The sequence below is a fragment of the Candidatus Methylopumilus rimovensis genome, from assembly GCF_006364615.1.
Classification (GTDB): domain Bacteria; phylum Pseudomonadota; class Gammaproteobacteria; order Burkholderiales; family Methylophilaceae; genus Methylopumilus; species Methylopumilus rimovensis.
In genome coordinates this window covers 1,150,191-1,207,861 of sequence record NZ_CP040986.1, presented here as the reverse complement: position 1 = coordinate 1,207,861, position 57,671 = coordinate 1,150,191, and the positions used below count along the sequence as shown (strand labels likewise).

Here is a 57,671-nt window from a genome sequence, read left to right as displayed (position 1 = left end):
TCACTAGAGACCATTCGCGAATCAGTGATTGAGGAAATTATTAAACCCATTCTGCCTAAAGAGCTCATTAAAGGCGACATCAAGTATCTTGTAAATCCTACGGGTCGATTCGTGATTGGCGGACCTCAAGGTGATTGCGGACTCACCGGACGTAAAATTATTGTAGATACTTATGGCGGTTCCGCACCCCATGGTGGCGGTGCTTTTTCAGGCAAAGATCCTAGTAAGGTGGATCGATCAGCAGCGTATGCTGCGCGCTATGTTGCTAAAAATATTGTGGCTGCAGGATTGGCCTCTCGTTGTTTAGTGCAAATTTCATATGCGATTGGCGTGGCAAGGCCGACTTCAGTGATGCTTGAAACTTATGGTACAGGCAAGATTTCAGACGATCAATTGACCGCATTGGTGCTCGAGCATTTTGATTTAAGACCTAAAGGTATTGTAAAGATGCTTGATCTGTTGCGCCCTATTTACAAGAAAACCGCGGCTTATGGACATTTTGGTCGCGATGAACCAGAGTTTTCATGGGAAACAGCAGATAAAGCTCAAGCCCTTAAATCCGCAAATTAAATATTTGAACTTTAGTAAGTATTTGAGTCCTAAATACTTTTAATCTATAATGCAATTCTTCTGAGGAACGCTGCGAGATTTTTTCATAAAATCCCAGGCTCAGATTACAAGTTTACTTGTAAACGGCGTTCACCAATTTATAACCGTGCCAGTCACGGGGTGTTGGTGGATACCGAAACATCCCAGCTGGTCACTTAGCATTCAAAAGGAATTTAAAATGAATACAGTGACTAACCAAAATTTAAATACACAAGACTATCTCGTTGCCGATATTAATCAGGCTGATTTCGGTCGAAAAGAAATCGCTATTGCAGAAACTGAGATGCCGGGACTTATGGCTATCCGTGAAGAATATGCAAAAGAAAAACCATTAAAGGGTGCTCGCATAAGCGGATCATTGCATATGACGATTCAAACAGCTGTGCTCATCGAAACACTTAAAGATTTGGGCGCTGAAGTGAGATGGGCATCTTGCAATATCTATTCAACCCAAGACCATGCTGCTGCTGCAATTGCTAAGAGCGGTACACCTGTTTTCGCCTTTAAAGGTGAAACGCTTGATCAATATTGGGAATATACACACCGTATTTTTGAATGGAGTGATGGCGGCTATACCAATATGATTCTAGATGATGGCGGCGATGCAACTTTACTTCTCCACTTAGGTACGCGTGCAGAAAAAGATGCTTCAGTTATTTCCAAACCTTCAAGCGAAGAAGAGATTTGTCTCTTTAACTCAATTAAACAAAAATTAGCAATAGATCCTCATTGGTATTCTGTGAGACTTAAGCACATTAAAGGTGTGACCGAAGAAACCACTACAGGTGTTCATCGTTTATATCAAATGCATAAAGAAGGCAAATTAGCTTTCCCTGCTATTAATGTGAATGATTCAGTGACCAAATCTAAATTTGATAATCTTTATGGTTGCCGTGAATCATTAGTAGATGCTATTAAGCGCGCAACGGATGTCATGATTGCAGGTAAAGTGGCGGTTGTAGCTGGATACGGCGATGTAGGCAAGGGTTCAGCACAAGCACTTCGTGCTTTATCAGCTCAAGTGTGGGTAACTGAAATTGATCCTATTTGTGCGCTTCAAGCTGCGATGGAAGGATATCGCGTGGTGACTATGGATTATGCAGCAGAGCATGCAGATATTTTTGTGACAGCGACAGGTAATTATCATGTGATTACCCGTGACCATATGTCGCGCATGAAAGATCAAGCAATTGTTTGTAATATTGGCCATTTCGATAATGAGATTGATGTTGCATCATTAAGCGATTGCAAATGGGAAGAGATTAAACCGCAAGTAGATCATGTCATTTTCAAAGATGGCAAACGCATCATCTTGCTTGCAAAAGGTAGACTTGTGAATTTAGGTTGTGGAACAGGTCATCCAAGTTATGTTATGAGCTCATCTTTCGCGAATCAAACAATCGCTCAAATTGAATTATTTGCGCATACTGAAAAATATCCTGTGGGTGTTTATACTTTACCGAAACACTTGGACGAGAAAGTAGCTCGCTTACAATTGAAAAAATTAAATGCACAACTTACAAACTTGTCAGAAGTGCAAGCTAAGTATATTGGAGTTAAAGAAGAAGGCCCTTACAAACCTGAGCACTACCGCTATTAATAATGGCTAAAAAAGTTTCTTATAGTTTTGAGTTTTTCCCTCCCAATACACCGGAAGGGATAAAAAACTTAGCAGATACGCGTCAGCAGTTATCCACATTCAAGCCTGAATTTTATTCAGTGACATTTGGTGCGGGTGGCTCAACACGCGATCGAACTCTTGAAACAGTATTGGAAATAAAAAATGAAGGTTTTAATGCAGTGCCTCATATTTCAGGCATTTCATCGACAAAGATAGAAATTAAAACTTTGCTTAATCAATATCAGCAACATGGCATTAAGCATCTCGTGGCTTTGCGAGGTGACGTCCCTCAAGGTGAGGTACCAAGTGGAGAATTTAAACATGCGAATGAATTAGTAAGCTTCATTCGGCAAGAAACTAATGATTACTTTCATATTGAGGTGGCAGCCTATCCGGAATATCATCCTGAGGCTACCTCGGCACAAATAGATATTCAAAACTTTAAAAATAAAGTGGCCGCTGGCGCTAATTCAGCTATTACACAATTCTTTTTTAATGCCGATGCCTATTTTAGATTTATGGATGAATGTTTGATTGCAGACATTGATGTGCCGATTATTCCAGGCGTGATGCCCATCTACAACATTAAGCAATTAGCTCGTTTTGCCTCAAATTGCGGTGCAGAGATACCTCGTTGGCTTCGAATTAAATTAGAAAGCTACGGAGACGATTTGCCCTCCTTGAGATCATTTGGTGTAGACGTTATATCTGAACTTTGTGAAACATTGGTTAGTTGGGATGTACCGAGCTTGCATTTCTACACCTTAAATCAAGCGGGGATTATTTCCCGCATCATTCAAAATATAGAAGGCAACTAGTGTAAAACTAAGTTGTGATCTTGATAGATTGCATCTTCTATAAATAAGAAGTCTTTTTCACGGCCTTCATTCCAAAGAGCCATCATGACAATCCAGCGCATTTCTTCGATATTAATATGTTCTTGTTTGAGCGCCATAGCACGATCAAGAATAATTTCTCGTTCATTTGCATCCAGCACTTTAGCTTGTTCAAGGAACAATACAAATCCAAGACTTTCAGCGCTTATCTTTTTTTGTTCGGTATCTGAGAACATACGATAGCCCAGGGAAGAGCAAGCACTATTTTTTACAGGAATAGCATTTGTCATCGCCTTTAGCTGGTTAAACCAAGTAAAAGCATTTTCAATGTCTTGATTATCAAATCCTGCAGCTTCAAGCTCTGCTGTAATACTTTTAAAGTCAGGTAAATTTTGTGTGCTGAGATAATTTTCAAACATATAGATAAGCAGTTCTAGCATAAAGATTCCTTTACGATAGTGAATGAAAAATGACTTAGAAGTAAGTGAAAGCTAAATGAATTTGAGTCAGGTAATTGAGCTATTAGCAAAGTATAATATTCTTAATATGTCTAATAAGTTTAAGGTGTTTAAACCTTGTAGATAAGTTATCAGCAATAAATAAAATAATCAACATTTATGGCAATTTTAAATATATTAAATTATCCTGATCCGAGACTGCATACCATTGCAAAACCCATCGAAGTTGTGGATAACTCAATTAGGAAGCTTATCGATGATATGGCGGAAACGATGTATGCTGCACCTGGCATAGGATTAGCTGCAACCCAAGTCAATCGCCATATTCAATTAATTCTGGTAGATATTTCGGAAACAAAAGATAACTTAAAGGTTTTTATTAATCCCAAAATTATTGAATCATCAGGACAGCAATCATATGAAGAAGGTTGCTTGTCTGTGCCCGATGTGTTTGATTCAGTCACACGCGCTGAGCGCATTAAGGTAGAAGCGCTTGATCGAGAAGGAAAATCTTTTGAGCTCGAAGCAGAAGGTTTATTAGCCGTTTGTATTCAGCACGAAATGGATCATCTTTTAGGTAAAGTATTTGTAGAATACCTATCCCCGTTAAAGCGTAACCGCATCAAAACAAAAATGAAAAAGCGTGCTAAAGAGCATGAGGTTAATGCTTAAATTTAGTGAGTCTATATCTTGAATTCCTTAAAAATCATTTTTGCTGGCACCCCAGATTTTGCTGTACCAGCTTTGCAGGCTCTTCATGATAAAGGTTATGAGGTTGCAGGCGTATTAACTCAGCCAGATAGACCATCAGGTCGAGGCTTAAAGCTTCATCCAAGCGCTATTAAATTGAAAGCTAATACATTAGGTATTCCTGTTTATCAGCCTTCAGAATTAAAAAGTAAAGAATCCTACGAAATGTTAACTGCCATTGATTTTAATGTGATGATTGTGGCGGCATATGGACTCATCATTCCCCAAGCTATTCTAGATTTGCCCTCGCTAGGTTGTTTTAATATACATGCGTCACTCCTCCCTAGATGGCGAGGTGCTGCACCTATTCATCGTGCTATTTTGATGGGCGACGAATCAACAGGCGTCACTATAATGCGCGTCGTTCAAAAACTAGACGCAGGTGACATGATTAAAAAAACTAAAATTCAAATCAGTGAAAAAGATACAACTGAACAATTAACAAAAACGCTTTCAGTATTAGGTGCGCATTTAATGATCGAAGTGATGGAGGAGTTGAGGACAAAAGGTGAAGTTCAGTCGACACCTCAGGATGAGGCAAGTGTGACTTACGCTGAAAAAGTGACCAAAGAGGAATCGAAAATTGATTGGCAAGATACTTCTTTAGCGATTCTTCGAAAGATAAGAGCGTTTAATTCATTTCCAGTCGCGCAAACAGAATATCGTGAGGCTATTTGTAAAATATGGGATGCTGAGATTAGTAAAGATAGTGACAAGAATGCTAAGACAGGACAAATTATTAAGCTAGATGAATTTATTCATGTGAAGTGTGGTGAAGGGACTTTGCTAATTAAAGAGCTTCAAATGCCAGGAGGCAAAAGACTAAAATCTAAGGAATTTATTTTAGGACACCGACCTATTTTGGGAGACGTCTTCAAGTCGTAACTATTTTGCATCACTCTCAACTTATCGCAGCCGACTGTGTGTCTGAAGTTATAAAAGGACATAATTTAAATCATGTGTTTGACAGACATTTCGATCATCATTCTCACATTACACCGCAGCAAAAATCGATTGCGATTTTTTTGGCATATGGCGCTATTCGTTTTTTAGGTGAGAATCAATTTTTTATTCGAAAGCTCATTAATAAAAAAATAACAAATAAAAAAATTGAAGCCTTACTTTGTGTAGCTTTGTTTCAATTAAATCATGATCAATCTAATGACTTTACCATCGTGAATGAGGCTGTTGAGGCTGCTAAATTTATTAATAAATCCTGGGCAGGTTCTTTTGTAAATGGAGTATTGAGAAATTTTATTCGTCAAAAAGACAACCTAAAATCCGAATTAAAAAATGATGAAGAGGCTTTTTATTCATACCCTTTATGGTGGATTCAGCTCATTAAAGAAGCATATAACAAAGATTGGGAAAGCATATTATTGAATGGAAATAAGCATCCACCATTAACTTTAAGAATTAATGTAAGAAAAATTAATCTTAAGCAATACGAAGAAAAACTTAAATCTGAATCAATTGAGTATCGAGTTCTAGGAGATATTGCCTTAGAGCTAACCCAGCCTATCCCCGTAGAAAAAATACCTGGGTTTATAGAGGGTGAAGTATCAGTTCAAGATTTTGGTGCGCAACTTGCTGCAAACCTTTTGGATCTTAAAGATGGTCAAGTTTGTCTGGATGCTTGCAGCGCTCCCGGAGGTAAAACGGGGCATATGTTAGAAATTGCTGACATCGAGTTGGTGTCGATTGATCAACAAAAAGAACGCTTATATAAAGTAAAAGAAAATTTAGAGAGATTGCAGCTTCATGCTCATCTGAAATGTGCAGATTTAACAGCGATTAAGTCTTGGTGGAATGAAAAATTATTTGATCGCATCCTGCTTGATACGCCATGCTCTGCGTCAGGTGTAGTCAGGCGACATGTAGATATTAAGTGGTTAAGAAGACCTCGTGATATTGAGATGTTTGCTAAGCAACAAAAGATCATGCTGCAAGCTATGTGGCAGTTATTAAAAAAGGGTGGTAAATTACTTTACGCGACATGTTCTATCTTTCCTGATGAAAATCAGAGGGTTATTGATGACTTTATTAAAGAACATAGTGACGCAAAAGAAGTAAAATGGTCAGTCGATTCGAAATATAGTAAATATGAAAATCAATTAATACCAAGCGAAAACCATGATGGATTTTTTTATGCATTATTTGAAAAAAATTAAACTAAGTATCTTTTTTGCTATTTGGATGAGCTTGTTTTTTTCTTCATCCATTATTGCAGCCGATAATAGTTTGATTATTAAAACTGCCGAAATTAATAATCAATTTGAAGCATATTTTTTAAATGCTGAATTTGAACTATTTTTTAATGATGATTTAGATGAGGCAATCAGAAAAGGTATTCCCATTAATTTTATTATTGAATTTGAATTAAAAAAGCCTAGAAAATATTGGTTCGATGAAGAGGTTACTAAAAAAACTAAAGAAATAGTGTTGAGCTACCATGCGCTATCTAAGCAATTTATTCTATCCGAATCCGAAAATCGCCTTGTTGCTTTTGATAACTTAACCCAGGCAAAAAATGAACTTAAAAAAATAAAAAATTGGCGTATTTTTGATAAATCGCAAATTGATGATACTGATAAGTACTCAGCTTATCTGCAAGTTAAATTAGATCAGACTAAACTACCAAAACAACTACAAGTTGACATAACAAGTAATCAAGAATGGCAATTAGCCTCTAAACAATTTCAATGGATTTTTATAAATAATAAATGAGATATCTAATAGCTATTGCTGGTTTAGTTGGTGCATTACTCTTATTCCTTTTGTCAAAAGCAAGCTCAAGTTCAGATTTTATTTCAGGCAACTCTTACACCATTGTTCTTGTATTAAGTGTTGTTTTTATTTTTAGTCTGATTGCAATTATTGCAAATCAGATTAGGAAATTATTCGCAAATATAAAAAAAGATGTCATAGGTAGTCGTTTATCCATGCGTCTTGTTATTTCCTTTTCGCTTATGGCAGTTATACCAGGTTTAATTGTATATTTAGTTTCTGTGAATTTTTTGACGCGTTCAATTGAGTCGTGGTTTAACGTGAAGGTTGAATCAGCTTTAGATGGGGGCTTAAAGTTAGGTCAAAAAGCTTTAGACATTATGTTGACAGACCTAGAATTAAAAGCTGAGCGTATGGCGCTAACGCTATCATCTATGCCTGTAACATCCCAATATGGGGCGCTCAGTGATCTTCGAGAAAAGTCCGGCGTACAAGATGCTACAATCATTTCCGATCAAGGAAGAATTATTGCTGTATCGAGTAATGATGCAGAATCATTTTTACCTGCGCTCCCAACGTTAATTCAATTAAAACAGGCAGACAATAAAGTCTACGGGAAAATTGAACCGATTAAAAATAAAGGACTTTATCTGCGAGTATTGGCGCCGATCAATGGAGCAGCAGTTTCCAATGAAAGATTAGTTCTGCAAATTTTACAGCCTGTCCCAGACTCACTAACAACAATTGCAGAATCAGTAGAGGCAGTATTTCAAGATTACCAGAAACTTTCTTATAGTCGAGATTCATTGAAAGTGATTTTTTCAATTACATTAACGCTTGTACTCATGCTTGCCATATTAACTGCTGTAGCAATTGGATTTTTACTTAGTAGAAAATTATCAGAGCCTCTTGCCTTGCTTGCTGAGGGTACAAAAAAGATTGCAAAAGGTAATTTTAAGACGATGCTCCCTGAAAAAGGTAAAGATGAGCTAGGTGTTTTAGTGAGATCTTTTAATAGCATGACAAAGCAATTAGATCAGGCCACACAAACATCAGAAAATAATCAGATAAGACTTGAGTCTGCTCGGTCATATCTTGAAACTGTATTAGCTCATTTATCTTCAGGCGTGATCGTTATTAATGATGCCATGGAGATTAAATCATTCAATATTGCCGCTTCTAAAATATTGCAGGTTGATTTATCAAAAAATAAAGACAAATTAATAACTTCAATTTCAATTAAGAATAAATTCTTAAAAGATTTTGTTGCTGGCATTCAAGAAGAAATTAAAATTTCTAGCAAGAAAAAACAAGCGGAGATCATTAAGCAATTTGAAATTAAATATGAAAAAAATAACCAAGTACTTTTGCTACAAATTACTCCGTTACCACAGAATAAACTTAATAATTTCGTTTTAATGATAGATGATATCACTATGATGATTCAGGCTCAAAGAGATGCAGCATGGTCTGAGGTAGCAAGGAGACTTGCTCATGAAATTAAAAATCCACTTACACCTATTCAGCTTTCAGCTGAAAGAATTAAGCATAAATTAGAGGCTAAATTAAATAAAGACGACACAGATGTTTTAAATAAAGCTGTCGCAACTATTGTCAATCAGGTTGATGCAATGAAAACAATGGTAAATGAATTTAGTGAATATGCGCGCGCACCAAAATTGAATCTAGAGTTAACAAACATTAATAAATTTATTAAAGAAATATCTTATTTATTCGAAAACTCAGGAATTAAAATATCAACTAAATTATCAAAAGATTTACCTGAAATAAAAGTAGACGTGAATATGATGAGACAGGTGCTTATTAATCTTATTCAAAATGCTCAAGATGCTATGACAAATAATACAAAAAAACCAATTATCCAAATTAATACGAATAAGCTGAAAAATTATATAGCACTATCGATCGAAGATAATGGCCCTGGATTTACGATGGACATATTAAAAAAAGCATTTGAGCCATATGTTACAACGAAGTCGCATGGTACAGGACTAGGCTTGGCTATTGTAAAAAAAATCATTGAAGAGCATGACGGTCTCATCACTATTGAAAATGTAAAAAGTGGCGGCGCTATAATTAATATTCAGCTACCAATATCTAAAAGTAAATAATCATGAGTGCAAAAAAAATTCTGGTAGTTGATGACGAATTAGGCATAAGGGAGTTACTCAGAGATATTCTTGTCGACGAGGGGTTCGAAATTTTTGTAGCTGAGAATGCTACAGAAGCTCGAGAACTTAAGAAAAATAAATTACCTGATTTGATTTTATTAGATATATGGATGCCTGATTGCGATGGCATTACTCTTCTTAAAGAGTGGGTAAATGAAAAATTCCTTACCAGTCCGGTAGTGATGATGTCAGGACATGGAACCATTGATACTGCTCTAGAAGCAACTAAAATTGGCGCGTTTGATTTTCTTGAAAAGCCCATTACGCTCCAGAAGCTATTAAAAACTGTGAATGAAGCACTCAAGCATGCAAATAACCTTCCTAGAATAGACATTAATTTATTAAACATTGGTAAAAGCCAAGTTATACAAGATCTTAAAAAAAGGCTTGATAAAATAATTTCCTTAAAAACACCCCTACTTCTTGTGGGCCCACAAGGTGGATGTGCCAAAATTTGTGCACAATATCTTCACCCAAAAAATCAACCTTGGGTTGATGTTAAGGACTTTGAGGTCATTTCGAATGCACCTACTGATCTTCTTGATCAACATAGAGGCGGATCTATCTTTCTAAATGAAATTTCTCACTTAACTAAACCTCAACAAAAGGGTTTAAATTTACTGATTAGTAAAGCCGCTAATTATGATGTAAGAATTATCTGTGCTACTTCAAGATCCCTTGTGCAAGGAAACGAAGTTGATTTTGATGAGCGGATCTTAAATGAATTACTACCTGGATCATTACTGCTACCATCAATTAATGATCATAAAGAAGACATTCCAGAGCTGGCATCATCTATTTTGACAATGTACCTTGCAAAATCTGATAAGTCGGATTATAAAGTTTTTGATGTTGCTGCATTAAATGCGATGCGCGCTATGAATTGGATAGGTGATATAGAGGAATTAGAAAGTTTTATATTTAATTTAATGCAAACTAGTTTGCTTGAAAAAATTACTGCAGATGATGTTAAGCGCGTTTCAAACCAATTTAATTTATTGCATGATAAAAATAAGTCTTCTAAGAAGACTAAAGATAATAAAGATCAAGGCTTAGATGATATTTTTAATAAGCCATTAAGAGATGCACGAGATGATTTTGAAAAAATGTATTTTAAATATCATTTAAATCAAGACGATCAAAGTATGGCAAAACTTTCTGAAGTTTCCGGCGTTGAAAGAACTCATCTTTACAGGAAACTAAAACAGCTTGGAATCAAGGTAAAGTAGATTAAATTTCTATGATGACGGGTGTATGATCCGATGGACGCTCTGATTTTCTAGGTTCTTTATCAATAGCAGACATTGTTACTTTATTTATTAAATTCTTATTTGTGAGTATGTGATCAATTCGCATGCCAAGATTTCTTCTAAAGCCAGCCATGCGATAGTCCCACCAGCTATATTGAATTTCAGAAGGATTCATTGCTCTAAAACTATCTGAAAATCCTAAATCAATGATTTTTTGAAATGCTTCCCGTTCTCTCTTGCTTACAAGAACATTATTTTTCCAGGCTTCTGGATCATGGCAATCTATGTCTTGAGGTGCAATATTAAAGTCACCAGCAATAATGATATCTGGGTGAGATAGCATTTCATTTTTGAGCCATAAAGTGAAATGCTTTAACCAGTCAAGTTTATAAAAGTATTTATCAGAATCTACAGATTGACCATTAGGGACGTAAACACAAACTATTCTGATCTTTCCATGATTTGTATTTACTGTTGCGGCAATCATTCTTTTTTGGCCATCTTCGAAACCAGGAATATTATTTTGAATATCAAGAAGCTCATACTTACTTATGATTGCGACACCATTGTAGGTTTTTTGTCCATTGTGGATAGATTTGTAACCTAAGGCATTGATTGCTTCATGAGGAAATTTAATATTTTCTTGTTTTGTTTCCTGAAGTAAAAGAAGATCAGGTTTTGCTTTCTTAATCCACTCTTCAACCTGACTTAGTCTTACAGTGAGAGAATTTACGTTCCATGTTGCGAGTTTCATAAAGCTTAAGCCATGCCATTATGTCTGAGCAAAGCGTCAACTGAGGGTTCCCGTCCACGGAAAGCTACAAAAGACTCCATGGCAGGCCTAGATCCACCTTTTGATAAAATCTCATTTTGAAATTTTTGGCCGGCATGACTTGATAAGATGCCTTGTTCTTCAAATAAGCTGAAAGCATCGGAAGCCAAAACTTCAGCCCATTTATAACTGTAATAGCCGGCCGCATATCCACCGGCAAAAATATGAGAAAAACTATTAGGAAAGCGATTCCAAGAAGGGGGTCTTACAACGGCAATTTCATCACGAATAGTTTCGAGAAGCGTTATAGGGTTAATTTTGTTTTGATCGCTATATTCCGTGTGCAATCTTATATCGAATAAGGAAAATTCAATTTGTCTTAAGGTTTGCATGCCTGATTGAAAATTTTTAGCCTGGATCATTTTGTCAAATAAAGCTTTAGGTAAAGGATCCTTGTTATCAACATGTTCGGTCATATGTTTTACTACATCCCATTCCCAGCAGAAATTTTCCATAAATTGACTAGGCAATTCAACGGCATCCCATTCAACACCTTTAATGCCAGAAATACTGTAATCATCAACTTTAGTTAACATATGATGCAGTCCATGACCAAATTCATGAAAAAGAGTAATTACATCATCATGAGAAAATAAAGCCGCTTTATTATCAGATGGGGAAGAAAAATTACATGTCAAAAAAGCAACTGGGTGTGATGATTCTAGAGAATTTTTATATCGAGATATAGCTTCATCCATCCACGCACCCCCACGTTTGTGGTTGCGTGCATATAAATCCAAATAAAATTGACCTACCAATTCATCATTTTCATTTTTTATTGAGTAAAAACTTACATCATTATGCCAAGTAGGAGCATCTGATTTCGTAATTTTTAATTTAAAGATTGTTTCAACTACTTTAAACAAGCCCTTCAAAACACGATGCTCAGGAAAATATTGTTTAACCTCATTTTCCGAAAAGCTATATTTGGCTTGGCGAAGTTTTTCAGATACATAAGCAACATCCCAAGCTTCTAATTTTTCAATATTTAAGGTTTTGGAAAAAGACTTAAGTTCGTCCATATCTTTTAGAGCAAAAGGTTTTGCTTTGTTTGCTAAATCCATGAGAAAACCTATAACTTCCTCACTCGATTTTGCCATTTTTGTAACAAGCGACATCTCAGTGAAATTTTCAAAGCCAAGTAGTTTTGAAGATTCATAACGAAGCTCGAGTATCTCTTCTATAAGTCTTGTATTATCAAACTTAGGCGATGCGAGTTCAGACGCGCGGGTAGCATAAGCATGATATAGCTTTTCACGTAAACCTCTGCTGTCAGCATATTGCATAACTGGAAGATAAGATGGGAAGTGAAGGGTAAACTTATAGCCTTCTTTTTTATCTTCCTTGGCTTCAGCAAAAGCTTTTTTAATATTTTCTTCAGGAATGCCTCTTAGTTCATCAAGATGATCCACAAAAATGGAAAATTCATTGGTGGCATCTAGAATATTTTCCTCGAATTGAGTTGAAAGCTTAGCAAGCTTTTCTTGAATAACTTTAAATTTTTTCTTATCTTTTTCATTAAGTTCCGCACCGCCTAATTTAAATTCGCGTAAGACATTTTCAATGATCCGCTTTTGAGATGGTGTGAGTGAATTAAATAACTCGCTATTTTTAAGGGATTGATATTTCTTATAAAGGGATTCATCTTGAGAAAGATTTGTATAAAACTCAGTTAATTTTATAAGATTATCGTTGTAAGATTTTCTTAAATTTTCCGAGTTTACAACTGCATTGAGGTGCTCAATTTGACCCCAAGCCCTAGAAATTTTCTCACTTATAATTTCGATCGGTTCTACAAAGTTTATCCATGAAGCAGTTACGCTCATTTCCTTAAGAGAATCAATTAAGGTATTAGCTTCTTTGAGAATACTTTCAATGGCTGGAGAAATATGATCGGGTTTAATTTGATCAAATAGTGGAAGGCCTTCGCGATTTAAGACAGGGTTATTCATGATGGTTTAAAAGTTATGATTTAACTAGATTGATTAATCTTTTTAAGTAAAGTTTCAATTTTATCAACTTCATTTAGGTTAAGTAACTTAAGAACCGAAGCCTTCATATTTTTGATTGAGCTAGTTAAAACCTGTTGTTTGACACTTAGGATATGTGAAGGATGCATAGAGAGTTGTTCAACGCCCATAGCAATCAATAATTTGGTAAGTTTGGGCTCGCCTGCCATTTCACCACAAATAGCGATAGATTTCTTGTATTTATGTGCTGACTTTATTGTAAGAGCTATTAATTTCAAGACAGCAGGATGAAGTGGATTGTATAGATGAGATACTGCGTCATCTGTGCGATCGATTGCTAGCGCATATTGAATTAAATCATTAGTGCCGATTGATAAAAAGTCTAACTCTTGAGCGAAAATATCTGCACTGATTGCGGCAGCTGGTATTTCAATCATGCCGCCAATAAGAATATTTTCATTAAATTTTATTTTCTCTTTCCTTAAGCTCGCCTTTGCTCTTTCTAGAATAAGTTTAGTTTGCCGAAGTTCACTTATACTGCTTAACATAGGAAAAAGAATTTTAATATTTCCAAATTGAGACGCTCTTAAAATAGCTCGAAGTTGGGTCATAAAAACTTTAGGCTCAGATAAGCATAATCGGATCGCTCTTAAACCTAATGCTGGGTTAGGACTTATTTTTTTATTGTCCAAAGCTGTTTGTTTGTCAGCGCCAGAATCCAAGGTGCGAATAGTGACAGGTCTTTTACCCATGGCTTCAGCAACTTTCTTGTAAGCTTGAAATTGCTCTTCCTCATCTGGCATATCTTGCCGATTCATAAATAAGAATTCTGTTCTAAATAAACCAATACCACTCGCTCCTGAAGCATTAACCGAGATAATATCGTTTGGAACTTCAATATTTGCAAAAAGGTGAATTGTGGCTCCATCTTGAGTGATTGATTTTTTTGTTTTGATACGCTGTAGTTTTTCTTGTTCGTTATCCCATGAATCCTGAATTTTCTTATAATGTTTTTGAATTTCATGGGTTGGATTAACAATTACAACACCTTCTGTACCATCAACAATAATTAAATCATTGTCGCGTATTAAAGATCGGGCATTTTGCAATGCTACGATTGAAGGAATATTTAAACTCCTTGATAAGATCGCGGTATGAGAAGTAACACCACCCCCATCCGTAATAAAGGCAGCATATTTATGGTTTTTGAAATGAAGAGCGTCTGCTGGTGAAATATCATGTGCTACTAAAATTGTTAATTTTTCTTTATTCTTTACTGCAATTTGGTTTGAATGGCCCAAAAGTATTTTAATAACTCTCTCGACAACTTGAATAACGTCTTGCTTTCTTTCTCTTAGATATTGATCTTCGATTTGATCGAATTGATTTACGACACTATCCATTTGTTTTTTTATCGCCCACTCCGCATTACATTTTTCATTTTCAATAATCGATTTTGGCAACACAGATAATGATTTATCATTAAGTATCATTATGTGAGTATCAATAAATGATCCTAATTCACCTGGTGCATCTGAAGGAAGTTGCGATTTTATTTTATTGAGTTCAATTCTTACGGTATTAACAGCGTCCTCAAATCTTTTAATTTCATGAGGAATATTTTTTAAATCAATATCGTATTGAACAACTTCAAGTAGTGCATTGGATATCAAATGTGCCTTGCCTATTGCAATGCCATTCGAAACACCAATGCCGTGAAGGCTAAAAGGAGTCATATAGGACTACTCCCCTTCTCCAAAATAATCATTGATAAGAGCAATAATAGAATTCAATGCATCTTGTTCGTCAGAGCCTTCGGTTGTGATTGTAATATCTGAACCTTGACTAGCCGCTAGCATCATTACACCCATAATGCTTTTTGCATTTACTTTTTTATTATTTTTTTCAATCCATATATCAGATTTAAATTGATTAGCAACCTGAGTTAACTTTGCGGAAGCTCTGGCATGTAAACCTAGTTTGTTAATAATTTTAGTAGAAGTTATTAGCATGTTTGATTAGATTGAATATGAATAATGCCATCCTGAGCGCCTTGAATTGCTTTAGCAATTAGAACATCAAAGGACTCATGTCGGTAGCTAATGCTTCGAATGAGCATAGACAAATTAACACCCGCAATCGCATTGACTTTGCCAGATTTAATTATTTTAGTAATAATATTACAAGGCGTTGCTCCAAAAATATCTGTAAGAATCAAAACGCCATCACCCTGATCTAATACATTAATTTTTTCTGAAATTTCCTTATACATATTTTCGTGTGCACAATCATTTTCAATCGTAAGAGAATCTAGAAGCTTTGGCCTGTCGCCTAGAACATGTATAGCACATTCAATTAGAGATTTTCCAAGTTCGCCGTGTGTAATAAGAAGGATGCCAATCATAAGTGTCTTAATGGTTAATATCTCTGTGGCGAATAATTACCTGAGATTTTGGGTTATAGAAATTAGTGAATAATTTATTTGCAATATAAACTGAGCGATGCTTGCCCCCAGTGCATCCAATAGCTATATGAAGTGAATGTCTTTGATCTTTTTTAAAAGAGCCTAGCCACTCATTTACAAAGTGATTGATATCTTGATACATTTTATTGACTTCATTATAGCCTTGAAAAAATTCTGCAACAGACTTATCTAAGCCAGTTAAATTTTTTAAATTAGACTCATAGTGTGGGTTCGGAAGACAGCGCACATCAAAAATAAAATCTGCATCAAGTGGGATGCCAAATTTGTATCCGAACGAACTAAATTGCAAGGCAAGATGATCTTCCTTTAACTCAATCAATTCGTTCAATGCTTTCTTTAATGCATTTACTGACATGCTGCTAGTATCAATTTTATAACCAATCTCAGCTAAAGGTGCAAGCATAGACCTTTCTTTTTCTATAGTTTCAGAAAGAGATAGCTTTTCGTTTGCAAGGGGATGTCTGCGTCTCGTTTCACCAAATCGTCTTACGATAGACTCGGTGGATGATTCTAGGTAAATCAACTTCGTTTTAATTGATAACGATTCAATTTCTTTTATAACGAAGGGTAATTTTTCAATATCAATACTTCTAATATCAACACTAATTGCAACCTTGTCTTGATGCTCATGATTTAGATGTTGTGAAATATTTGACAAAAGTGTGACAGGTAAGTTATCGATACAGTAAAAGTCATTGTCTTCGAGAGCATTTAAGGCAATACTTTTACCTGAGCCCGATAGTCCTGAAATAATAATGACTTCCATAATTAATGATCCAAACTTAATTGAAGGTTAAGTTTCTGAGACAAATGACTTATTGTGCTAGGCCCATTCTTGAGTAATATGTAATTTTTAACTGCCGTTTCAATCAAGAGGCTTATATGTCTTGTTTGAGTCATAGGGATTTCAATTTTAGGGATATTAATATCAATAAGTCTAAAAGTATTTACAGTCATTTCTAGTCTTGAACAATCAAGTTTTTTTCGGAATTTTTTTAATTCAATAACTAAAAAAAGTTTTTGTTCTAAAGCCACACTTTTACGACCAAACAATTTTTTAATATCGAGAATTCCTAGGCCACGAACTTCCATTAGATTTTTTAAAAGTGACGGAGCTTTTCCTATAATTTTATTTTTATCGTTTTTATAAAAAGACACACTATCATCAGCAATAAGTTTGTGACCTCTACTGATCAAATCAAGTACCACCTCACTTTTGCCAATACCTGACTTCCCAATAATTAAAATACCTTTACCTTTTATTTCAACAAATACACCGTGTGTATGGTTTGTAACTTCAGGGTCTTTGGATTTTAATGCAATTAAATTAAAGAACTTTGATAGATACATTATTCGATTGGTTGATGTTTTAAACCGCCCTGAACTCTGTGATGGTCTTTATGAACTTCTTTGTATTTAATGACTTGACGATCTAGCTTGTCTGAGAGTAAATCAATGGCACTATACATACTTTCACCTCTGCACTCAGCGTGGATATCACTCTTAGGGAGGTGAATTGTAGCTTCCGCAATATGCTCCAATTTATTAACGGTGAGAGTTACTTTTGCATCAATGACATGATCAAAATGGTGAAAAATTTTAGCTAATTTAGTTTGAATATATTCCTTTAATGACGGAGTAATTTCTAAGTGATGGCCAGTCAAATGAATATTCATGACGTTTCCTTAAGGTTGGGTTTATAAAATTTTTCTAAGATTGGTTGGAGCAATATTTAGTATTTCTCTATATTTTGCTACGGTTCGACGAGCGATATTAATATTTTGCCTCTTCAATAATAAGACAATTTCATTATCTGAAAGTGGTTTTTTCGGATCTCCTTGTTTAATGACTTCTTTAATTTTAGCCCTTATTGCGGTAGATGCAAGCTCATTCCCTGACGCACTATCAATCGAGCTGCCGAAGAAAAATTTGAGTTCATAAATACCACGTGGCGTATTAATATATTTATTTGATGTGACGCGAGATATTGTGGATTCATGAAGGCCCACTTCTTCAGCAATCTCCCTTAAAACAAGAGGTTTCATCATAGATTCGCCATGATCTAAAAAGTCTTTTTGATGTCTCATAATTGCCTCGGAGACTTTAAGGATTGTGATAAAGCGTTGTTGTATATTTTTCACAATCCATTTAGCTTCTTGTATCTGACTAGATAAATGATGTGCAACGTCATTTTGTGAGTTCTTTATTAAGTCTCGATAAATATGATTTAAGCGAAGTTTGGGAATCGCTTGCTCATTTAATGAAACTTGCCATTTAGCCTTCACTTTTTTGACATTAACTTCATGTTGAATGAAATGATGACTTTCAATAGTGGAAAATATATTTCCAGGTTTTGGATTAAGGCTTTTAATTACTTTTTGAACATCTCTTAATGCTTCATCTTCACACCCTAGTATTTTTTTAAGTCTCACAAAGTCACGCGCAGCTAAAAGATTTAGATGGTTCTTAATTACTTTAATAGAGAGTAAATGAATCGGAGTTTCTTCTTTACTCTCAAGTTGAAGAGTCAGGCATTCTATGAGGTCTCTTGCGCCAATACCAGGAGGAGCTTGTTTTTGAAGAAGCTTTAGTAAAGATTCTATTTCTTCAATACTTACCTCATATTCTTTTGGAATGCTTGCTAAAAAATAATCAAGAGACTCCTCTAGATAACCATCTTCATTAATTGAATCTATCAAAAGAGAAATAATAGCCTGATCTTTTTCACTAATCGGAATTAAATGAAAAATATCTTCAAGGTATTGTTTTAATGTTTGTGATGCAGGTTCTTGATAGTCAGGTGATTCAGCGTAATTATCTTTTGTATACTCGTCACCCCAATTAATTTCATGATCATAAATAGCTTCTTGATGTTCTTGATGATTCAAAATTTCAAATGAAGTTTCTTCTTGAGAAATTGTCGGGGTATTTTTGTTTTCTTCCTCATCCTCTTCTTCAAATATTTCAATCAAAGGATTTTGTTGAATTAAAATTTCAAGTTCTTGGTTAAGTTCAACCGAAGACATTTGTAAAAGTTTTATAGATTGCTGAAGTTGCGGGGTAAGCGATAAATGCTGGGATGCTTTAAATTGAAGATTTTGTTTCATCGCTTAAATAGCACTTATTTAAGTACTTATAAATAAAAGTCTTTACCTAAATAAACATCTCTAACATTTTGATCATTAGCAAGCGCTTTAGGCAGGCCTGATGCAAGTATTTTGCCTTGATTCACAATATACGCACGATCACAAATACCTAATGTTTCGCGAACGTTATGATCTGTAATAAGGATGCCAATTTTTTGTTCAGCAAGATATTTGATAATTTTCTGAATATCAATTACCGCAATAGGGTCAATTCCTGCAAAAGGTTCATCTAGTAAAATAAAGGCTGGATTAGAAGCTAGGCATCTAGCAATTTCAACGCGACGTCTTTCGCCACCAGAAAGACTGATTGCAGTATTATTTCTAATGTGAGTAATGCCTAATTCTTGAAGAAGCTCTTCAAGTCTCTTATTCATTTTTTCACGAGTTAATTCTTGTAGTTCTAAAATAGCCAAAATATTTTCAGACACAGTCATTTTTCTAAAGATTGAAGACTCTTGGGGTAGATAAGATAAACCCAATTTCGCCCGGCTATGAATTGGCATTTTAGATATATTGACATCATCTAATGAAATGCGTCCTCGATCAGCTGGAATAAGCCCTACAATCATATAAAAACTTGTAGTCTTTCCAGCGCCATTAGGGCCTAGTAATCCGACAATTTCACCACTCTTAATAGTTAAAGATACGTCTTGAACAACAGTTCTTTTTTTAAAGGATTTTTTAAGATTTTCAATGACTAATTCGCTCATATTAGATCGTTATTCCTGTGGCTTTTTCTTTGGTTGAATAATTGCACGCGTTCTAGCGCCAGGGACAGTTTCTCCCGCTTTATTTTTAGTATTGCCGGACATTGCTTTTGCAAATTCAGCATTTGCGTCATACATGATGTAATCACCGTAAATGACATCCTGACCTTGTTTTACCCATGCCTTGCTATATAAATGAACTTTATCCATACGGCCGTCATATTCAATTCTCTGCGCACTTCCTTCAATATAGTCATTCTTACCTTCTCGTTTTTGTTTGAAGGTCGTTGGGTTGCCGACACTTGTACTATGTTGAAAGCCTTGATTATCCTCTCGAACAGTCAGTTCGTCAGCTTTAATGAGAAGTGTGCCTTGTGTCAAAATCACATTACCAGTATATACACTTGTATTTTTTGAATCGTTTGATGTCATTGTGTCAGACTCAAGTTCGATAGGCTTATCTCGATCCGCTTTTTCTGCAAAGACATTAGGCGAAGTCATACTTAAAAAGCATAAACAAGTAAATATAAATTTTAATAGCGATGGTTTAAAAAATATTGGGGACATTATTTTTTTAGCTTCTTATTTTGAATAATAGGATGAGCAGTTAAATTAGTTTTCTTTGCTGGCTTTTCATAATGCACGCGAACTTTCTCTAACAAGGTTATTATTCCATTCTTTTTGTCATATTTCATGCCGATCGCATTGACGACAGTTTTAGGGTCTTGAATAATACGAACAGGGCTTTTTGTAAATGCTTGGTCTTTATGAGGCAATACAGTTAGTTGGTCTGTAAAAAGTTCCATTTTTGGTTTTGTTTCTGTTTCGAGACGAGCTACTTTTACATTATCAATCATCCGCACTTCTTCACCATCAGTCGAGACAAGACCAAGACCGCCTTCAATTTGTGAGCTAGGTAGATTATTTTTGTATCTAATAAAAAGTGGTTTTTTTAAACGTGTAGTATCATCTTTAGCAAAATGTACCATTTCATTTGCTGACAAAATAAAATGAACAGAGCCATCTGGCTCAGTTTGTGTTGTTTTAAAGTTAGTTAAAAAATAATCAGGACTATTACTTAATTTATTTCCTCTTTTTTCGCTTTCATTTTCAACAGAAACTTGAACCCAGTATGAAATAAAAGCCAAGATTGCAGCGAATAAAGTAGGGAATAAAACAGAGAAGCGATTGATCATTTAAAGTAAGGTGCAATGATTGAGTTATAAGTGCCTTGTGCTTTCATAATAAAATCACAAGCTTCTCGAACGGCACCATAGCCAGCAATTTTTTCTGTAATAAAATGCGCAATTTTTTTAACTTCATCATGACCTGCTGGGACTGTAATAGCCAGACCCGATTGCAACATAGGGGGTAAATCTACAATATCATCCCCCATAAATGCACACTCTTCTACTTTTAATCCTGTTTTTTTGATGAGATCAGTAAATGCTTCTTTTTTATCTGAAATACCTTGATAAAAGTAATCGACTTCTAGATTTTCGGCACGAATAAGAACGCTATTGGAATTACGACCAGTAATAATTGCGAGTTTAATTCCACTTTTTTTAAGTAATCGCATACCCAAGCCATCTTGCGTGTTGAACATTTTATATTCTTGGCCATCGTCTCCAATAAAGAGTGAGCCATCTGTCATTACGCCATCAACATCAAAAATAACAAGTTTAATTTTTTGCGCGCGAGCCTTGAGATTAGAGTCCATTAAATCACTTTCGCTTTAAAAAGATCATGCATATTAAAAGCACCTACCAATTTGAATTCTCTATTTACTACTAGGATCCCATTAATTTTGCTAGTCTCCATAAGATTAATCGCATCAATAATAATTTGATCATCAAATATTGTTTTTGGATTTTTATTCATAATTTCTTTGATGGACTGTTTTTCATAATCTATTTTTTTAGAAAGCTGTCGTCTTAAATCTCCATCAGTAAACATACCAATAGGTTTAGACTCTTTATCTACGATTGCTGTAAAGCCTAATCCTTTGAGGGATATTTCAAGGACTGCATCAGAAAGTAAAGCGTGCTCATGGATAGACGGTACTTGATCAGTTTTTCTCATAATGTCTCGCACTCGAACGACTTGTCTTTTGCCTAGACTGCCACCCGGATGTGATCGAGCAAAATCTTCAGCTGTAAATGCTCTTTGATCAAGAACGCAAATAGCTAGCGCGTCTCCTAGAGCAAGTGATGCTGTAGAGCTAGCTGTGGGAGAAAGCCCCAAAGGGCATGCCTCTTGAGATACCTGAGCACTTAAGTGAATTTCAGATTCTCTTGCCAGTTCGGAATTGCTATTGCCTGTAATTGAAATAATTTTTGCGCCAATTCTTTTAATGACGGGAAGAATAGATATGAGTTCATCACTTTTACCAGAATTTGATAGAAAAATGACTACATCATTAGATGTAATCATACCTAGATCACCATGACTGGCTTCAGCAGGATGCATAAAAAAGCTAGGAGTGCCTGTGCTTGCGAAAGTAGATGCTAATTTTCTTCCAATATGCCCTGATTTCCCCATCCCACTTACCACAACTCTACCATCGCAATGTAAAATGAGCTGAACAGCATGGACGAAATGATCATCAAGCCTATTTGCTAAGGATGATATTTCTTGTGCTTCAATTTCAAGGACTTGACGGGCGCGTTCGAGCGTATTTTTTGATGATGTCTTGGTCATATTGATATTGTAGAGGGTAATAGATACTCGTGTAAAAGGGTTTATATGTACTTTAAACCTAAAAATTGTTGATTAATCTTGGATAAATGAATGTTTGACTCTCTGCCCTTAGTTCTTATTTTGCTAGTAAGCTCAGTTTTACTAGTTGGACTATTTCGATATTTAAAATTACCCGCAATGATTGCTTACTTTGTTGTAGGTTTAATTTTAGGACCTCATTTAATTGGCGTATTACCTGACTCCGAATCTGGTAGGCATTTTGCAGAATTTGGTATTGTGTTTTTGATGTTCAGTATTGGACTTGAGTTTAGCTTGCCTAAACTTTATTCCATGAGGCATATCCTTTTCGGTTTAGGCGGTGCACAGGTTCTTATTACTTTATTTGCTTCTATAAGTGTTGCTTGGTGGTTAGGGCTTCATTTAACCTCAGCATTCGTAATTGGAAGCGCATTTACTATGTCGTCAACAGCCATTGTTTCAAAAATACTAATGGAGCGTGTTGATTTAAATTCAAGACATGGTCGATTGGCTATTGGTATTTTGCTCTTTCAAGATATAGCAGTTATTCCAATATTAATATTGATCCCAGTGCTTGGAGCCTCAACCAATGATATTGGCACTATATTTTTAATGTCACTTTTAAAAGCAATCTTTTTATTTTCCATTCTTTTTAAATTTGGTAGACCTTTAATGAATTCTTGGTTTGCTGTGGTAGCTAATCAGCGGTCACGTGAATTATTCATTATGAATGTTTTGATGGTTACACTCTTATTTTCCTTTGCAACCGAGATGGCTGGATTATCTTACGGCATTGGAGCGTTTATGGCTGGTATGTTAATTTCTGAGACACGTTATCGCTATCAGGTTGAATCAGATATTGCAGCTTTTAGAGATATTTTATTGGGCCTCTTTTTCATAAGCATTGGTATGTTGCTTAATCTTCACCAACTTGCATCGAATATTGGTTTTGTCATTTTAATTACCTTGGGATTTATTTTATTCAAAGCTTTTGTGATTATGTTGCTGGCAAGATTATTCAATTATGAAATTGGTGTAGGTATTAGAACCGGACTTATCTTGGCACAAGCAGGGGAGTTTAGTTTTGTGATATTGGCACTTGCCAGAGAAGGGCATGTAATCGGAACTCATGCATTCCAAATTATCCTGGCCGCTTCATTACTTTCAATGATATTAGCTCCATTTATCATTCAATATAACGGCCGTATAGCGCGTTATTTATCAAAAAGTTATAACCGCAACAGTGCCGACACAGTGCAAGCAATTCAATCAATAGGCCGCACTTTAAAGGACCATGTAATTTTGTGTGGTTATGGCAGAAGTGGACAGTACTTAGGACGCTTTTTAAAAGAAGAGAATATTCCTTTTATTGCGATTGATATTGACCCAAGTCGAGTGAATGAGGCATCAGCTGGTGGAGAACATGTAATGTATGGTGATGCAAGTCGAAGAGTTGTCTTAGAAGCGGCAGGCATTAAAACAGCTAAAGCGCTTGTGATTAGCTATGCTGATTTTAGAGCTTCTATGAAAGTACTTCATGTTATTCAAGATACATATAAAAATATACCAGTAATTGTAAGGACGCTAGATGATACTCATATGGACGATATTCGAAATGCTGGCGCAAGTGAAGTTGTTCCAGAAATTTTAGAAGGTAGTTTAATGTTAGCTTCTCACGCACTTGTTGTTTTAGGCGTTCCTCTAAATCGAGTTGTGAAGCGAATCCGTTCTTTTAGAGAAGAACGTTACAAAATGTTTAGGGGTTATTTTGGTGGTATGTCAGATGCAGAGCCTGAAGTGACTCAACCACAATTGAGGTTGCATGCGATTGAAATTAATGAAAAATCACATGTCTATTCTTGGAAACTTATGCAAATTCCATTCGCCATGTTTAATGTTGAGCTTAAATACTTGAGGCGCCCTAATATGTTGGAAGATATAGAACCGAGAGATGACATCGTTTTGTCTCCAGGAGATATTCTCGTGGTATTGGGTATAGCAGATAAACTTAATGCTTTAGAAAAATACATACTGACTGGCAAATAGAGCATGACAAAAAAAGTTGCTGTCATTGGTGGCGGTATTGTGGGATGTATAACCTCTTTTTTTCTTATTGAAAAAGGATATGAAGTTACTTTACTCGATCAGAATGCTGTTGGTCAGGAAGCTTCTTGGGCTGGAGCCGGCATTCTCTCTCCTTTATTGCCTTGGAACTATCAAGATACTGTAAATAATCTTTGTTTTGGTAGTGCCGATTTTTATCATCAACTTTCTGAGATTCTAAAAAAAGATACAGGTATTGATCCTGAATGGATTGAATCAGGTATGTTGATTTACGATGTAAATGATAATGATTATGCAATAAGTTGGTGCCAGAAAAATCATATTGAAATTCAGCAAGTTCAAGTAGATAGAACATCATGTTTATTTTTGCCACTTGTGGCTCAAATAAGAAATCCTCGTTTACTCAAAGCATTAAAAACATATTTAATAAAAAATAATATTGTCATGATGGAGCATCAAAAAGTTAGCCCTATTGTAGATTCAAATGATTTTATCCATTGTCTTCGAACTGAAAGCGGCCTTAATTTAGAAGCAGATTATTATGTTGTAGCCTCAGGCGCATGGAGCTCTTATGTTTTGAATGAAATTGATATGCCAAAAATTAAACCTATCAGAGGGCAGCTTATTCAATATCCTTCCATCAAAGAAAAATTGCCATATATTATTTATAAAGATGATTTTTATTTAGTACAAAGACAGGACGGTCTAATTCTTGCTGGGAGCACAAAAGAGGATGTTGGGTTTGATAAAGGTATTACAGAAGAGGCTAGGCATTCTCTTCAACAAAAAGCTGAGTCTTTAATGCCAGTTTTAAAAAACTACAATATTGAAAATCAATGGAGTGGCTTAAGGCCGGGCTCGGAAGGCAATGTGCCTATGATAGAAAAGCATCATAAATATAATAATGTATACTTGAATGTAGGACATTATCGTTATGGATTGACGATGGCTCCTAAAGCAGCAAGAATAATTTGTGATTTAATAACTTTAAATGGGTAGGTATTATGCGCTTAAGTATTTTTACAGCTTTCATTTTGTTTTTTACGAGCTTTACTGTTATGGCGATTGAAGAACCAGAATTCATTAGTATCGAAAAAAAAGATGCATTTGAAATAAGAGAATACCAGCCGAAATTAATTGCTCAAGTTCTTGTTACCGGCACATTTGATAGTGCATCAAGTAAAGGGTTTCGATTGTTAGCCGATTTTATTTTTGGAAATAATAAAACAAATGAAGGCTCAAAAAAAATTGATATGACTGCTCCGGTAGTTAGTCGCGATGCTTCTGAAAAAATTGATATGACGGCGCCGGTTGTTTCCGAAGAAACTGAAAGGGGTTGGTATATTAGTTTTAATATGCCAAAGCAATATTCAAAAGATACTCTTCCCGTTCCTAACAATCCTGAAGTGAAAATTATAGAAGTCCCTACAGAAAAATTTGCAGTTATTACATTCTCCGGTCTAGTTCGAGAAAGAAAATATGCAGAAATGTTAAATCTACTTAATGAAGAAATGAGAAAGCGAAATTTAGAACCACAAGGTCCTGCGATATTAGCTCGTTATAATCCGCCTTGGACATTGCCATTTCTTAGAAGAAATGAATTGATGATTAGATTTTAAAAGTTAATAATAATTAGAAATTAGGATAAAAATTATGCAACCTAACAAATTTAGCAAGCTTGCTCAGCATAGCCTTACATTAGTAGGGCAAGCCGTTTTAATTGTGATTGCTGTAGCAACTATTTTTGCAGTTTTTCAAGAGATCGAACATGTTTGGCAAGCTCGCACAATAGCGGTTGGTGATTTATTAATGCTTTTCTTGTACCTAGAAGTGATGTCGATGTTAAATCATTATTTGGGTTCAGGAAATCTACCTGTGCGCTACCCTTTGTACATCGGAATAATTGCACTAGCTCGTTTTCTTGTATTAGATATTGCAGAAATTGACGCATTTAAGATGTTTGCTATCTCAGGCTCAATATTACTTATTGCTATAGCTATCTTAATAGTTCGTTATGGTCACGTTCGCTTCCCCTACTCCGAAGACAATTAAAATATCTTTTGTAGAGACAGATTTGGGACAAGCACTTTATTATTTTACTTTTTTGGACTTTGTTTTATTTAGTCCCACACCTCGTTTGTAAAGCCCAGAGCGTCCTCCAGACTTTTCCACTAAGTGGATATTTGAGATGACCATCGTACGGTCTACTGCTTTCACCATATCATAAATAGTGAGGAGGGCAATGCTGACGGCTGAGAGAGCTTCCATCTCAAGACCAGTTTGTGCTAAACATTCACATGATGATTGACATGTAATGACATTATTTTTTTTATCAATACTAAAATTAATATCGATTTTAGATAAATTAATTGTGTGACAAAGCGGAATGAGTTCCCAAGTTTTTTTTGCCGCCTGAATACCGGCAATTCTTGCGGTATTTAGCACATCACCTTTTTTAATTAAATTATCTTGAATTAATTTTAAAGTTTCTTTGTTTAATTGTATTGATCCCTCTGCAATTGCTTTTCTCCGTGTAACAGCTTTATCGGAAATATCTACAAGTTGTGCATCACCTTTTTGATTAATGTGAGTAAGTTTTTTCATAAAATTTAATTAGCTTATCTTCGCAAACTTAGGTATTAAGTGATTATTAATCTAGGTATCATACCAATGATGAAATTTAAAATTACATTATTAACGAGTTTTTTTTGTTGCCTATCTGTTTTTGCCAACGAATTACCCGATTTAGGTGATTCTTCGCAACTTATTATATCCGCCAAAGAAGAGCAGGCTATTGCTAAAGCTATTTTAAGAGAAGTCGCAGTTAGCCCTGAAATTATTCAGGATATTGAAGTAATTGATTATCTGAAAAATTTGGGAAATAGATTAGTGGCATATAGCCCTAATAAAACACAACAGTTTAACTTTTTTGTAGTGAATGAATCTTCTATTAATGCTTTTGCGATGCTTGGCGGAGTAATTGGTGTTCACACAGGTTTAATCTTAGCCTCAAATAGTGAGTCAGAGGTTGCTAGTGTATTGGGTCATGAAATTGCTCACGTAACGCAAAGGCATTTGCCAAGAATGATCGCACAGCAGAAAAATGACTCGATTAAAACTGTATTGGGCATTGCTTTAGCACTCCTTGTGGCAAGAGCTAACCCACAATTGTCAGCTGGAACTATGACTGCAGCCTCAGCGATGGGCGTTCAAAAACAGCTAGACTTCACAAGAGATAATGAAAAAGAAGCAGATCGTGTGGGCTTTCAAATTTTAACAGACGCGGGTTTTGATGGTCGTGCAATGGTTTCGTTCTTTGGCACTCTTCAAAAGGGGTCACGTTTTTCAGAGGGTGCTGCGCCCAGCTTCTTAAGAACACACCCTATTACAACTGAACGTATAAGTGATATGTCAAACAGAGTTAAAGATACTCGTTATAGACAGATACCCGATAATCCAGATTTCGTGTACATCAAATCAAAATTGAGAGCCACAAACGGTACACCACAATCTGCAGTTGATGAGTTTGAAGGAAGTATCAAAGATAAGCGTTATATGAATGAAGCTGCCGAGCGATATGGCCTAGCAACAGCATATATGAGGAAAAATGATTTTGTTAAAGCCAGACAAGAGGTCGAGTGGTTAAAAATAAATGCTAAAAAGGATGCGCTTATTGAAACACTTGCATGTAAATTAGAGGTCGCAACCAATCATCCAGTCCAAGCATTAAACCTATATTTAAAAGCTCTAAATTTATACCCTAATCATCGAGCCTTAATTTACGGATTAGCAGAACTTTATTTAATGACAAATGAGCCAGAAAAAACTATAAAATTAATTAATGACAAGTTGAATATTTATCCAGATGATAGTTATTTCTTTGAATTGCTCTCCAAAGCTTATTCAAAAGAGGGGAAAGAATTACTTCAATACCAAGCGCAATCCGAAGCTTATTATCGTAAATTTAATTTGCCTAGAGCAATAGAGCAAATGGAATTTGCTGCGAAATCTAAAGATGGCAATTTTTATCAAAAATCAATTGTAGAGTCTCGTTTGAAACAATTGATTTTTGAAAATAGTCTGGAAGACATCAAAGACAAAAAATAAGACCCTATTTTTAATCAATTGAGCTTTATTATATTAAATGATAAGTAAAATAAATCATTAATATAATAACAATTGATTATACATATCAATACGACTTACCTATAATCTCTATTTTTTAACCAACCAAAGAAGGAGAAAACGATGTCTTCATTAGTTAATACTGAAGTAAAACCGTTTAAAGCAACAGCATTTCACAATGGCAAGTTTGTTGACGTTACAGAAGCTAATCTCAAAGGAAAATGGTCAGTTCTTATTTTTATGCCAGCCGCATTTACATTTAACTGCCCAACAGAAGTTGAAGATGCAGCTGATCATTATGCAGAATTCCAAAAAGCAGGCGCAGAAGTTTACATTGTGACAACTGATACACATTTTTCACATAAAGTATGGCACGAGACTTCACCTGCTGTTGGTAAGGCAAAATTTCCATTAATTGGAGATCCTACGCATCAACTAACGCGTGCATTTGAAGTACATATTGAAGAAGAAGGCTTAGCATTGCGTGGTACTTTCATCATTAATCCAAAAGGTGAAATTAAAACAATGGAAGTTCATGACAATGCAATTGCGCGCGACGTTAAAGAAACATTGCGTAAATTAAAAGCTGCACAATATGTAGCTAACAATCCAGGTCAAGTATGTCCAGCAAAATGGCAAGAAGGAGCTAAAACAATTGCTCCATCATTAGACCTTGTAGGTAAGATCTAAATAGAAAAATGAATCCCAGGCCATACATTGGCCTGGGTATTTCTAAATTAGATTAATGTTTAAGGAAATATAATGGCTCTAGACTCAGCAATCAAAAATCAACTTCAAGAATATATGACCAGGCTTGTTAATCCAATTAAGCTTGTGGCTTATGTCGACGAAAATCCTGCATCTAAAGAAATGATAGAGATGTTAGAAGAAGTTGGGTCTTTGTCGGGAAAAATTACTTTAAGTAAAGAAGTAGATACTTCAAAAAGAATTCCTTCTTTTGAAGTAAATAGAGAAAAGGAAGTTTCTGGCATCACTTTCGCAGGCATTCCATCAGGGCATGAATTTACATCTTTCGTTTTAGCGCTTCTTCAAGCCAGTGGATATCCTCTAAAAATAGAAGCTGAAAAAATAGAACAAATTAAAAATATTGAAGGCAAGTTTCATTTTGAAACTTATATTTCATTAAGTTGCCATAATTGTCCTGATGTTGTTCAGGCATTAAATGCAATGTCTATAATTAATCCAAATATTTCTCATGTGATGATTGATGGCGCATTATTCCAAAAAGAAGTTGAAGATAAACAGATTATGGCTGTGCCAACTATTTTCCTTAATGGAAAAACTTTCGGTCAAGGAAGAATGGAGCTTGATGAGATTGTAAATAAGATTGACTCAAGCGCAAGCTTAAAAGAAGCTGAAAAATTATCTAAAAAAGAAGCCTATGATGTTTTAATTATTGGCGGAGGCCCAGCAGGCGCATCGGCTGCAATTTACAGTGCGCGAAAAGGTATTCGCACGGGTATTGTTTCTGAGCGTTTCGGTGGACAAGTGATGGACACCTTAGGCATAGAAAATTTTATTTCTGTAAAAGCGACTGAAGGCCCAAAATTAGTTGCAGCCCTTGAAGAGCATGTAAAAGAATATGAAGTTGATATTATGAATTTGCAACGCGCAAAAAGCGTTCAAAAAAATGATTTGGATTCATTATTTGAGATAGAACTTGAAAATGGCGGGAAACTTAAAAGTAAATCAGTGATTGTTGCAACTGGAGCAAGATGGAGAGAATTAAATGTTCCCGGCGAAAAAGAATTTAAAGGTAAGGGTGTTGCATATTGCCCTCACTGTGATGGTCCTTTGTTCAAAGGAAAACATGTTGCAGTAATTGGAGGAGGAAACTCCGGTGTTGAGGCTGCAATTGATCTTGCGAATATCGTAGGACATGTCACTCTTTTTGAGTTTGCATCGGAACTCAAAGCTGACGATATCCTTCAGAAAAGACTTTATAGTTTGTCCAATGTAGATGTCATATTAAATGCGCAAACTACCGAAGTGATCGGTAAAGATAAGGTGAACGGCATGATTTATCTAGATCGAAAAGCAAATGAGAAGAAAACTATCGAGCTCGAGGGTATTTTTATTCAGATTGGATTATTACCAAATACGGACTTTGTTAAAAACACTGTAGATCTTTCAAAGTTTGGTGAAATTATGATTGATAATCACAACCAGTCTTCATTACCAGGTTTGTTTGCTGCAGGCGATGTAACAACCGTACCTTATAAGCAGATTATTATTGCAATGGGAGAGGGGGCCAAAGCTTCTCTTGGTGCCTTTGATTACCTTATTCGTCAATAAGCTAAATTTTATTAGCTTCTATAATTTCTTTAAGTAATGGCAGTGTTATCGGTCTTTTATAAGTTAAAGACCATTGATCCAAAGCCTCTAATATAGAAAATAAATTTGGCATATCCCGTTTTAGATATTTTAGGCAATAATCAATAATATCCATACCCAGTTTCATACCTCTTTCATCCGCATGTTTTAGTAGGGCCAGTTTTTTTTCTTCATCGGATAGACCTATCACTTCGTAAGTAACGCCCCAAGCAAGTCTTGTTGCTAAATCTTCTCTTAATTTCATTTGGAGGGGAGAGTGGAGTCCTGTGACCAACATATTTTGTTTGGAATCTTTGCATCGATTGTAAGTATTAAACAATTCGATTTGACCTGCCTCATCAAGCAAATGAACATCATCATGAATGATAAATCCATGATCTGATGCAATATGAGCCAAATGAGATTTTCCCGAACCTTCATTGCCCCATAGATATATAAATTGAATGGGTAATTGATGAGAGATGATTTGCTTTAAGGTGTGAACTGCTTCAATATTTTGACCAACTACAAAATTTTCAAAAGATTGTCTTGGCGTTGGAGATAGGGCTAATAGCATTTGTTTCATATCAATGGGAAGTTTATTTAGATAAAGATAGCCTTAATTATGCACATCTTTAAAATATATTTCGGTTAAAATTTCAATTATAACGACTAACCCAAATGTTTAATGAAAGAGAGTTAATCTTTTGAATAAAGATGACACAAGAAAAGATACCCAATCGATCACTTATCGGGATGCAGGGGTGGATATTGAGGCGGGTGATCAACTAGTTGAAAGAATTAAGCCTTTTGCAAAAAAAACCATGCGAGCCGAAGTTTTAGGAGGCATAGGAGGTTTTGGTTCATTATTTGAAGTCCCTAAAAAATACAAAGAACCTGTTCTGGTTTCAGGCACTGACGGAGTAGGTACAAAACTTAAATTAGCATTTGAATTAAATAAACATGACACTGTTGGAATTGATTTGGTTGCTATGAGTGTCAACGATATATTAGTGCAAGGTGCTGAACCCTTATTCTTTCTTGACTATTTTGCATGTGGGAAGCTTGATGTAGAAACAGCATCCCAGGTTATTAAAGGTATTGCGGAAGGTTGTGCACAGTCTGGTTGTGCTCTTGTAGGTGGGGAAACAGCAGAAATGCCTGGTATGTACCCTGAAGGTGAATACGATTTAGCTGGATTCGCAGTAGGCGTTGTAGAAAAAAGTGAAATTATTAATGGTAAAAAAATACAATCTGGTGATGCAGTCATTGGCCTTGCATCTAGCGGGGCGCATTCAAACGGATATTCTTTAATTAGAAAAATTATCAGTAATGAAAAGGCTGATTTCTCAGGTTCTTTTGATGGAAGGACATTAAGAGATGTTGTAATGGAGCCTACCAAGCTCTATGTAAAGTCTGTCCTTAAGCTCAAAGAGGCAATTAAAATTAAAGGTATGGCTCATATTACGGGGGGCGGTATTACTGAAAATATCCCACGTATTTTAGGCGAAGATTTAATGGCAGAAATTCAATCATCAAGCTGGCCATTACCAAAACTTTTTCAATGGCTACAAGATAAAGGAAATATTTCAAATACAGAGCTTTACCGTACATTTAATTGTGGAATAGGTATGGCTATAGTCATTGATAAAAATGATGTTGCCAAAGCAAAGCAAGTCTTGCAAGAATCCAATGAGACAGTTTATGAAATAGGCATCATTAGAAAACGCCTAGCTAATGAGCATCCTACTATGGTGATTTAATATAAATATGAAAAAATTAGTGCCATTTAAAATGTGGCTAGCATTTTTTTTATTCATATTTAATACATTAGTTTTTTCAAAAGAGCTGCCAAACATTATAGAGTTGAAATATGAGCTAACTCAAAATGGAGAATTGCTAGGCACTGTCGTTGAAAAATTTATATCTGACGAAACAGGAAAATATCATATTGAAAGTGTGACAAAAGGAATTGGTCTCTATGCTTTATTTGGAGATCGTGTAGTGATAAGTGAAGGAAATATTTCACCAGAAGGCTTGAAACCAAAACACCTTGAAGTTCACCAAGGAAATAATCAAAGTAAAGATGCAATTGTAGATTTTGATTGGGAAAACCAAATACTAATCACTCGTTATAAAGGCGCAGAAATAAAAGAAAATATAGAAAATAAAACACAAGATTTAATTAGCTACTTATACCAATTAAATTTTGAAAATTACGATGCTTCAATAATAGAGTTCTCAGCAGCAACAGGTAAAAAATATAAAAAATATCAGTTTAAGATCGTAGATAAGAAAGTGATACTTCCATTGGGAGATATAAATCTTGAGACTATCTTCATGCAAAGCATAGCTGAAAAGGATGGAAAGCCAGAAACTCAAATATGGCTAAACAATAAATCCTATAAATTACCAATTCGCATTCGTTATCAAGAAAAAAATGGTTCAACATTAGAGCAAAATTTGGTGCAGGCGAATATAGATCTCAATGGACTTTGATCTTATAAAAATACTACTGAAAAGTAATCATGTAAAATTTTTGTTGGCCATCTTTGTCTCAATTTTAGCCCATCTTTTTTTATTGGGAGGTATTGATTTATACAACCCATTTTTTTTAAAAAATTCCGACAATCCTAATATTGTTATTGAAAGCCACCTTGAAGCACCTTTGAAAAAAGAAGAAGGATTAACAAAGAAAAAATCATCTACCCCTAAAAAAAATAAGCAGATAGATAATAATTCAAATGAAAAAAAAGACAGTTCATCAAAAGATTTGAATCAAGAGATTCAAAATAATGAATTAAATGACACTACTCAATCTTTTGATAAAAAAGAAATTCAGTATAAAAAAGTAGTTATTGATTATGATGTAAGAAGAAGCTTGGATGGATCGCCTGTAGGTGTTGCAAGAACTATGTATTTCTTAGGAGAGAATAATCAATACACCATCAAAAATGAAGTTGAAGCAAAAGGATTTGTGTCTCTTTTTTATTGGAATAAATTAAAGCAAACAAGTGATGGAATTCTAACTCCAGAGGGCCTGAAGCCAAAAAATTATCATTATCAATTTGGCAGCAAAATTGATAATTTCGCAGCTTTTGATTGGGAGTCTAAAAAAATAATTACCACAACAAATGGAAAAATAAGTGAATTTGAAATGTTGGAAGGCTCACAAGATATGTTAAGTTTCATGTATCAATTTATGTTTGAACCTCCTCTAGCAAAAATGAAAATCTATATTACAAACGGGAAAAATTATAAACCATACGATTATTCATATATTGGAGAGGAATTCATTGAAACTGACGTTGATAAGATTCTAACATTGCATATAGCAAAATTTAATTACAACAATGAAGAAAGAATAGATTTGTGGCTTGCAAAGGACTACAAATACCTTCCTATCAAAATAAGGAAGACAGAAAAAGATGGAAGCATTTTAGATCAGTCTACAAAAAAAATTGAAATCGAGAGTTTAGAGCCTTAAATATGCTTAACCTAAATTTAATACAACATTGCGCAAATATTTTAGGAGAAATATTAGACTTTCATGGGCCTGCAGATATGAAATTAAGCAACTATTATAGAGATCATGGCGAGCTTGGACAGAAAGACAGAGGAGAGATTGCTGAATGCATCTATGGCATTATTAGGCGACTCAGATTTTTAAAAAAACTAAATGAAGACGATCTTAACTACAAAAAGCTTGTAATTGCTTGGCTAATAAAAATTGAAGGCAGAAGTATTCGTGACTTAGAGCATGGGTTAAGTAAAGAAGAAATCGAATGGGCTAAATCATTAAAATCAAGAGATACAGAAAAATATACATGGCCAGAAAAATTGAGTTTACCTGATTGGCTTTGGGGTTTATTAGTTGAGCAGTATGGTATTGAAGAAGCAGTACTTTTGGGCAGAAGTTTTCTTGAGCCAGCCAAACTAGATATAAGAGTAAATACTATAAAAATGACTAGAGATGAACTAATTAAATTGCTTACAAAAGAAGTAACTGATATTGAAGTCATGAAATACTCGCCCACAGGAATCAGAATTCCCAGAGGAACATCATTAAGCCGAAATCCATTGTTCATTGAAGGAAAAATTGAGGTTCAAGATGAAAGCAGTCAAATATTAAGCTTTGTTATAGATGCAAAAAGAGGAATGATGGTTGCAGATTTTTGTGCTGGCGCAGGCGGTAAGAGTCTAGCAGTAGGCGCAATTATGAAAAATACTGGACGGATATATGCTTATGATATTTCTGAAAAAAGGATTATTAATTTAGGTAAGCGATTAAAAAAATCTGGATTATCGAACTTATTCGCGCAAAAAATAAAAAATGAAAAAGATGCCAAATTAAAAAAATTAAATGGTAAGTTTGATCGAGTACTTGCTGATGTTCCATGCAGTGGAACCGGCACTTTTAGAAGAAACCCAGATTTAAAATGGAAAAATTCTATGCAAGATCTTGATGAGCTTAATGTCAAACAATTAGCTATTCTTGAAGAGGCTAAAAAGCTTGTAAAAAAAGAGGGTCGGTTAATTTATTCTACATGTAGTCTTTTGAAGAGAGAGAATGAGTCTATTGTTGAGAGTTTCTTAAAAAATAATAAGAATTTTAGATCTATTTCTGTTGATGAAATATTAATAAAAAATCAAGTACCTCTTTCTACAGGTAATTTTTTAAAATTAACTCCCCTTCATCAAAAAACAGATGGTTTTTTTGCTGCAGTACTTCAGCGTATAGATTAAGCAGATGAAGCATACGACAAATCATCAGATTTTAATTGGGGTTTTCGTTGGTTTATTGATTGGCCTGTATATCAAGCTCAATCCTTATGCTATTGGGACTGATTCAATTATTTATGTGGCTGATCTTATTGCAGATATATTCGTCTCTTCTCTAAAGATGGTATTAATTCCAGTAATATTCTTTTCCATATCTGTAGGTATAGCTAATCTAAGTGGACATAAGCAGTCATCAAGAATTTGGGTTTTAACATTTTCGTTTTTTTTCATTTCCATGGCTCTTGCAATTATATTGGGACTTGGATCAATGAACTTATTTGAGCCAGGACGAGGTATATCTTTGTCTATCTTTAGTGAGCAATTAAATAATTTTCACCTAACTTCAATTCCCCTGTCTGGATTCATTAAACAATTTCTTAGTAGTATTTTTGTTAATCCATTCAAAGCAATGACTGAAGGAAATATTTTAGGGGTTATTACATTTTCGATATTAGTAGGATTTGCAATTGCAAAAGGTGGAAAAGAGTTTTTTGAGGTAAAAAAGATATTCAATGGTTTATTAGGGATCACTATGAAGATAGTATCTTGGATTGTAAAATTTTCTCCTTACGGCGTTTCGGCTCTTATTATTAAATTAGTCTCTCAACAATCGCCCGATTTATTTATTACACTATCAAAATTTATAATAGTAATTATTGGCATGACGCTTTTTCATGGAATAGTTATTTTGCCTTTGCTGCTTTATTTTTTTACAAAAATAAATTTATTTATATTGTGGCAAGGTGCCCGAGAGGCAATTATGACCGCCTTTGCAACCAGCTCTAGCAGCGCGACAATTCCAATTACTTTAAGGGCTGTTGAAAAAAATTTAAAAGTTAAATCTGATATTGCTGGATTTGTTATACCCATAGGGGCAACCATGAACATGGATGGTACGGCCCTTTATGAGGCTTCCGCCGCTTTATTTATTGCAAATCTCTCTGGTATCGACTTAAGTATAGGGCAGCAAATTATCGTTTTCTTTACAGCGATGATAGGTGCGATTGGCGCGCCGGGCATACCAAGTGCTGGAATGGTAACCATGGCTATGGTATTACAGTCTGTTGGACTTCCTTTGGAAGCGCTTGCTATTTTATTGCCAATCGATCGTTTACTTGACACATTTAGAACCGCAGTAAATGTAGAGGGGGATATCGTCGTAAGTTTAATTGTGCAGAAATTAGTACGTAAGAATTAATCTTTATTTGGCAATTGATTAAAGTAGGTTTTTATTTTACTCCATTCAAAATAAGGGCCTGGATCCGTTTTCCTAGATGGTGCAATGTCAGAATGTCCTTTAATGTCTTTAATAGGATATTCTTTAATTAAGGATTCGATTAATTCGTTAAGACAGTCATATTGTTTCGCTTCAAAGGCATCATAATCGCTTCCTTCTAGCTCAATACCAATTGAAAAATCATTACAATTATTAATTTGATTCCAGCTAGATTCACCAGCATGCCAAGCTCGTTCTAGACAAGACACAAACTGAAAAAGCGAACCATCCCGCCTAATCAAGAAGTGAGAGGATACTTTTAGATTCGCAATAGATCTAAAGTATTCATGATCATCAGGGTTCAGTTTATTTGTAAACAAATCAAAAATATTATTCCCCCCGTAAATTCCAGGCGGAAGACTAATATTATGAATTACAATTAAACTCACATTGAACTTATTCGGCCGGCTATCAAAATTGGGCGATAATATAATTTTTGCTTTATTTGCAAATCCAGCATCATTTATTATTACAGGTTCAAGCATCGTTAATCTATTGAAGTATTAAAATTAAAGGATTGAAATGATCTTCTTAAAGTTATCTTTCATGTTATTAGTTATTCTAGTCTCAGCTGAGATATTTACCAATGCGCTTGAGCATTTGGGTGAGAAATTAAAAATTTCTGAGGGTGTGACAGGTTCAGTTTTTGCAGCGATAGGAACTGCGCTTCCTGAGACATTGGTCCCACTATTAGCACTTTTGTCGCCACATGGAGATATCGAAACTAATCATCAAGTTGGGGTAGGCGCAATTTTAGGCGCTCCGCTCATGCTCTCTACCCTAACAATGTTTATTATGGCTGCATCTGTAATTGGGCATCGAGGTTTTGAGGGACATTTAAAGCCTGAAAAAACTGGATTAATTAGAGATCTAAATTTTTTTATAATCTCATTTGTCTTTGCTGGAATAGCTTTATTTATTCCTCATACATCTGAGCTCACTAGAGGGCTGATAGCCTTTTTAATGGTTTTTTCTTATTTCATTTATATTTTAATGACAATAAGAGCGTCAAAAAAACTTGTAAGCGATGGTCACGCTACGGAAGCATCAAGTCCAATGTTTATGGAAAGAATTGGATGCCCAAATAATTTTCTAGTTATTGCTATACAGCTATTTGTTGGCTTGGCTTTGTTGATATTCGGAGCGAAGGGTTTTATTTATGGAGTTGAAGAAGCTTCATCTGTTTTAGGAATTTCTGCTCTTATTTTATCTATGTTAATTATTCCGATAGCTACCGAGCTTCCAGAAAAAGTGAATAGTATTTTTTGGATACGAAAAGGTAAAGATACCCTCGCTTTTGGAAATATAACTGGTGCCATGGTATTTCAAGGAACACTCTTACCTGCAATAGGCATCCTCTTAACGCCTTGGGAGCCGAGACAAGAAGTGTATTTATGTATTCTTATAACACTAATATCTTCCTTATGGATTAGAGCTCTTATCCAGAAATCAAATATAAAAGTATGGCATCTGGGCATAAATGGAATTTTTTATTCCTTATACCTTTATTTTGCACTTCATTGATATAGTTTCTATTTGTGAATACAAAAAATCCCCCACTCAAGAGAGTTTATGGTTCTTTAGTTTATGAATTATTTGCTCTTGTACCAATATGGATGATCGCAGGATTTATTTTTATATTTTTTTTTGACACATTTTTTGGATCATATCAAAAATTAATATTTCAAATTTATTTATGGTTTATCGCTGGAGTTTATTTTACTTATTGTTGGACAAAATCAGGCCAGACTCTTGCAATGATGGTGTGGAAATTAAAAATTATATCCCCTCACGGATCTTTAACAAGAAAGTTAGCATGGAGGCGCTATATATATGCAACTTTAGGCACCCTCATGGGAGGCATAAGTTTTTTATGGGCACTAACCAATAAAAAAAATTTATATCTTCATGATCAAATTTTGAATTATTATTTTATTGATGTTCGATTTTATAAATCATCACCATCCCAACAGAGAAGAAAATAAGCGTGGGTATAATCGCGCAAGCTAGAGGCTGCCAGTCATTTAGAAGCCCAATATATCTAAAAGATGAATTCATAATTTGATAAAAGATACCTATTAAAATACCTAAGAAAATTTTTAGATTTTTACCACCTGAGCGCTCTTGAAAAAATCCAAATGGAATAGCAAATAAAACCATTACAATAGAAGCCAGGGGATAAATTAATTTTCCCCATAAAGCCACTTCATACCTTGTAACTTTTTGCTTATTATTTTTCAGGTATTTAATAAAATTAATAAGGTTGATTGATGACATTTTTTCTGGCGAAACAAGAAGTACATTCATCATTTCAGGTTTGATAAGTGATTTCCAAATTGCGCTTTTAAGTGAATTAGTTGAAACCTTATCTTTATCAAAGATTGTTTGATTAATATCATCAAGCTTCCATTCGGAGTTTTTAAAACTTCCTTTTTTGGCATTTGTAATTGTTCTTAAACGAAAAGTTTTATCAAATTCATAAATGTGAATTTCAGATAGGCTTGAGTCAGGCAAAACATGCTCTATATTAATAAAACTATTATTATCTTTTATCCATAGACCAGATTTAAATTCTTGCGAAACAATTGCATCTTTAGAGGTAATTTTTATTTGCTGCGCTTTTTTTTCTGTTACTGGAGTTACAAGATCCCCTACAGCAAATGTAAATAATGTAAAAAATAATCCTGTAAGAGATAAAGTATATGCAATACGTTTTATTGAAAATCCGCTAGATCGAATGACAGTCAATTCAGAATTTTCAGAAAGCTGCCCCATGGTATACATCGATCCAATAAGCACCGCAATGGGAACAATTTCATAAACATGTCCAGGAATACTAAGAGCAACATAACTAAAAATGGTAAGCATATTGTATGTGCCTTTTCCTAAATCATTAATTTCCTGAATGAAGTCGAAAAAACTTAATATGCCTATGATACCTATCATGACCCAGAAAATAGGAATGGCTAATTCTAGATTAAGGTAGCGATTTAAAATTTTCACCTTGTATTTAAGACGCTTTCCTAAAACTGAATAATGGCTGATTCATTGATCGCCTATAGGTTAAATAAATAGCTGCGAGAAGAAAGATTAGGTGAATTGGCCAGAAGCCAATAACAATATTAACTTTTTTTAAAGTAATTAATGTGTTCATAACGGCTAAGAGATTGTTGTAGATTATAAAAATAAGTACAGCAAAAATGATATTAAGAGATCGTCCTGCTCGAGGATTTGTAAAGCTTAGAGGAATGGCTAAAAAAACTAATAAAATGCATGCGATGGGAGAGGCAATTCTCCATTGCAATTCTAGGCGATCCTCAAATGAGCTAGATTTAATTACATCGGAAAGGTTTTTGCTGTCAATACTTTCTGTGTAAGGTTCAACTGACTGTTGGGCTGTTAAAATACCATACTGATCAAACTCAGTCGTAGAGAACTCTTTTGTGTTAGGAACGCCCTCATATCTTCGACCTTTCTGTAAAATGATATAGTTGTCACCTTTGCTTGAAATTTCTCGGTGAGCATTGTTAGCAACAACAACGCCAAGTTTGTTATGTTGTTTTGTCTGAACAAATATATTTTTTACAGCACTTCCTAACTCATCAAAACTCTCAACATAAAATATCCGATCAGAACTTTTTGATTCTTTAAATGTCCCTGGATTAATACTAGCCATTTCATCACGACTCTTTAATTGACTTTTATATTGATCAGCTGTTCTCACCGCCCAAGGATTTAAAAAAAGAGAAAGAAAGCCCACCATAAATACGGCTGGCAGCGCAAATGAAGAAATAGGCTTAATAATTTTTGCCAGGCTCATGCCCGAACTAAGCCAAATGATCATTTCATGATCTCGATACCAACGAGATAGTGTAAGAAGCACTGCTAAGAAAATAGAAAGAGATAATAGAAGTGGTGAATATTTGATAAGGTTAAGACCAAGAATTGTTTTTATAGAGTCATTGGGGATATAGCCCTTACTTGCGAATCTAAGATAGAATGAAATTCTTTGGGCCATCACAATACTTATAAGTATTAAAAGTGCCGTAATTGAATTGGTAAGAAGTTCTTTTTTTAACGAAGTTTTAAATAACATTGATTTTTCCCGTTTTTAAATTCGAGAATACTTAAGGAATATATATGAAATTTAGCATAAAAACCGATCAGCTGGATAAACAACTCTCAGATGTATTGGTCATTGGAGTTTATGAATCCCTCAAGGTTGTTTGTGAAAAATTGTCTTTAAGCCCTAGCGCTAATGGTCATATTGCCTCTGCATTGAAACAGGGCGATATGAGTGGCAAAGTTGGTTCCTCTCTTATTTTGTATAACGTTCCCGGAATAAAAATTCCAAAAATACTTCTAATAGGCTTAGGCAAAGAAAAAGAGTTTGATGGGAAAAAATACCATGCTGCAGTGAGATCTATGGTTTATGCACTTAAGAAAATGGATGTTAAATCAGTCACATCGCAGCTGCAAATTGCTCCAGTAGAAGAAGGCGATATAGCCTGGAATGTTGAGCATTTTATTAATGAAGTTATGGATGCAAGTTATGAATTTACTGAGCTTAAAACTATTAATAAAAAAACCAAAAAATTCTTTGATTTTTTTGTAGTGGTAGATAAGAAAAGTCAAAAGATCGCAGAGGAGGCGCTAAAGAAATCGTTTGCTTTGGCAAAAGGAATTGAGCTTACAAAAACACTCGGCAATCTTCCTCCGAATATCTGTACACCAACCTATCTTGGCAAAAAAGCTCAAGAAATTGGAAAAGAACATGGTATGAAAATTGATGTTTTAGATCAGAAGCAAATTGAAAAATTAAAAATGGGTTCTTTTCTTGGTGTTGCCAAAGGGAGTAGACAGCCACCTAAATTTATAGTGCTTCAACATAATAAAGGTAAAAAAACGCAAAAACCTATTGTTTTGGTTGGTAAAGGAATTACTTTTGATGCGGGAGGTATATCAATTAAACCTGCAGGTGATATGGACGAAATGAAATATGATATGTGTGGAGCAGCTAGTGTATTAGGAACGTTTAAGACGATTGGCTTATTAAAACTTCCTATGAATGTCATTGGCATAATTCCAACATGTGAGAATTTGCCAGATGGATTAGCTTTGAAGCCAGGAGATATTTTAACTAGTATGTCAGGCCAAACAATCGAGGTGCTAAATACTGACGCTGAGGGCCGATTGATTCTATGTGATGCATTAACTTATGCAGAAAGATTTAATCCTGATGTAGTGATTGACATTGCCACCCTCACTGGCGCATGTGTGATTGCATTAGGACATCATGCTTCAGGTTTATATAGTAATGACGACAAGTTAGCGAAAGATTTAGAATCAGCAGGACAAGTATCTATGGATCGAGCATGGCGTATGCCACTTTGGGAAGACTATCAATCACAACTAGACAGTAATTTTGCAGATATGGCTAATATTGGCGGAAGAGCAGGAGGCAGTATTACTGCAGCATGCTTTTTATCTAGATTTGCAAAAAAATATAAATGGGCTCATTTAGATATTGCAGGTACCGCATGGAAATCTGGAAAAGCCAAGGGAGCGACGGGACGACCTGTTGGATTATTAACCCAATATATTTTAAGTAAGTTGTATTAAGTCTTTATGACTTATATCGACTTTTATTTTAATGTAGAAAATAAATTCAATAAAATTCATGAAATCATAGAAAGAGAAATTGTTCGCAAAAGAAAAATATTTATTCATGTAGATGATTTAAATAGTGCAAAAGCATTAAGTGATTTTCTTTATACAGCTTCACTTGCTTCATTCCTTCCTCATTCTGTAGGACATTATGAAGAAATGACCCCTATCCATATCGACTGGGATCATAAATTTGTGAGTGATGATTTTATGATTAATTTAAAGTCAGAGATTTTGCCTTCTTTTTCAAGATACTTAAGGTTAATTGAGATTGTGTCGCAAAATGAGGAAGATAAAAAAACAGCGAGGGATCGTTTAAAATTTTATCGCGATCGCGGGTATGAAATTCAGTTAATTGATGCCAAAAAAGAGATGTAATTAGCGAGTAAGTTCGCTATACCGAGTAGAGTCTAAAAAAAGTTCTTTGTTATCAATATTGTCATGAGATGTTATTTTACAAATCCAAGTTTCATAGGGTTTGTCATTAATTAGTTCTGGCGTTTTTTGAATGTTGGAATTAATTTCAATCATCACACCATTGAGTGGGCCGACTAAATCAGAAGCAGTTTTGACAGATTCAATCACTCCAAAGGCTACATTTCTTAAAATTTGACTTTGTAATTCGGGTAAATCTACAAAAACAATATCACCCAAAAGATTTTGTGCGTAATCAGTGACACCAACTTCGTAAGTGCTCTCACTAATAGATTTAATCCATAAGTGCTCAGGTGTATAAATAAGTGTATTAGGAATATTCATAATAAATTAGCTAATAGGAATTTTATCTTTAAATACATTAAGTTAATGACAAATATGATTTTTTTGTTTATTATCGCGTAAATTTAGTAAGAATAGGAGATTACCTAGTGAAAGAACGTATCAGACTTTTTTTCATCCTAAGCTTAACCTTTTTCTTAGCCTCAATATCAGCCGAAGCAAACCAACCAAGATCTAAAAAACCAACAAAAGCAGAATTAGCTCGCATATCTGCAGCAGATAATAAGACAAATAAAGATGGCCTTCTAAGAGTGGCTTCTTCTAACGCACTTATTGTCAATCAAAATACAGGTGAAGTTTTGTATGCAAAAGATACAGACGCACAAACCTCTATTGCGTCTGTAACTAAACTTATGACGGCTATGGTCACATTGGATGCAAAGCTCCCGATGGATGAAGAGATTGCTATTACTGAAGAAGATGTAGATACCTTAAAAAATTCAAGTTCAAAATTACCTGTTGGAACAGTATTGCCTCGTTCAGAACTTCTTAAAATCGCTTTAATCGCTTCAGATAATCGTGCAGCATCAGCATTAGGCAGAAATTACCCGACCGGAAAAACTGGTTTTATAAATGCAATGAACATTAAAGCATTGCAGCTTGATATGACACGAAGCGAGTTTGCAGATCCTACAGGCCTCAATAATCATAATATGTCGACAGCAGAAGATCTTGTAAAGATGGTAAAGGCTGCTTATCAATATCCTGAAATTCGTGAAATTACAACTACAGCTTCATATGAAGCCTATGTTAAAGGCCACCGTGCGCCAGTGAACTTTAATAATACGAATGGATTGGTTAGAAAAAGTGATTGGGTGATTGGTTTGTCAAAGACTGGTTTTATTCAAGAAGCTGGAAAATGCCTTGTTATGCAAGCCATGATTAGCGGACAGCCGATGATTATCGTATTACTCAAATCTTATGGAAGTGCCACTCGAATTGCAGATGCGAATAGAATTCGAAAATGGATTGAAAAAACATCTTCAATTTCTTTTTCGGACCAATCTAAAAGAAATAGCTAAGCTTTTTTAGTTTTTACGATCTTCTTTTTTGCTGCAGGTTTCTTAGTAACCAGTTTTTTCTCAGACGTTTTCTTGACGGTTGTTTTTTTAACTGCCGCTTTCTTTTTACCTTTACCCGAAGCTTCTTTATTGCTAATAAGAACTAAAGCTTCTTCAAAGGTAATTTTTTCAATATCTTGATCTTTTGGAAGGGTGACTTTGGTTGAGCCTTTTTGAAGGTATATGCCATAGCGACCATTAAAGATTTCAACTGAAAGATTTGTTTCGGGGTCATTACCCAGGTTTCTTAAAGGTGCATTTTTAGCAATAGCTTCCGCAATGAGCTCAAGTCCTCGTTCGAGCGTTACATCAAAAATGGATTCTGACCTCGGAATAGATTTAAATTTTCCATCATAATTTACATAAGGCCCAAAACGCCCAATATTTACAATGACTTTCTTGCCTGTATCTGGGTGAAGACCTAGCTCCTTAGGAAGTGATAAAAGATTTAATGCGATATCTTCATTTAGATCACTTAGTGATATCTCTTTAGGAACACTTACCCGCTTAGGTTTCTTTTTACTATCTTCCTCTTGAACGCCAACTTGAAGATAAGGTCCATAGGGACCGACTAATAAAAGAACATCTTTTCCAGTTTCAGGATCTTTACAAACAAGTACGGGTTCATTAGGAGTGCTTGAGTCACCATTTACATTTCTTGTGTAATCACAATCAGGATAACCGGAACAACCAATAAATTTACCTCTTCTGCCTAATCTCGAAAATAAAGGCTTGCTACATTTAGGACAGTCTTCATGAATAGCTTCTTGAGTAATTTCAGCTCGATCTATATTTGATTTTTCAAGAATTGTTTTATTGAAATCATCCCAAAAGCTTTTAAGAAGTGGTACCCATTCTTTATTGTTTTCTGCAATTTCGTCTAAAGAACTTTCAAGACCAGCAGTAAAATCATAATCAACATAACGAGTAAAATGTTCAGTTAGAAATTTGTTAACTACACGACCTACATCAGTAGGCATAAATCTCTTTTTATCAAGAATCACATATTCACGATCTTGGAGTGTTGAAATAATGCTTGCATAGGTAGAAGGTCTACCAATACCGTATTCCTCTAGAGATTTTACTAAGCTAGCTTCAGAGTATCTTGGAGGAGGTTCGGTAAAATGTTGATCACCATAAATTTTATCGACCGTCAGAATTTCACCAGTTTCAAGGGGAGGTAATTTAAGAGAGTCTTCATCTTCATTTGAAGCATCGTCCAAGCTCTCAGTATAAATAGCAATAAATCCAGGGAATATAAGTGTTTGACCAGTAGCCCTAAATAAGTTTGCTTCAGATCCAATAGAAAGATCTACACTTACAGCATCAAATTTAGCCGGTGTCATTTGACTTGCTAAAGAACGCTTCCAAATCATTTCATACAGCTTAAATTGTTCAGGAGATAATTTACCAATAAGGCTTTGAGGTGTTCGGCTGATATCTGTCGGTCTAATTGCCTCATGTGCCTCTTGCGCATTTTTTGATTTAGTTTTATAAAAAATAGGTGCTTTAGGTAAGTAATCTGCATCAAAATTTGTTTGAATGTAACCTCTAATTTGATTCATTGCTTCATTTGAGAGCGTGAGTGAATCTGTTCTCATATAAGTAATTAAACCTACAGTACCACTTCCAATATCAATACCCTCATAAAGCTGTTGAGCAATTCTCATCGCTCGACTTGTTGTAAAGCCAAGTTTACGCACCGACTCTTGTTGAAGTGTTGATGTAGTGAAAGGAGGCGCAGGATTTCGTGTTCTTTGTTTCTTTTCAACACGAGTTACTTTAGTTTTGCCAGCACTTTCTAAAAGTAATTTTCCGACAATAGACTCATGATTTTCTTTTGAGGTAATAGTAAATTGTTCAACTTTTTTATTATCGAGCTGAATAAGTTTTGCTTGAAATTTGTGTTTAGCTTTTAAAGAATCTAAATGAATCGTCCAATATTCCTGACTGATAAATTTTTCAATTTCAATTTCTCTCTCAATAATAAGTCTTAGTGCCGGACTCTGAACTCTACCTGCTGATAAGCCCCTTCTTATTTTTTTCCACAACAGAGGTGATAAATTAAATCCCACAAGATAATCGAGCGCTCTCCTCGCTTGTTGCGCATTGACAAGGGGCATTGATATATCTCTTGGATGCTCAATAGCATGCTCAATAGCTGATTTAGTAATTTCCTGAAAAATGACGCGTTTGATTAATTTATCTTTAGTTAATTTTTTTTCATTCAGTATCTCTAGGATATGCCATGAAATAGCCTCTCCTTCACGATCTGGATCGGTAGCTAGATAAACTTCATCTGATTTTTTTACAGCCCTTGCAATCTCATCAACGTGTCTCGAATTTCTTTCAATAATTGCATAATTCATTTTGAAATTATTGTCTGTTTCAACAGCACCTGTCTTTGGAATGAGATCGCGAACATGGCCATATGATGCTAAAACTTCAAATTTACTACCAAGATACTTTTTAAGGGTTTTGGCTTTAGATGGGGATTCAACAATTAAAAGTTTAGACATTAGGTGGTTTTAGATCAAAAATTTTGAAGAATAATAAATTTAAATCTTGATATATACAAGGTGTCTATACTAACTTAGTTAAATAAATTACGTTAATTAAATTTAAATAATGATTTTTAAGAAGCGATATTTTCAGCGAATAACGAGATATTGCTTAGGTCAGCGTTAAGGTTTCTAATTAAATCTTCGGTAAAAATGGGCTCATCTTCTTCTTTGTTTGATTGATTAAGATTTACGAAATCATAAAGTCGTCGATCTCCTAAATGTGAGAGCTCAATATTTGAGATAGCTTTATATATATTGTTAATGCGGCCTGGCTGTTCTCTTTCCCATACCGTTAACATTTCTTTTATTTTTTTTCTTTGAAGATTTTCTTGTGAGCCACATAGATTGCAAGGAATAATTGGAAAATTCATGCGTGATGCATAGCTTGAGATCTCTTTTTCAGAGCAGTATGCTAAAGGTCTAATGATAATATTTTTATTATCATTAGAGACTAATTTAGGGGGCATAGCTTTTAATTTGGAGCCAAAAAACATGTTAAGAAAAAGTGTTTCAACAATATCATCACGATGATGACCTAAAGCAATTTTATTTATATTGAGTTCTTTTGCTGTTCTGTAAATTATTCCTCGCCTTAGCCGAGAGCATAAAGAGCAGGTTGTTTTGCCGCTCGGAATTTTTTCTTTAACAATTGAGTAGGTATCTTCCGTAACAATCTGATATTCAATTCCTAAATCCTTCAAAAAATTAGGCAATACATCCGCGGGGAATCCTGGCTGTTTTTGATCTAGATTCATTGCAACAATATCAAAGTGAATAGGAGCCCTTTCTTTAAGAGCTAATAAAAACATTAACAATGAATATGAATCTTTACCCCCGCTCATGCATACCAAAACTCGGTCATTATTTTCAATCATATTAAAATCAGTGATTGCTTTACCAGTTAACCCTATCAGTTTATTGCGTAACTTCAGAAAGTTATTTGTTGCATCTATTGGAATTTGAGAACTCATAGTGAGAGCGACCTTCCTCCATCGACGGCTAGAATATGACCTGTAATAAATGGAGCATCTAATACCAAAAATTTCACAGCTATCGCAATATCTTCAGGCGTACCCATTTTTTTTAATAGTGTTTGAGAAATAACTCGTTGTTTGTAAATGTCGTTAAATTCTTCATTATTTTCAGGCCATAAAACTGGACCTGGCGCAACAGCGTTAACTCTGACTTCCGGACTTAATTCTTGGGCAAGTGATTTTGTAAGCGCGGTAAGTCCGGATTTAGCAATGCTATAAATAATGTAATTTTTTTTCGGTTTATCTATATGGGTATCTGTGATATTGATAATGCAGCCTTTAGTTTTAATAAGCTCATCTGCTGCAAGTTGAGATAAAAATAAGGGCGCTTTTAAATTGCTTCCGATAAGATCATTCCAATTTTCCTCATTCATTTTTCCGATTTTAGTTGGATAATAGCTAGAAGCATTATTTATAAGAATATCTAATCTACCGTAGGTTTTGATTGTCTTCTCAATAAGATTTGGCAATATATTTGTATCTACAAGATCAGCTTGAATGATATTTGCAGAGTCATTGCGGATTTTATTTAAATCTTCTTGAAGTTTTTTTGCTTCGTCGGCTGAATGTCGATAATGAATCATTAAATCGATACCAGATTCATGAAGTAACCTACAAATTGCCTGTCCAATTCTTTTGGCGCCACCAGTCACAAGAGCAATTTTTCGATTAGATTTCATAGCTTTATCTATAAATGAGTTGACTCTATTATAATCTAATACCTATGCCTTCAATGCCTACAGCTCCTCAAAATGAAATTCAAATAAGTGAGCAATTAAAAACAAAAATCATTCAATCTATTCAATCAAACCATGGATGGATAAGTTTTGATCGTTATATGGAGCATGCGCTTTATGACCCGGAATTAGGTTATTACACTGGAACTTTAAGAAAATTTGGAGAAAAAGGTGATTTTATTACAGCATCTGATATATCGAGTTTTTTTTCAAAAACATTATGTATTCAATTTAAAGAGATCTTCCAATCAGTAGCGAGAAGTATCATTGAAATTGGTGCTGGATCTGGGGAGTTTGCGCTTCAAGTGATCCAATCATTGAGCAGTGATAATGAAGATATAAATCATTATTTTATTCTAGAAATAAGCCATTCATTACGAAGACAACAATACGAATTATTAATAAATCATTTGCCTTCACATCTATTTAGTAAGATTCAATGGATTGAAGAAATACCCAAAGAATTCGAAGGCATCATTTTTTGTAATGAATTTTTAGATGCACTGCCTGTAGATTTAATAAAAAAAGAATCAGGCAAGTATTATCGAAAAGGAGTTGGTGTAGAAAATGATTTATTCGTTTGGAAAGATAAACCTATAGAAGATATATCTAGTTACGACCAAGTTGTTTTAGAGGATTTACCAGATAACTATCTTATTGAACATTCGCTTCATATTAAAAATTGGCTTAATAAAATAACCCAATCTCTTAGTAAAGGCATTGTCCTAATTATTGATTATGGTTTTAATCAAACAGAATATTTTCATGAGCAGCGATCTCAAGGAACATTGATGTGCCATTTTAAGCATTATGCCCATGACAATCCTCTTATTCAGATAGGCATTCAAGATATTACAACTCATATAAATTTCAGTTATGTTGCAAGGGAAGCTTCAAAATTAGGATTAAATATTACTGGCTATATATCTCAAGCAAATTTTCTTATTAATTGCGGCATATTAAACTTACTTGAAACATTAAATTTAGAGGACAGGGCTTTGTATATCAAATCAGTATCAGAAGTCCAAAAATTGTTATCTCCCTCAGAAATGGGAGATTTATTTAAAGTCATGATCCTAGAAAAAAATATGGATATAGATCTTTTAGGGCTTAAACAAAATAATAGAGTCACAAGACTATGACGGAACAAAATAAAGAAGAGATTAAGAAGCGACCTATAAGAACTTATATTTTAAGGCAGGGGCGAATTACTGCTGCCCAGACAAAAGCTATTCAAGATAACTTTCAAAAACATGCTGTTATTTTTGAAAATAAAATAATAAATTTTGGTGATATTTTTAAAAATAAAAATAGTGACCTTATACTAGAAATTGGATTTGGTATGGGAGCTTCAACCGCAGAAATTGCAAAATCTAATTTAAATAAAAATTATATTGCAATTGAAGTTCATTCACCCGGTGTAGGCAACTTACTTAAGTTAATTCAGGAAGATGACATTTCTAACTTAAAAATTATTCAACATGATGCGGTAGAAGTTCTTAATTTAATGATAAGTAACGATTCTTTGGATGGGATTCATATTTTTTTCCCCGATCCTTGGCCTAAAAAAAGACATCACAAAAGAAGACTTATACAATCAAATTTATTAAAGCTTATCGCCCAGAAAATTAAAAAAACGGGTTATCTTCATATTGCAACAGACTGGGAAGATTATGCTGTATGGATTATTGATCTTTTGGATAAAGAAGAATTACTTCAAAAAACGTCCGACGATTTTTTTAAAAAACCTGATTATCGCCCTTTCACAAAATATGAAAATCGAGGGATTAAATTAGGCTATAGAGTTTGGGATATGCTCTATAGGCGTATTTAGCCATTTTCCAATGATAGTTTCAGCATCATCGGCACCCTGTTTTTTTAAGCTAGAAAAAAGCTGAACTGTGCATTCAATCCCAAGAGCTGATCCCCACTTTTCATCAATTTCTTTTTGAACAGCATGAAGTGTTTTATGAGAAGCCTCACGAGAAAGCTTATCTGCTTTAGTTAATAAAATATGAATAGGTTTTTTATTTAACGAGAACCACTTTAACATTTGTTGATCAAGAGGCGTGAGCGGATGTCTAATATCCATAACTAAAACAAGGCCAAAGAGACAAGAACGCTCAGATAGATAAGTGGCTAAAGTTTTTTGCCAATGATCTTTAATCGCTTGGGGTACTTTGGCATAACCATAACCTGGCAAATCCACCAAGAAACGATTCTCGCCAAGAGAAAAGAAATTAATAAGCTGGGTTCGCCCAGGCTGCTTACTTACAAAAGCAAGGCGATTATGATTTGCAAGCGCATTAATAGCGCTAGATTTTCCCGCGTTTGATCTTCCTGCAAAGGCAATCTCAATCCCAGTAGGGGGAGGCAAATCACTTAAATGGTGAGCAGATATAAAATATGATGCGTTTTTAAAAATAGCCATGCGCTTTACCTAAACCTGTTCAATCCAATCAAAATGCTATCACGAGAATAGGATTTTAGATAAAATGTACAACTTGTACATACTTTATATATGGAGCTTTCTGCAATGAGTGGTCGAAATGTTTTTTTTATTCTCATCTTGTCATTTTTAATTGCAAGTACAGCAATTTCTGCAACGATTGATAATAAAAACCCACCTCAAGCAGTTGGGACTGTATGCGCAGCGTGTCACGCAATTGATGGCAATAGTATTATTAGCGCCAATCCAAAATTAGCAGGGCAACACGCAGAATATCTTTACAAACAATTAATAAATTTTAAATCTGGTGATCGCGCAAACGCAGTAATGTCTGGAATGGCAGCAATGTTATCAGATGCTGATATGCATGCGGTGGCAGAATACTTTTCAAAGCAAACATTAAATTTAGGGCAAGCTAAAACAAATGGTGCGGGGTCTTTAGGCGAAAAAATTTATCGTGCAGGTATCCAGGTCAATGGCTTGCCAGCGTGTGCGTCTTGCCATGGACCTTCAGGCGATGGTCTTCCTGTTAAATATCCACGCTTAGGTGGTCAACACTCAGAGTATGTTTTAAATCAATTAAGACAGTTTAGACTCGGTGCTCGAGCAAATGATGAAGCAAAAGTAATGCGAACCATTGCTGCTAAATTAACTGATCAAGAAATGGAAGCAGTAGCAGATTACATCCAAGGTTTAAGATAAGCCATTCTAACTTTCGTATTAAGCTTAATTACTACAACTTCCTTGCAGTTTTTCTAGTCAAAACTTTTCATTTTTAAAAATGAGTTATTTTGAAATCTTCAACAATTAATTCCAAAAAAATAAATCAATTGCTAAGTTCAATGAGCTTCGCGGTGTCGATGCTTGTATTTTTGGGCATTGCATCAATCATAGGAACAATGCTTAAGCAGAATGAGCCCTATGAGAACTACATTATTAAATTAGGCGAATTTTGGTTTGTATATTTTGAAAAAATTGGTCTTTATGATGTATATCACAGCATTTGGTTTTTAATAATTCTTCTTTTTTTGGTTTTATCTACAACGCTTTGTATTATTAAAAATACACCAGCAATTCTTAAGGACTTTTCAGTATTTAAAGATTCTTTAGAGGAAAAGTCACTTTTATCATTCACACATCATCTTGTTATAAAAAATAAAAAGTATGTGAATACTTCAAAAATTCTTCATTACTTAAAACAATCTAAATATAAGGTAAAAGAGAAATCGAAAGAAAATGGCGATTTTTTAATTGTTGCCAAGAAGGGAAACTACCAGCGCATAGGGTATATTTTGACGCATATTGGAGTGGTAATAATTTGCTTAGGTGGGTTATTGGATGGCAATCTGATTTTTAAAGCTCAAGAATTACTAGGTTATAAAAAAATTGAAACATTAGATATGCCGGCTTCAAAGGTTCCAGAAGCAAGTAGATTAAGTCTGAGCAATACCTCATTTAGAGCAAATATGACGCTTGCTGAGGGCTCTTCAGATAATGTTGCATTTGTCAGAATGAAAGATGGATACCTTGTACAAGATTTGCCTTTTAAAATAACTCTAAAAGATTTTAGAATTAATCATTATTCAACAGGTATGCCAAAATCCTTTGAAAGCGATTTGGTAATTTCCGATCCTGAACTTTCTCAAGATATAACAAAAACAATTAGCGTTAATCATCCTTTTACCTATAAAGGTATAGCAATATATCAATCAGATTTTCAAGATGGAGGCACAAAGCTAAATATTAAATTGCGAAGCCTATTCAATTCTAACTCTACTCAAAAAATAGATGGAAAGATTTTTGATAAAGTCAAATTAGATAAAGATCAAATTACTTACGAGTTTAATGATTTTAAAAAATTTAATGTATTACATTTAAAAGAGGGCGAAAAAGAAAAGCCCAGAAATGTAGGTCCAAGTGTCACCTATAAGGTTAGAAATAGCTCAGGTCAGGCTCGTGAATATCTTTCATATCAATATCCTATGCCAATTGAGGGACGTTCATTCTATATAAGCGGCATGAGAGAAACGCCGCAAGAAGAATTTAAATACTTAAAAATTCCTGCAGACGCAAAAGGCTCTATTGATGAATTTATGTTATTTAAAGATGCGCTTCAAAATAAAACACTGATTGAATCTGTTGCAAAAAAAATAGCCAATCAATCGACGAGTAATATAGATAAAAATAATGAGGTTAAAGAATCATTTGAAAAGAGCGTTAATAAATTAATGGCTTTATTTGGGCAAGGAGGATTTTCAAATATTGCTGAAAATATAGATAAAAATATTCCAGCGAATGAAAAAGAAAAAGCAGTTCAAACTTACTTAAAAATTATTGATATTGCATCAAGTGAGATTTATAAAGCCAGATTTAATCTGGCAGATAAAGATCTCAATCAAACTCGAATCATATTTATACAAGATGCATTAAATGCATATAGTGATATATTTTTTTATGGAGTTCCTTATTACTTTGAATTAACAAGTTATGAACAAAAAGAAGCAAGCGGACTCCAATTGACTAAGTCGCCTGGTCAATTTTGGGTTTATCTTGGGTCCTTAAGTTTAGTGCTTGGTATTTTTTCAATGATTTATTTACATGAAAGAAAATTATGGTTGCTTATAAAAGCAAAAGGCGGCGTTATACTAGCTTTAAGCTCTAATCGTAAGAATATAGATTTTGAAAATGACTTCAAAAAATTAATTCAAGAAATTAAGAAAATTATTCAATAATAGGTGAAATATGTTCAATAAATTATTTAAATCTTCTAAAGCGACATTTCAAACATTTAATGTTTTTTATCTTGCTTTTTTATTAGGCGGTGCCTTGTATGCACTAAAAACATTTCATAGTTATATGGATGTTTATGAAAAAGTAATTTTATTTGGAAGTGTTGGATTTTTTTCATGGCTTGGTTGGAAATGGAATAATTTTAAAAAAATTACGATTTTGGTTTTTGTGATTAGTCTTTTCGCGATTCATTTATATCAAGACGTCTTAGCCAATAATGAGCAAATCTTCTTATTGAAATATTTAATAGCAAGTCAATCAGCAATTATGTGGATGAATGTTTTTTTCGTGCTTTCACTTTTACTCTATTGGCTAGGCCTTCTTACAAAAAATAATTTAATAGACAATATTGCCTCCTCGTTCACTTTTGTAGCAGTTTTGTTTGGTTTCATTGGATTACTTGTGAGATGGTATGAATCTTATTTAATGGGTCTTGATATCGGTCATATCCCAATCAGTAACTTATACGAAGTATTTATTTTATTTTGTTTAATTACCTCCCTTCTATATTTATTTTACGAAGAAAGGTTTAATACAAAAAAATTAGGTGCTTTTGTATTGATTGTTATTAATGCAGCTGTGGGATTTATTTTATGGTACACATTTGATCGTCATGCAGATGGTGTTCAGCCTTTAGTGCCCGCTCTTCAATCTTACTGGATGAAAATACATGTGCCTGCCAATTTCATAGGATATGGATCGTTTTCATTAGCAGCTATGGTATCGGTTGCTTACTTATTTTCAGGCAAAAAAATACTAACTTCTTATTTGCCAAAATTAGCTGTCCTTGATGACCTTATTTATAAGTCTATAGCAATCGGATTTATCTTTTTTACAATCGCAACGATATTAGGTGCCATATGGGCAGCAGAAGCTTGGGGAGGTTATTGGTCATGGGACCCAAAAGAAACATGGGCACTAATCGTTTGGTTAAATTATGCAGCTTGGCTACATTATCGAATTGTTAAAGGCCTAAGAGGCTCTATTTTGGCCTGGTGGGCACTGATTGGGCTTGTTATTACTACCTTTGCTTTTTTAGGCGTCAATATGTTTTTATCGGGACTGCATTCATATGGCGAACTTTAATTCCATGTAGAATGTACGTTTAATATTTACATTTAAATATGACCCAAAAAAATATAGTCGAAATTAAAAACCTATCTTTTGGCTACGGTAATCTTATGCTTCATAAAGATATCAGTATGGTTTTTCCTCGCGGTAAAGTCACAGCTATCATGGGTGGAAGCGGTTGCGGTAAAACGACTATTCTTCGTTTGATAGGCGGTCAGATAAAACCTAAAGCCGGTCAAGTAACTGTGGATGGCAAGATTGTTCACAAACAAGATAGACAGGGCATTTATGAATTGCGAAGAAAAATGGGCATGCTTTTCCAGCACGGCGCTCTTTTTACTGACTTGTCCGTATTTGATAATGTGGCATTTCCAATGCGTGAACACACAAAATTACCAGAAAGCATGATTCGCGATTTAGTTCTTATGAAGCTTAATGCGGTTGGCTTAAGAGGCGCTCATAAACTTATGTCTACTGAACTCTCAGGCGGGATGGCAAGACGAGTAGCACTTGCAAGAGCTATTGCACTAGACCCAGATATTATTATGTATGACGAGCCTTTTGCTGGATTAGATCCTATTTCTATGGCAGTCATTTGTGATCTTATCAGAACGCTCAATGATGCATTGGGAGCAACTTCAATTATCGTGACTCACGATGTAGAAGAAGCCTTTTCTTTTGCAGACTATATTTACTTTGTTGCGGATGGATCAGTTGCTGCTGAAGGAACGCCTAAAGAATTGTCAAAATCAAAACTTCCTTTTGTGCATCAATTTGTGCATGGGGAGAAAGACGGCCCTGTTCCATTTCATTACAATGCGCCTAGCTATAAAAAAGATATTTATGAGTCGGTTTAATTTATGAATCCAATTTTCAAAATTTTAAGCAATCTAGGCAATCATGTTACTTCAAGAATTTGGCGTTTAGGTTCAGCTACGAGGTTATTTTTACTAACCTTAATTTATTCAGGTGAAAGCTTTAGACGAATTCACTTAACCATCCGTGAAATATATTTCACCGGTGTCATGTCCTTAATTATTATCGTGGTCTCCGCATTCTTTGTAGGCATGGTGCTGGGTTTACAAGGATATTACACGTTACAAAAATATGGCTCTTCAGAATCCATTGGCGTTTTAGTTGCATTAGCTTTATTAAGAGAACTTGGCCCAGTGGTTACTGCGCTTTTATTTGCAGGAAGAGCCGGAACTGCAATCACCGCTGAAATTGGTTTAATGAAAGCCACTGAGCAATTATCAGCCATGGAGATGATGGCCATAAGTCCAATTGCCAGAATTATTGGCCCTAGATTTTGGGCTGGTGTTATTTCAATGCCTATACTTGCTTCCATTTTCTCAATGGTAGGCGTGATGGGAGGCTACTTAGTTGCGGTCCCTATTATTGGTGTAGATCACGGAGCATTTTGGTCCCAAATGAATGTGAATGTTGATTTTAGATTTGATGTGATAAATGGACTTATCAAAAGTTTCGTATTTGGAGTTGCATGTACGATTATTGCCCTCTATGAAGGTTATGATGCTCCTCCAACGGCAGAAGGAGTAAGTCGAGCTACCACGCGGACTGTAGTAACTTCTTCACTTACTGTTTTAGGATTAGATTTTATTTTAACTTCGTTTATGATGTCGAATTAATATGTGATTGGAGCCATTATGGATAAGACAACATTAGATATTTGGGTGGGTTTATTTGTCGCAATAGGGATTGCAGCCCTTATGGGCTTAGCCATGAAGGTGGGAAACCTTACAAGCAATACGCTAGGGGAAACTTATACAATAACCGCAAATTATGAAAATATTGGAGGACTCAAACCCAGAGCGCCAGTTAAAAGTTCAGGCGTAGTTGTAGGCCGTATTGATAAAATCCAATTTGATACTAAAGCTTATCAAGCTGTTGTAACCTTAAAAATAGATAAAAGATATCCTTTCCCAAAAGATACCTTCGCAAACATTTACACATCAGGATTGCTAGGCGAGCAATATATTAGCCTAGAGGCTGGTGGTGATGATCACTTTCTAAAAGAAGGAGATCGGGTCTCTAAAACACAAGATGCGGTTGTATTGGAAAAGCTTATCAGTCAGTTTTTATATAGTAAAGCCTCTGAAGAGCCCAAAAAATAATTTTTACTAGAAAGGTATTTTAAAGTCATGAAAAAGTTTTTATTATTAATTTTAACTTTACTAATGTCGATGAGCATATTTGCTGCGGAAGCTCCAGACCTTTTCGTTAGGAAAATTGCCGATGAAGTTTTTGAAATTTTAAAAACGGATAAAGATTTAAAAGCGGGCAATAAGGAAAAAGCCTACAAAATTACTGAAGAAAAAATACTTCCTTATTTTGATTTCGATCGCATTTCAAAACTTGTTCTTGGAAAAGCTTGGCCAGCAGCAACTAAAGACGAGCAGGAAGCTTTCAAAAAAGAGTTTAGAACGATGCTTGTTAAGACTTATGGTAGTGCATTGTTAAAATTTAAGGATCAGACTTTAAATTATAAACCAACTCGATTTCAACCCTCAGATGAAGAAGTATTAGTGAAGACTGAAATTTTGAAGTCTGGCGCGCCACCTTTGCCGATAGACTACATGCTAGAGAAAGATGGTGATTCTTGGAAAGTATTTGATATT

The 57,671-nt window shown here is 34.7% G+C and carries 60 protein-coding genes and 1 riboswitch (2 of these 61 cut by a window edge); of the genes, 35 read left to right on the top strand and 25 right to left on the bottom strand.

Going from position 1 to position 57,671, the window contains the following annotated elements:
- From metK to metF, 3 genes are all read left to right on the top strand, one after another.
- Positions 1-570 carry the final stretch of a methionine adenosyltransferase gene (gene metK / locus FIT61_RS06320; protein ID WP_139883825.1) on the top strand. 588 nt of this gene lie to the left of the window's left edge, so only the last 570 of its 1,158 coding nucleotides appear in the window; its start codon lies off the left edge, out of view; the stop codon is at positions 568-570.
- A gap of 56 nt (positions 571-626) precedes the next feature.
- Positions 627-708, top strand: a riboswitch (S-adenosyl-L-homocysteine riboswitch).
- 79 nt (positions 709-787) lie between these two features.
- A complete protein-coding gene (gene ahcY, locus FIT61_RS06315; RefSeq protein ID WP_139883823.1) occupies positions 788-2,209 on the top strand; it encodes an adenosylhomocysteinase in 1,422 nt (473 codons plus the stop codon).
- Between the two features lie 2 nt (positions 2,210-2,211).
- Positions 2,212-3,048 carry a methylenetetrahydrofolate reductase [NAD(P)H] gene (gene metF, locus FIT61_RS06310; protein ID WP_139883821.1) on the top strand — a complete coding sequence of 279 codons (837 nt, stop codon included), beginning with the start codon at positions 2,212-2,214 and terminating at the stop codon, positions 3,046-3,048.
- Here metF and FIT61_RS06305 read toward each other — a convergent pair.
- The gene (locus FIT61_RS06305) at positions 3,045-3,506 is read right to left on the bottom strand and encodes a Smg family protein (protein WP_139873927.1); all 462 of its coding nucleotides are present in this window, start codon (positions 3,504-3,506) and stop codon (positions 3,045-3,047) included. The two genes, metF and FIT61_RS06305, sit on opposite strands and share 4 nt — an antisense overlap.
- A 177-nt stretch (positions 3,507-3,683) precedes the next feature.
- On the opposite strand from FIT61_RS06305, the gene def reads away from it, so the two are divergent.
- The 6 genes from def to FIT61_RS06275 are packed head-to-tail and all read left to right on the top strand — an operon-like array spanning position 3,684 to position 10,422.
- Positions 3,684-4,196 (top strand): peptide deformylase, encoded by a 513-nt coding sequence (def, locus tag FIT61_RS06300; RefSeq protein ID WP_139873926.1) that lies wholly within the window; start codon positions 3,684-3,686, stop codon positions 4,194-4,196.
- 18 nt (positions 4,197-4,214) lie between these two features.
- Positions 4,215-5,159, top strand: a complete 945-nt coding sequence (fmt, locus tag FIT61_RS06295; RefSeq protein ID WP_139883819.1) for a methionyl-tRNA formyltransferase — start codon at positions 4,215-4,217, stop codon at positions 5,157-5,159.
- A gap of 5 nt (positions 5,160-5,164) precedes the next feature.
- Positions 5,165-6,445 (top strand): 16S rRNA (cytosine(967)-C(5))-methyltransferase RsmB, encoded by a 1,281-nt coding sequence (gene rsmB, locus FIT61_RS06290; RefSeq protein WP_139883817.1) that lies wholly within the window; start codon positions 5,165-5,167, stop codon positions 6,443-6,445.
- Positions 6,432-7,001: a DUF4390 domain-containing protein gene (locus FIT61_RS06285; RefSeq protein ID WP_187351796.1), complete on the top strand. Its 570-nt coding sequence runs from the start codon at positions 6,432-6,434 to the stop codon at positions 6,999-7,001. The genes rsmB and FIT61_RS06285 overlap by 14 nt, the downstream gene beginning before the upstream one ends.
- Positions 6,998-9,133, top strand: a complete 2,136-nt coding sequence (locus FIT61_RS06280; RefSeq protein WP_139883813.1) for a sensor histidine kinase — start codon at positions 6,998-7,000, stop codon at positions 9,131-9,133. The genes FIT61_RS06285 and FIT61_RS06280 overlap by 4 nt, the downstream gene beginning before the upstream one ends.
- A 2-nt stretch (positions 9,134-9,135) precedes the next feature.
- Positions 9,136-10,422: a sigma-54-dependent transcriptional regulator gene (locus tag FIT61_RS06275; RefSeq protein ID WP_139873921.1), complete on the top strand. Its 1,287-nt coding sequence runs from the start codon at positions 9,136-9,138 to the stop codon at positions 10,420-10,422.
- Position 10,423: 1 nt separating this feature from the next.
- Here the strand turns inward: FIT61_RS06275 and xth are convergent, their stop codons facing one another.
- The 14 genes from xth to FIT61_RS06205 form a co-directional block, all read right to left on the bottom strand.
- The gene (gene xth, locus FIT61_RS06270) at positions 10,424-11,197 is read right to left on the bottom strand and encodes an exodeoxyribonuclease III (RefSeq protein WP_139883812.1); all 774 of its coding nucleotides are present in this window, start codon (positions 11,195-11,197) and stop codon (positions 10,424-10,426) included.
- Between the two features lie 5 nt (positions 11,198-11,202).
- Complete coding sequence (locus tag FIT61_RS06265) at positions 11,203-13,227, bottom strand: M3 family metallopeptidase (RefSeq protein WP_139883810.1); 2,025 nt, start codon at positions 13,225-13,227, stop codon at positions 11,203-11,205.
- A gap of 20 nt (positions 13,228-13,247) precedes the next feature.
- Positions 13,248-14,981, bottom strand: a complete 1,734-nt coding sequence (gene ptsP / locus FIT61_RS06260; protein WP_139883808.1) for a phosphoenolpyruvate--protein phosphotransferase — start codon at positions 14,979-14,981, stop codon at positions 13,248-13,250.
- Positions 14,982-14,987: 6 nt separating this feature from the next.
- Positions 14,988-15,257, bottom strand: coding sequence for an HPr family phosphocarrier protein (locus FIT61_RS06255; protein WP_139873917.1), 270 nt, complete (start codon positions 15,255-15,257; stop codon positions 14,988-14,990).
- Complete coding sequence (locus tag FIT61_RS06250; protein WP_139873916.1) at positions 15,251-15,649, bottom strand: PTS sugar transporter subunit IIA; 399 nt, start codon at positions 15,647-15,649, stop codon at positions 15,251-15,253. The genes FIT61_RS06255 and FIT61_RS06250 overlap by 7 nt, the downstream gene beginning before the upstream one ends.
- A gap of 7 nt (positions 15,650-15,656) precedes the next feature.
- Positions 15,657-16,496: an RNase adapter RapZ gene (gene rapZ, locus FIT61_RS06245; RefSeq protein WP_139883805.1), complete on the bottom strand. Its 840-nt coding sequence runs from the start codon at positions 16,494-16,496 to the stop codon at positions 15,657-15,659.
- A 2-nt stretch (positions 16,497-16,498) separates the two neighbouring features.
- The gene (locus FIT61_RS06240) at positions 16,499-17,080 is read right to left on the bottom strand and encodes a hypothetical protein (RefSeq protein WP_139883804.1); all 582 of its coding nucleotides are present in this window, start codon (positions 17,078-17,080) and stop codon (positions 16,499-16,501) included.
- Positions 17,080-17,406 (bottom strand): ribosome hibernation-promoting factor, HPF/YfiA family, encoded by a 327-nt coding sequence (gene hpf / locus FIT61_RS06235; RefSeq protein WP_139883802.1) that lies wholly within the window; start codon positions 17,404-17,406, stop codon positions 17,080-17,082. The genes FIT61_RS06240 and hpf overlap by 1 nt, the downstream gene beginning before the upstream one ends.
- A gap of 21 nt (positions 17,407-17,427) precedes the next feature.
- Positions 17,428-18,837 carry an RNA polymerase factor sigma-54 gene (gene rpoN, locus FIT61_RS06230; protein WP_139883801.1) on the bottom strand — a complete coding sequence of 470 codons (1,410 nt, stop codon included), beginning with the start codon at positions 18,835-18,837 and terminating at the stop codon, positions 17,428-17,430.
- A 26-nt stretch (positions 18,838-18,863) separates the two neighbouring features.
- Positions 18,864-19,586 (bottom strand): LPS export ABC transporter ATP-binding protein, encoded by a 723-nt coding sequence (gene lptB / locus FIT61_RS06225; RefSeq protein ID WP_139873911.1) that lies wholly within the window; start codon positions 19,584-19,586, stop codon positions 18,864-18,866.
- Between the two features lie 9 nt (positions 19,587-19,595).
- Positions 19,596-20,084: a lipopolysaccharide transport periplasmic protein LptA gene (lptA, locus tag FIT61_RS06220; RefSeq protein WP_139873910.1), complete on the bottom strand. Its 489-nt coding sequence runs from the start codon at positions 20,082-20,084 to the stop codon at positions 19,596-19,598.
- A 65-nt stretch (positions 20,085-20,149) separates the two neighbouring features.
- Positions 20,150-20,779: an LPS export ABC transporter periplasmic protein LptC gene (gene lptC, locus FIT61_RS06215; RefSeq protein WP_139883799.1), complete on the bottom strand. Its 630-nt coding sequence runs from the start codon at positions 20,777-20,779 to the stop codon at positions 20,150-20,152.
- On the bottom strand, positions 20,776-21,303 hold the full coding sequence (locus tag FIT61_RS06210; RefSeq protein WP_139883798.1) for a KdsC family phosphatase: 528 nt from the start codon (positions 21,301-21,303) through the stop codon (positions 20,776-20,778). The genes lptC and FIT61_RS06210 overlap by 4 nt, the downstream gene beginning before the upstream one ends.
- Positions 21,303-22,283: a KpsF/GutQ family sugar-phosphate isomerase gene (locus tag FIT61_RS06205; protein WP_139883797.1), complete on the bottom strand. Its 981-nt coding sequence runs from the start codon at positions 22,281-22,283 to the stop codon at positions 21,303-21,305. The genes FIT61_RS06210 and FIT61_RS06205 overlap by 1 nt, the downstream gene beginning before the upstream one ends.
- A 90-nt stretch (positions 22,284-22,373) precedes the next feature.
- Between FIT61_RS06205 and FIT61_RS06200 the strand changes: the two genes are divergently transcribed.
- Genes FIT61_RS06200 through FIT61_RS06185 form a run of 4 tightly spaced genes read left to right on the top strand, consistent with a single transcriptional unit; the run spans position 22,374 to position 26,417 of the window.
- Entirely contained in the window at positions 22,374-24,347 is a 1,974-nt protein-coding gene (locus FIT61_RS06200) for a cation:proton antiporter (protein WP_139883795.1), read from the top strand.
- Between the two features lie 3 nt (positions 24,348-24,350).
- Complete coding sequence (locus FIT61_RS06195; RefSeq protein ID WP_139873905.1) at positions 24,351-25,364, top strand: NAD(P)/FAD-dependent oxidoreductase; 1,014 nt, start codon at positions 24,351-24,353, stop codon at positions 25,362-25,364.
- Positions 25,365-25,423: 59 nt separating this feature from the next.
- The gene (locus tag FIT61_RS06190) at positions 25,424-25,984 is read left to right on the top strand and encodes an SOUL family heme-binding protein (RefSeq protein ID WP_139873904.1); all 561 of its coding nucleotides are present in this window, start codon (positions 25,424-25,426) and stop codon (positions 25,982-25,984) included.
- Positions 25,985-26,018: 34 nt separating this feature from the next.
- A complete protein-coding gene (locus tag FIT61_RS06185; RefSeq protein WP_139873903.1) occupies positions 26,019-26,417 on the top strand; it encodes a phosphate-starvation-inducible protein PsiE in 399 nt (132 codons plus the stop codon).
- Between the two features lie 39 nt (positions 26,418-26,456).
- On the opposite strand, the gene moaC is transcribed toward FIT61_RS06185, so the two are convergent.
- Complete coding sequence (gene moaC / locus FIT61_RS06180; protein ID WP_139873902.1) at positions 26,457-26,969, bottom strand: cyclic pyranopterin monophosphate synthase MoaC; 513 nt, start codon at positions 26,967-26,969, stop codon at positions 26,457-26,459.
- A gap of 66 nt (positions 26,970-27,035) precedes the next feature.
- On the opposite strand from moaC, the gene FIT61_RS06175 reads away from it, so the two are divergent.
- The 3 genes from FIT61_RS06175 (at position 27,036) to ahpF (ending at position 30,806) form a co-directional block, all read left to right on the top strand.
- Positions 27,036-28,472, top strand: coding sequence for a M48 family metalloprotease (locus FIT61_RS06175; protein WP_139873901.1), 1,437 nt, complete (start codon positions 27,036-27,038; stop codon positions 28,470-28,472).
- 141 nt (positions 28,473-28,613) lie between these two features.
- A complete protein-coding gene (gene ahpC / locus FIT61_RS06170; protein ID WP_139873900.1) occupies positions 28,614-29,180 on the top strand; it encodes an alkyl hydroperoxide reductase subunit C in 567 nt (188 codons plus the stop codon).
- A 72-nt stretch (positions 29,181-29,252) separates the two neighbouring features.
- Positions 29,253-30,806 carry an alkyl hydroperoxide reductase subunit F gene (gene ahpF, locus FIT61_RS06165; protein ID WP_139883793.1) on the top strand — a complete coding sequence of 518 codons (1,554 nt, stop codon included), beginning with the start codon at positions 29,253-29,255 and terminating at the stop codon, positions 30,804-30,806.
- A gap of 1 nt (position 30,807) precedes the next feature.
- Here the strand turns inward: ahpF and FIT61_RS06160 are convergent, their stop codons facing one another.
- Positions 30,808-31,410: an HdaA/DnaA family protein gene (locus tag FIT61_RS06160; RefSeq protein ID WP_139873898.1), complete on the bottom strand. Its 603-nt coding sequence runs from the start codon at positions 31,408-31,410 to the stop codon at positions 30,808-30,810.
- A gap of 121 nt (positions 31,411-31,531) precedes the next feature.
- Here FIT61_RS06160 and purM point away from each other — a divergent pair, with 121 nt between their 5' ends.
- The 5 genes from purM to FIT61_RS06135 are packed head-to-tail and all read left to right on the top strand — an operon-like array spanning position 31,532 to position 36,804.
- A complete protein-coding gene (gene purM, locus FIT61_RS06155) occupies positions 31,532-32,587 on the top strand; it encodes a phosphoribosylformylglycinamidine cyclo-ligase (RefSeq protein ID WP_139883792.1) in 1,056 nt (351 codons plus the stop codon).
- 7 nt (positions 32,588-32,594) lie between these two features.
- Positions 32,595-33,323: a DUF3108 domain-containing protein gene (locus FIT61_RS06150; RefSeq protein ID WP_139873896.1), complete on the top strand. Its 729-nt coding sequence runs from the start codon at positions 32,595-32,597 to the stop codon at positions 33,321-33,323.
- A gap of 43 nt (positions 33,324-33,366) precedes the next feature.
- Positions 33,367-34,311, top strand: coding sequence for a DUF3108 domain-containing protein (locus tag FIT61_RS06145; protein ID WP_222845038.1), 945 nt, complete (start codon positions 33,367-33,369; stop codon positions 34,309-34,311).
- A 2-nt stretch (positions 34,312-34,313) separates the two neighbouring features.
- Positions 34,314-35,570, top strand: coding sequence for an RsmB/NOP family class I SAM-dependent RNA methyltransferase (locus FIT61_RS06140; RefSeq protein ID WP_139883789.1), 1,257 nt, complete (start codon positions 34,314-34,316; stop codon positions 35,568-35,570).
- Between the two features lie 4 nt (positions 35,571-35,574).
- Positions 35,575-36,804, top strand: a complete 1,230-nt coding sequence (locus tag FIT61_RS06135) for a dicarboxylate/amino acid:cation symporter (RefSeq protein ID WP_139883787.1) — start codon at positions 35,575-35,577, stop codon at positions 36,802-36,804.
- Here the strand turns inward: FIT61_RS06135 and ampD are convergent.
- A complete protein-coding gene (gene ampD / locus FIT61_RS06130; protein WP_139883786.1) occupies positions 36,801-37,367 on the bottom strand; it encodes a 1,6-anhydro-N-acetylmuramyl-L-alanine amidase AmpD in 567 nt (188 codons plus the stop codon). The two genes, FIT61_RS06135 and ampD, sit on opposite strands and share 4 nt — an antisense overlap.
- Before the next feature lie 37 nt (positions 37,368-37,404).
- Between ampD and FIT61_RS06125 the strand changes: the two genes are divergently transcribed.
- Both FIT61_RS06125 and FIT61_RS06120 read left to right on the top strand, forming a co-directional pair.
- Positions 37,405-38,406 carry a sodium:calcium antiporter gene (locus FIT61_RS06125; RefSeq protein ID WP_139873891.1) on the top strand — a complete coding sequence of 334 codons (1,002 nt, stop codon included), beginning with the start codon at positions 37,405-37,407 and terminating at the stop codon, positions 38,404-38,406.
- A gap of 14 nt (positions 38,407-38,420) precedes the next feature.
- A complete protein-coding gene (locus tag FIT61_RS06120) occupies positions 38,421-38,867 on the top strand; it encodes an RDD family protein (RefSeq protein ID WP_139883785.1) in 447 nt (148 codons plus the stop codon).
- On the opposite strand, the gene lptG is transcribed toward FIT61_RS06120, so the two are convergent.
- Positions 38,815-39,885, bottom strand: a complete 1,071-nt coding sequence (gene lptG / locus FIT61_RS06115) for an LPS export ABC transporter permease LptG (protein ID WP_139883783.1) — start codon at positions 39,883-39,885, stop codon at positions 38,815-38,817. The genes FIT61_RS06120 and lptG overlap by 53 nt on opposite strands.
- A 7-nt stretch (positions 39,886-39,892) precedes the next feature.
- Positions 39,893-40,978, bottom strand: a complete 1,086-nt coding sequence (lptF, locus tag FIT61_RS06110; protein ID WP_139883782.1) for an LPS export ABC transporter permease LptF — start codon at positions 40,976-40,978, stop codon at positions 39,893-39,895.
- A gap of 44 nt (positions 40,979-41,022) precedes the next feature.
- On the opposite strand from lptF, the gene FIT61_RS06105 reads away from it, so the two are divergent.
- On the top strand, positions 41,023-42,504 hold the full coding sequence (locus FIT61_RS06105) for a leucyl aminopeptidase (RefSeq protein WP_139873887.1): 1,482 nt from the start codon (positions 41,023-41,025) through the stop codon (positions 42,502-42,504).
- 6 nt (positions 42,505-42,510) lie between these two features.
- Positions 42,511-42,927, top strand: coding sequence for a DNA polymerase III subunit chi (locus FIT61_RS06100; RefSeq protein ID WP_139873886.1), 417 nt, complete (start codon positions 42,511-42,513; stop codon positions 42,925-42,927).
- Here FIT61_RS06100 and gcvH read toward each other — a convergent pair whose 3' ends face one another.
- Complete coding sequence (gcvH, locus tag FIT61_RS06095; RefSeq protein WP_139873885.1) at positions 42,928-43,308, bottom strand: glycine cleavage system protein GcvH; 381 nt, start codon at positions 43,306-43,308, stop codon at positions 42,928-42,930.
- 107 nt (positions 43,309-43,415) lie between these two features.
- On the opposite strand from gcvH, the gene FIT61_RS06090 reads away from it, so the two are divergent.
- Positions 43,416-44,348, top strand: a complete 933-nt coding sequence (locus FIT61_RS06090; protein WP_139873884.1) for a serine hydrolase — start codon at positions 43,416-43,418, stop codon at positions 44,346-44,348.
- On the opposite strand, the gene topA is transcribed toward FIT61_RS06090, so the two are convergent.
- The 3 genes from topA to FIT61_RS06075 all read right to left on the bottom strand — a co-directional run bounded on the left by topA (position 44,345) and on the right by FIT61_RS06075 (position 48,665).
- Positions 44,345-46,906 carry a type I DNA topoisomerase gene (gene topA / locus FIT61_RS06085; protein ID WP_139873883.1) on the bottom strand — a complete coding sequence of 854 codons (2,562 nt, stop codon included), beginning with the start codon at positions 46,904-46,906 and terminating at the stop codon, positions 44,345-44,347. The two genes, FIT61_RS06090 and topA, sit on opposite strands and share 4 nt — an antisense overlap.
- Before the next feature lie 116 nt (positions 46,907-47,022).
- Entirely contained in the window at positions 47,023-47,922 is a 900-nt protein-coding gene (ttcA, locus tag FIT61_RS06080; RefSeq protein ID WP_139873882.1) for a tRNA 2-thiocytidine(32) synthetase TtcA, read from the bottom strand.
- Entirely contained in the window at positions 47,919-48,665 is a 747-nt protein-coding gene (locus FIT61_RS06075; protein WP_139873881.1) for a pteridine reductase, read from the bottom strand. Before FIT61_RS06075 ends, ttcA begins: the two co-directional genes overlap by 4 nt.
- A gap of 53 nt (positions 48,666-48,718) precedes the next feature.
- Here FIT61_RS06075 and FIT61_RS06070 point away from each other — a divergent pair, with 53 nt between their 5' ends.
- Together FIT61_RS06070 and trmB are read left to right on the top strand one after the other, a co-directional pair.
- Positions 48,719-49,864 (top strand): class I SAM-dependent methyltransferase, encoded by a 1,146-nt coding sequence (locus FIT61_RS06070; protein WP_187351792.1) that lies wholly within the window; start codon positions 48,719-48,721, stop codon positions 49,862-49,864.
- Complete coding sequence (trmB, locus tag FIT61_RS06065; RefSeq protein WP_139883781.1) at positions 49,861-50,556, top strand: tRNA (guanosine(46)-N7)-methyltransferase TrmB; 696 nt, start codon at positions 49,861-49,863, stop codon at positions 50,554-50,556. The genes FIT61_RS06070 and trmB overlap by 4 nt, the downstream gene beginning before the upstream one ends.
- On the opposite strand, the gene yihA is transcribed toward trmB, so the two are convergent.
- A complete protein-coding gene (gene yihA, locus FIT61_RS06060; RefSeq protein WP_139883779.1) occupies positions 50,515-51,153 on the bottom strand; it encodes a ribosome biogenesis GTP-binding protein YihA/YsxC in 639 nt (212 codons plus the stop codon). The genes trmB and yihA overlap by 42 nt on opposite strands.
- Before the next feature lie 90 nt (positions 51,154-51,243).
- Here yihA and FIT61_RS06055 point away from each other — a divergent pair, with 90 nt between their 5' ends.
- The 7 genes from FIT61_RS06055 to FIT61_RS06025 form a co-directional block, all read left to right on the top strand.
- Positions 51,244-51,873: a c-type cytochrome gene (locus FIT61_RS06055; protein WP_223259457.1), complete on the top strand. Its 630-nt coding sequence runs from the start codon at positions 51,244-51,246 to the stop codon at positions 51,871-51,873.
- Positions 51,874-52,013: 140 nt separating this feature from the next.
- On the top strand, positions 52,014-53,903 hold the full coding sequence (locus FIT61_RS06050; RefSeq protein ID WP_139883777.1) for a cytochrome c biogenesis protein ResB: 1,890 nt from the start codon (positions 52,014-52,016) through the stop codon (positions 53,901-53,903).
- Positions 53,904-53,913: 10 nt separating this feature from the next.
- Positions 53,914-55,047: a c-type cytochrome biogenesis protein CcsB gene (gene ccsB / locus FIT61_RS06045; protein WP_139873877.1), complete on the top strand. Its 1,134-nt coding sequence runs from the start codon at positions 53,914-53,916 to the stop codon at positions 55,045-55,047.
- A gap of 38 nt (positions 55,048-55,085) precedes the next feature.
- A complete protein-coding gene (locus FIT61_RS06040) occupies positions 55,086-55,889 on the top strand; it encodes an ABC transporter ATP-binding protein (protein WP_139873876.1) in 804 nt (267 codons plus the stop codon).
- A gap of 3 nt (positions 55,890-55,892) precedes the next feature.
- Positions 55,893-56,681, top strand: coding sequence for a lipid asymmetry maintenance ABC transporter permease subunit MlaE (mlaE, locus tag FIT61_RS06035; protein ID WP_139873875.1), 789 nt, complete (start codon positions 55,893-55,895; stop codon positions 56,679-56,681).
- An 18-nt stretch (positions 56,682-56,699) separates the two neighbouring features.
- Positions 56,700-57,167, top strand: coding sequence for an outer membrane lipid asymmetry maintenance protein MlaD (gene mlaD / locus FIT61_RS06030; protein WP_139873874.1), 468 nt, complete (start codon positions 56,700-56,702; stop codon positions 57,165-57,167).
- A gap of 27 nt (positions 57,168-57,194) precedes the next feature.
- A protein-coding gene (locus FIT61_RS06025; protein ID WP_139873873.1) for an MlaC/ttg2D family ABC transporter substrate-binding protein crosses the window boundary here: on the top strand, positions 57,195-57,671 show its 5' portion. Its footprint extends 138 nt past the window's final position; only the first 477 of its 615 coding nucleotides appear in the window; it begins with the start codon at positions 57,195-57,197; its stop codon lies off the right edge, out of view.

Excerpts from the sequence above, each read along its gene's own strand:
- ahcY (WP_139883823.1), top strand. The coding sequence starts at position 788 with ATGAATACAGTGACTAACCAAAATTTAAATACACAAGACTATCTCGTT.
- metF (WP_139883821.1), top strand. The coding sequence starts at position 2,212 with ATGGCTAAAAAAGTTTCTTATAGTTTTGAGTTTTTCCCTCCCAATACA.
- FIT61_RS06305 (WP_139873927.1), bottom strand. The coding sequence starts at position 3,506 with ATGCTAGAACTGCTTATCTATATGTTTGAAAATTATCTCAGCACACAA.
- def (WP_139873926.1), top strand. The coding sequence starts at position 3,684 with ATGGCAATTTTAAATATATTAAATTATCCTGATCCGAGACTGCATACC.
- FIT61_RS06280 (WP_139883813.1), top strand. The coding sequence starts at position 6,998 with ATGAGATATCTAATAGCTATTGCTGGTTTAGTTGGTGCATTACTCTTA.
- FIT61_RS06275 (WP_139873921.1), top strand. The coding sequence starts at position 9,136 with ATGAGTGCAAAAAAAATTCTGGTAGTTGATGACGAATTAGGCATAAGG.
- xth (WP_139883812.1), bottom strand. The coding sequence starts at position 11,197 with ATGAAACTCGCAACATGGAACGTAAATTCTCTCACTGTAAGACTAAGT.
- FIT61_RS06265 (WP_139883810.1), bottom strand. The coding sequence starts at position 13,227 with ATGAATAACCCTGTCTTAAATCGCGAAGGCCTTCCACTATTTGATCAA.
- ptsP (WP_139883808.1), bottom strand. The coding sequence starts at position 14,981 with ATGACTCCTTTTAGCCTTCACGGCATTGGTGTTTCGAATGGCATTGCA.
- FIT61_RS06255 (WP_139873917.1), bottom strand. The coding sequence starts at position 15,257 with ATGCTAATAACTTCTACTAAAATTATTAACAAACTAGGTTTACATGCC.
- FIT61_RS06250 (WP_139873916.1), bottom strand. The coding sequence starts at position 15,649 with ATGATTGGCATCCTTCTTATTACACACGGCGAACTTGGAAAATCTCTA.
- rapZ (WP_139883805.1), bottom strand. The coding sequence starts at position 16,496 with ATGGAAGTCATTATTATTTCAGGACTATCGGGCTCAGGTAAAAGTATT.
- FIT61_RS06240 (WP_139883804.1), bottom strand. The coding sequence starts at position 17,080 with ATGTATCTATCAAAGTTCTTTAATTTAATTGCATTAAAATCCAAAGAC.
- hpf (WP_139883802.1), bottom strand. The coding sequence starts at position 17,406 with ATGAATATTCATTTGACTGGCCATCACTTAGAAATTACTCCGTCATTA.
- rpoN (WP_139883801.1), bottom strand. The coding sequence starts at position 18,837 with ATGAAACAAAATCTTCAATTTAAAGCATCCCAGCATTTATCGCTTACC.
- lptB (WP_139873911.1), bottom strand. The coding sequence starts at position 19,586 with ATGAGCGAATTAGTCATTGAAAATCTTAAAAAATCCTTTAAAAAAAGA.
- lptA (WP_139873910.1), bottom strand. The coding sequence starts at position 20,084 with ATGACTTCGCCTAATGTCTTTGCAGAAAAAGCGGATCGAGATAAGCCT.
- lptC (WP_139883799.1), bottom strand. The coding sequence starts at position 20,779 with ATGATCAATCGCTTCTCTGTTTTATTCCCTACTTTATTCGCTGCAATC.
- FIT61_RS06210 (WP_139883798.1), bottom strand. The coding sequence starts at position 21,303 with ATGGACTCTAATCTCAAGGCTCGCGCGCAAAAAATTAAACTTGTTATT.
- FIT61_RS06205 (WP_139883797.1), bottom strand. The coding sequence starts at position 22,283 with ATGACCAAGACATCATCAAAAAATACGCTCGAACGCGCCCGTCAAGTC.
- FIT61_RS06200 (WP_139883795.1), top strand. The coding sequence starts at position 22,374 with ATGTTTGACTCTCTGCCCTTAGTTCTTATTTTGCTAGTAAGCTCAGTT.
- FIT61_RS06195 (WP_139873905.1), top strand. The coding sequence starts at position 24,351 with ATGACAAAAAAAGTTGCTGTCATTGGTGGCGGTATTGTGGGATGTATA.
- FIT61_RS06190 (WP_139873904.1), top strand. The coding sequence starts at position 25,424 with ATGGCGATTGAAGAACCAGAATTCATTAGTATCGAAAAAAAAGATGCA.
- FIT61_RS06185 (WP_139873903.1), top strand. The coding sequence starts at position 26,019 with ATGCAACCTAACAAATTTAGCAAGCTTGCTCAGCATAGCCTTACATTA.
- moaC (WP_139873902.1), bottom strand. The coding sequence starts at position 26,969 with ATGAAAAAACTTACTCACATTAATCAAAAAGGTGATGCACAACTTGTA.
- FIT61_RS06175 (WP_139873901.1), top strand. The coding sequence starts at position 27,036 with ATGATGAAATTTAAAATTACATTATTAACGAGTTTTTTTTGTTGCCTA.
- ahpC (WP_139873900.1), top strand. The coding sequence starts at position 28,614 with ATGTCTTCATTAGTTAATACTGAAGTAAAACCGTTTAAAGCAACAGCA.
- ahpF (WP_139883793.1), top strand. The coding sequence starts at position 29,253 with ATGGCTCTAGACTCAGCAATCAAAAATCAACTTCAAGAATATATGACC.
- FIT61_RS06160 (WP_139873898.1), bottom strand. The coding sequence starts at position 31,410 with ATGAAACAAATGCTATTAGCCCTATCTCCAACGCCAAGACAATCTTTT.
- FIT61_RS06150 (WP_139873896.1), top strand. The coding sequence starts at position 32,595 with ATGAAAAAATTAGTGCCATTTAAAATGTGGCTAGCATTTTTTTTATTC.
- FIT61_RS06140 (WP_139883789.1), top strand. The coding sequence starts at position 34,314 with ATGCTTAACCTAAATTTAATACAACATTGCGCAAATATTTTAGGAGAA.
- FIT61_RS06135 (WP_139883787.1), top strand. The coding sequence starts at position 35,575 with ATGAAGCATACGACAAATCATCAGATTTTAATTGGGGTTTTCGTTGGT.
- ampD (WP_139883786.1), bottom strand. The coding sequence starts at position 37,367 with ATGCTTGAACCTGTAATAATAAATGATGCTGGATTTGCAAATAAAGCA.
- FIT61_RS06125 (WP_139873891.1), top strand. The coding sequence starts at position 37,405 with ATGATCTTCTTAAAGTTATCTTTCATGTTATTAGTTATTCTAGTCTCA.
- lptF (WP_139883782.1), bottom strand. The coding sequence starts at position 40,978 with ATGTTATTTAAAACTTCGTTAAAAAAAGAACTTCTTACCAATTCAATT.
- FIT61_RS06105 (WP_139873887.1), top strand. The coding sequence starts at position 41,023 with ATGAAATTTAGCATAAAAACCGATCAGCTGGATAAACAACTCTCAGAT.
- FIT61_RS06100 (WP_139873886.1), top strand. The coding sequence starts at position 42,511 with ATGACTTATATCGACTTTTATTTTAATGTAGAAAATAAATTCAATAAA.
- gcvH (WP_139873885.1), bottom strand. The coding sequence starts at position 43,308 with ATGAATATTCCTAATACACTTATTTATACACCTGAGCACTTATGGATT.
- topA (WP_139873883.1), bottom strand. The coding sequence starts at position 46,906 with ATGTCTAAACTTTTAATTGTTGAATCCCCATCTAAAGCCAAAACCCTT.
- ttcA (WP_139873882.1), bottom strand. The coding sequence starts at position 47,922 with ATGAGTTCTCAAATTCCAATAGATGCAACAAATAACTTTCTGAAGTTA.
- FIT61_RS06075 (WP_139873881.1), bottom strand. The coding sequence starts at position 48,665 with ATGAAATCTAATCGAAAAATTGCTCTTGTGACTGGTGGCGCCAAAAGA.
- FIT61_RS06070 (WP_187351792.1), top strand. The coding sequence starts at position 48,719 with ATGCCTACAGCTCCTCAAAATGAAATTCAAATAAGTGAGCAATTAAAA.
- trmB (WP_139883781.1), top strand. The coding sequence starts at position 49,861 with ATGACGGAACAAAATAAAGAAGAGATTAAGAAGCGACCTATAAGAACT.
- yihA (WP_139883779.1), bottom strand. The coding sequence starts at position 51,153 with ATGGCTATTTTTAAAAACGCATCATATTTTATATCTGCTCACCATTTA.
- FIT61_RS06055 (WP_223259457.1), top strand. The coding sequence starts at position 51,244 with ATGGAGCTTTCTGCAATGAGTGGTCGAAATGTTTTTTTTATTCTCATC.
- FIT61_RS06050 (WP_139883777.1), top strand. The coding sequence starts at position 52,014 with ATGAGCTTCGCGGTGTCGATGCTTGTATTTTTGGGCATTGCATCAATC.
- ccsB (WP_139873877.1), top strand. The coding sequence starts at position 53,914 with ATGTTCAATAAATTATTTAAATCTTCTAAAGCGACATTTCAAACATTT.
- FIT61_RS06040 (WP_139873876.1), top strand. The coding sequence starts at position 55,086 with ATGACCCAAAAAAATATAGTCGAAATTAAAAACCTATCTTTTGGCTAC.
- mlaE (WP_139873875.1), top strand. The coding sequence starts at position 55,893 with ATGAATCCAATTTTCAAAATTTTAAGCAATCTAGGCAATCATGTTACT.
- mlaD (WP_139873874.1), top strand. The coding sequence starts at position 56,700 with ATGGATAAGACAACATTAGATATTTGGGTGGGTTTATTTGTCGCAATA.